The sequence below is a fragment of the Nocardiopsis suaedae genome (genome assembly GCF_027706745.1).
Taxonomy (GTDB): Bacteria; Actinomycetota; Actinomycetes; order Streptosporangiales; family Streptosporangiaceae; genus Nocardiopsis_A; species Nocardiopsis_A suaedae.
In genome coordinates, this window is record NZ_JAQFWP010000001.1 from 1 (window position 1) to 56,497 (window position 56,497).

Annotated in this window: 47 protein-coding genes (1 of these 47 cut by a window edge); 24 read left to right on the top strand and 23 right to left on the bottom strand. The window is 73.5% G+C overall.

Annotation, left to right across the window (positions count from 1 at the left end; genetic code table 11):
* The first annotated feature begins 319 nt into the window (after positions 1–319).
* The 4 genes from rimO (at position 320) to O4U47_RS00020 (ending at position 3,349) form a co-directional block, all read left to right on the top strand.
* Complete coding sequence (gene rimO / locus O4U47_RS00005; RefSeq protein WP_270674681.1) at positions 320–1,744, top strand: 30S ribosomal protein S12 methylthiotransferase RimO; 1,425 nt, start codon at positions 320–322, stop codon at positions 1,742–1,744.
* Entirely contained in the window at positions 1,741–2,328 is a 588-nt protein-coding gene (pgsA, locus tag O4U47_RS00010) for a CDP-diacylglycerol--glycerol-3-phosphate 3-phosphatidyltransferase (protein WP_270674687.1), read from the top strand. The genes rimO and pgsA overlap by 4 nt, the downstream gene beginning before the upstream one ends.
* Positions 2,325–2,831 (top strand): CinA family protein, encoded by a 507-nt coding sequence (locus O4U47_RS00015; RefSeq protein ID WP_408638907.1) that lies wholly within the window; start codon positions 2,325–2,327, stop codon positions 2,829–2,831. The genes pgsA and O4U47_RS00015 overlap by 4 nt, the downstream gene beginning before the upstream one ends.
* 158 nt (positions 2,832–2,989) lie before the next feature.
* Entirely contained in the window at positions 2,990–3,349 is a 360-nt protein-coding gene (locus O4U47_RS00020) for a helix-turn-helix domain-containing protein (RefSeq protein ID WP_270674690.1), read from the top strand.
* Between the two features lie 73 nt (positions 3,350–3,422).
* On the opposite strand, the gene O4U47_RS00025 is transcribed toward O4U47_RS00020, so the two are convergent.
* The 5 genes from O4U47_RS00025 to O4U47_RS00045 all read right to left on the bottom strand — a co-directional run bounded on the left by O4U47_RS00025 (position 3,423) and on the right by O4U47_RS00045 (position 9,125).
* A complete protein-coding gene (locus O4U47_RS00025; protein WP_270674693.1) occupies positions 3,423–3,875 on the bottom strand; it encodes an RrF2 family transcriptional regulator in 453 nt (150 codons plus the stop codon).
* Between the two features lie 299 nt (positions 3,876–4,174).
* Positions 4,175–5,644 carry a glycoside hydrolase family 3 protein gene (locus O4U47_RS00030; RefSeq protein WP_270674703.1) on the bottom strand — a complete coding sequence of 490 codons (1,470 nt, stop codon included), beginning with the start codon at positions 5,642–5,644 and terminating at the stop codon, positions 4,175–4,177.
* A 118-nt stretch (positions 5,645–5,762) separates the two neighbouring features.
* Positions 5,763–6,704, bottom strand: a complete 942-nt coding sequence (locus tag O4U47_RS00035; protein WP_270674704.1) for a carbohydrate ABC transporter permease — start codon at positions 6,702–6,704, stop codon at positions 5,763–5,765.
* Complete coding sequence (locus O4U47_RS00040; RefSeq protein WP_270674706.1) at positions 6,701–7,699, bottom strand: carbohydrate ABC transporter permease; 999 nt, start codon at positions 7,697–7,699, stop codon at positions 6,701–6,703. Before O4U47_RS00040 ends, O4U47_RS00035 begins: the two co-directional genes overlap by 4 nt.
* A gap of 136 nt (positions 7,700–7,835) precedes the next feature.
* Positions 7,836–9,125 (bottom strand): extracellular solute-binding protein, encoded by a 1,290-nt coding sequence (locus O4U47_RS00045; protein ID WP_270674708.1) that lies wholly within the window; start codon positions 9,123–9,125, stop codon positions 7,836–7,838.
* Positions 9,126–9,383: 258 nt separating this feature from the next.
* Here O4U47_RS00045 and O4U47_RS00050 point away from each other — a divergent pair, with 258 nt between their 5' ends.
* A complete protein-coding gene (locus tag O4U47_RS00050; protein WP_270674711.1) occupies positions 9,384–10,613 on the top strand; it encodes an ROK family transcriptional regulator in 1,230 nt (409 codons plus the stop codon).
* Positions 10,614–11,007: 394 nt separating this feature from the next.
* Here the strand turns inward: O4U47_RS00050 and O4U47_RS00055 are convergent, their stop codons facing one another.
* From O4U47_RS00055 to O4U47_RS00065, 3 genes are all read right to left on the bottom strand, one after another.
* On the bottom strand, positions 11,008–11,952 hold the full coding sequence (locus O4U47_RS00055; protein WP_270674714.1) for an oxidoreductase: 945 nt from the start codon (positions 11,950–11,952) through the stop codon (positions 11,008–11,010).
* Positions 11,953–12,104: 152 nt separating this feature from the next.
* Positions 12,105–12,659: a GNAT family N-acetyltransferase gene (locus tag O4U47_RS00060; RefSeq protein ID WP_270675277.1), complete on the bottom strand. Its 555-nt coding sequence runs from the start codon at positions 12,657–12,659 to the stop codon at positions 12,105–12,107.
* 337 nt (positions 12,660–12,996) lie between these two features.
* Positions 12,997–17,658 carry an ATP-dependent helicase gene (locus tag O4U47_RS00065; RefSeq protein WP_270674716.1) on the bottom strand — a complete coding sequence of 1,554 codons (4,662 nt, stop codon included), beginning with the start codon at positions 17,656–17,658 and terminating at the stop codon, positions 12,997–12,999.
* Positions 17,659–17,910: 252 nt separating this feature from the next.
* Between O4U47_RS00065 and O4U47_RS00070 the strand changes: the two genes are divergently transcribed.
* The 5 genes from O4U47_RS00070 to recX all read left to right on the top strand — a co-directional run bounded on the left by O4U47_RS00070 (position 17,911) and on the right by recX (position 21,806).
* Positions 17,911–18,138: a DUF5957 family protein gene (locus O4U47_RS00070; RefSeq protein ID WP_270674718.1), complete on the top strand. Its 228-nt coding sequence runs from the start codon at positions 17,911–17,913 to the stop codon at positions 18,136–18,138.
* A 179-nt stretch (positions 18,139–18,317) separates the two neighbouring features.
* Complete coding sequence (locus O4U47_RS00075) at positions 18,318–19,517, top strand: MFS transporter (protein WP_270674720.1); 1,200 nt, start codon at positions 18,318–18,320, stop codon at positions 19,515–19,517.
* 5 nt (positions 19,518–19,522) lie between these two features.
* Positions 19,523–19,717, top strand: a complete 195-nt coding sequence (locus O4U47_RS00080; protein WP_270674722.1) for a DUF3046 domain-containing protein — start codon at positions 19,523–19,525, stop codon at positions 19,715–19,717.
* A gap of 309 nt (positions 19,718–20,026) precedes the next feature.
* A complete protein-coding gene (recA, locus tag O4U47_RS00085) occupies positions 20,027–21,196 on the top strand; it encodes a recombinase RecA (RefSeq protein WP_270674724.1) in 1,170 nt (389 codons plus the stop codon).
* A complete protein-coding gene (gene recX / locus O4U47_RS00090; RefSeq protein ID WP_270674727.1) occupies positions 21,189–21,806 on the top strand; it encodes a recombination regulator RecX in 618 nt (205 codons plus the stop codon). The genes recA and recX overlap by 8 nt, the downstream gene beginning before the upstream one ends.
* Before the next feature lie 114 nt (positions 21,807–21,920).
* Here the strand turns inward: recX and O4U47_RS00095 are convergent, their stop codons facing one another.
* A complete protein-coding gene (locus O4U47_RS00095) occupies positions 21,921–24,149 on the bottom strand; it encodes a S9 family peptidase (protein ID WP_270674730.1) in 2,229 nt (742 codons plus the stop codon).
* Between the two features lie 469 nt (positions 24,150–24,618).
* Between O4U47_RS00095 and O4U47_RS00100 the strand changes: the two genes are divergently transcribed.
* The 4 genes from O4U47_RS00100 to miaB all read left to right on the top strand — a co-directional run bounded on the left by O4U47_RS00100 (position 24,619) and on the right by miaB (position 30,033).
* Complete coding sequence (locus O4U47_RS00100; RefSeq protein ID WP_270674732.1) at positions 24,619–25,635, top strand: TAXI family TRAP transporter solute-binding subunit; 1,017 nt, start codon at positions 24,619–24,621, stop codon at positions 25,633–25,635.
* A complete protein-coding gene (locus O4U47_RS00105) occupies positions 25,610–26,233 on the top strand; it encodes a DUF1850 domain-containing protein (protein WP_270674734.1) in 624 nt (207 codons plus the stop codon). The genes O4U47_RS00100 and O4U47_RS00105 overlap by 26 nt, the downstream gene beginning before the upstream one ends.
* Complete coding sequence (locus O4U47_RS00110) at positions 26,230–28,449, top strand: TRAP transporter permease (RefSeq protein ID WP_270674736.1); 2,220 nt, start codon at positions 26,230–26,232, stop codon at positions 28,447–28,449. The genes O4U47_RS00105 and O4U47_RS00110 overlap by 4 nt, the downstream gene beginning before the upstream one ends.
* A 105-nt stretch (positions 28,450–28,554) precedes the next feature.
* Entirely contained in the window at positions 28,555–30,033 is a 1,479-nt protein-coding gene (gene miaB, locus O4U47_RS00115) for a tRNA (N6-isopentenyl adenosine(37)-C2)-methylthiotransferase MiaB (RefSeq protein WP_270675279.1), read from the top strand.
* Positions 30,034–30,142: 109 nt separating this feature from the next.
* On the opposite strand, the gene O4U47_RS00120 is transcribed toward miaB, so the two are convergent.
* Positions 30,143–31,429 carry a cytochrome P450 family protein gene (locus O4U47_RS00120; protein WP_270674738.1) on the bottom strand — a complete coding sequence of 429 codons (1,287 nt, stop codon included), beginning with the start codon at positions 31,427–31,429 and terminating at the stop codon, positions 30,143–30,145.
* A gap of 64 nt (positions 31,430–31,493) precedes the next feature.
* Positions 31,494–32,228 carry a TetR/AcrR family transcriptional regulator gene (locus tag O4U47_RS00125; protein ID WP_270674740.1) on the bottom strand — a complete coding sequence of 245 codons (735 nt, stop codon included), beginning with the start codon at positions 32,226–32,228 and terminating at the stop codon, positions 31,494–31,496.
* A 232-nt stretch (positions 32,229–32,460) separates the two neighbouring features.
* Between O4U47_RS00125 and O4U47_RS00130 the strand changes: the two genes are divergently transcribed.
* Both O4U47_RS00130 and O4U47_RS00135 read left to right on the top strand, forming a co-directional pair.
* Positions 32,461–32,820, top strand: a complete 360-nt coding sequence (locus O4U47_RS00130; protein ID WP_270674742.1) for a hypothetical protein — start codon at positions 32,461–32,463, stop codon at positions 32,818–32,820.
* A 111-nt stretch (positions 32,821–32,931) separates the two neighbouring features.
* Positions 32,932–33,621: a class III extradiol dioxygenase subunit B-like domain-containing protein gene (locus O4U47_RS00135; RefSeq protein ID WP_270674745.1), complete on the top strand. Its 690-nt coding sequence runs from the start codon at positions 32,932–32,934 to the stop codon at positions 33,619–33,621.
* 529 nt (positions 33,622–34,150) lie between these two features.
* On the opposite strand, the gene miaA is transcribed toward O4U47_RS00135, so the two are convergent.
* On the bottom strand, positions 34,151–35,182 hold the full coding sequence (miaA, locus tag O4U47_RS00140) for a tRNA (adenosine(37)-N6)-dimethylallyltransferase MiaA (protein ID WP_270674748.1): 1,032 nt from the start codon (positions 35,180–35,182) through the stop codon (positions 34,151–34,153).
* 145 nt (positions 35,183–35,327) lie between these two features.
* Between miaA and dapF the strand changes: the two genes are divergently transcribed.
* From dapF to O4U47_RS00155, 3 genes are all read left to right on the top strand, one after another.
* Positions 35,328–36,170 carry a diaminopimelate epimerase gene (gene dapF / locus O4U47_RS00145; RefSeq protein WP_270674750.1) on the top strand — a complete coding sequence of 281 codons (843 nt, stop codon included), beginning with the start codon at positions 35,328–35,330 and terminating at the stop codon, positions 36,168–36,170.
* Positions 36,167–37,138 (top strand): ABC transporter permease, encoded by a 972-nt coding sequence (locus O4U47_RS00150; RefSeq protein ID WP_270674752.1) that lies wholly within the window; start codon positions 36,167–36,169, stop codon positions 37,136–37,138. The genes dapF and O4U47_RS00150 overlap by 4 nt, the downstream gene beginning before the upstream one ends.
* A gap of 114 nt (positions 37,139–37,252) precedes the next feature.
* Positions 37,253–38,956 (top strand): ABC transporter family substrate-binding protein, encoded by a 1,704-nt coding sequence (locus O4U47_RS00155; RefSeq protein WP_270674755.1) that lies wholly within the window; start codon positions 37,253–37,255, stop codon positions 38,954–38,956.
* 48 nt (positions 38,957–39,004) lie between these two features.
* Here O4U47_RS00155 and O4U47_RS00160 read toward each other — a convergent pair whose 3' ends face one another.
* The 4 genes from O4U47_RS00160 to O4U47_RS00175 form a co-directional block, all read right to left on the bottom strand.
* A complete protein-coding gene (locus O4U47_RS00160) occupies positions 39,005–39,454 on the bottom strand; it encodes an ATP-binding protein (RefSeq protein WP_270674759.1) in 450 nt (149 codons plus the stop codon).
* A 3-nt stretch (positions 39,455–39,457) separates the two neighbouring features.
* Positions 39,458–39,649 carry a hypothetical protein gene (locus tag O4U47_RS00165; protein ID WP_270674760.1) on the bottom strand — a complete coding sequence of 64 codons (192 nt, stop codon included), beginning with the start codon at positions 39,647–39,649 and terminating at the stop codon, positions 39,458–39,460.
* A gap of 387 nt (positions 39,650–40,036) precedes the next feature.
* Positions 40,037–43,180: a hypothetical protein gene (locus tag O4U47_RS00170; RefSeq protein ID WP_270674763.1), complete on the bottom strand. Its 3,144-nt coding sequence runs from the start codon at positions 43,178–43,180 to the stop codon at positions 40,037–40,039.
* A complete protein-coding gene (locus tag O4U47_RS00175) occupies positions 43,177–43,620 on the bottom strand; it encodes a hypothetical protein (protein ID WP_270674765.1) in 444 nt (147 codons plus the stop codon). The genes O4U47_RS00170 and O4U47_RS00175 overlap by 4 nt, the downstream gene beginning before the upstream one ends.
* A 425-nt stretch (positions 43,621–44,045) precedes the next feature.
* Between O4U47_RS00175 and O4U47_RS00180 the strand changes: the two genes are divergently transcribed.
* Together O4U47_RS00180 and O4U47_RS00185 are read left to right on the top strand one after the other, a co-directional pair.
* The gene (locus O4U47_RS00180) at positions 44,046–44,762 is read left to right on the top strand and encodes a DUF429 domain-containing protein (RefSeq protein WP_270674767.1); all 717 of its coding nucleotides are present in this window, start codon (positions 44,046–44,048) and stop codon (positions 44,760–44,762) included.
* 144 nt (positions 44,763–44,906) lie between these two features.
* Positions 44,907–45,290: a DUF1330 domain-containing protein gene (locus O4U47_RS00185; protein ID WP_270674770.1), complete on the top strand. Its 384-nt coding sequence runs from the start codon at positions 44,907–44,909 to the stop codon at positions 45,288–45,290.
* Positions 45,291–45,373: 83 nt separating this feature from the next.
* On the opposite strand, the gene O4U47_RS00190 is transcribed toward O4U47_RS00185, so the two are convergent.
* Both O4U47_RS00190 and O4U47_RS00195 read right to left on the bottom strand, forming a co-directional pair.
* Positions 45,374–45,943, bottom strand: a complete 570-nt coding sequence (locus O4U47_RS00190; RefSeq protein ID WP_270674772.1) for a YwqG family protein — start codon at positions 45,941–45,943, stop codon at positions 45,374–45,376.
* 195 nt (positions 45,944–46,138) lie between these two features.
* Entirely contained in the window at positions 46,139–46,567 is a 429-nt protein-coding gene (locus O4U47_RS00195) for a CBS domain-containing protein (RefSeq protein WP_270674775.1), read from the bottom strand.
* 249 nt (positions 46,568–46,816) lie between these two features.
* Here O4U47_RS00195 and O4U47_RS00200 point away from each other — a divergent pair, with 249 nt between their 5' ends.
* Positions 46,817–47,563 (top strand): DUF1963 domain-containing protein, encoded by a 747-nt coding sequence (locus O4U47_RS00200; RefSeq protein WP_270674778.1) that lies wholly within the window; start codon positions 46,817–46,819, stop codon positions 47,561–47,563.
* Between the two features lie 137 nt (positions 47,564–47,700).
* On the opposite strand, the gene O4U47_RS00205 is transcribed toward O4U47_RS00200, so the two are convergent.
* Positions 47,701–48,270, bottom strand: a complete 570-nt coding sequence (locus O4U47_RS00205) for a YwqG family protein (RefSeq protein ID WP_270674781.1) — start codon at positions 48,268–48,270, stop codon at positions 47,701–47,703.
* Positions 48,271–48,619: 349 nt separating this feature from the next.
* Between O4U47_RS00205 and O4U47_RS00210 the strand changes: the two genes are divergently transcribed.
* A complete protein-coding gene (locus O4U47_RS00210; RefSeq protein ID WP_270674784.1) occupies positions 48,620–49,306 on the top strand; it encodes a DUF1963 domain-containing protein in 687 nt (228 codons plus the stop codon).
* Between the two features lie 31 nt (positions 49,307–49,337).
* On the opposite strand, the gene O4U47_RS00215 is transcribed toward O4U47_RS00210, so the two are convergent.
* The 4 genes from O4U47_RS00215 to aceB form a co-directional block, all read right to left on the bottom strand.
* Positions 49,338–50,693 carry a (Fe-S)-binding protein gene (locus tag O4U47_RS00215; RefSeq protein ID WP_270674786.1) on the bottom strand — a complete coding sequence of 452 codons (1,356 nt, stop codon included), beginning with the start codon at positions 50,691–50,693 and terminating at the stop codon, positions 49,338–49,340.
* A gap of 53 nt (positions 50,694–50,746) precedes the next feature.
* Positions 50,747–52,024, bottom strand: a complete 1,278-nt coding sequence (locus O4U47_RS00220) for an FAD-binding oxidoreductase (protein WP_270674789.1) — start codon at positions 52,022–52,024, stop codon at positions 50,747–50,749.
* 81 nt (positions 52,025–52,105) lie between these two features.
* Positions 52,106–53,662, bottom strand: coding sequence for an FAD-linked oxidase C-terminal domain-containing protein (locus O4U47_RS00225; RefSeq protein WP_408638902.1), 1,557 nt, complete (start codon positions 53,660–53,662; stop codon positions 52,106–52,108).
* A gap of 103 nt (positions 53,663–53,765) precedes the next feature.
* Complete coding sequence (aceB, locus tag O4U47_RS00230; protein ID WP_270674792.1) at positions 53,766–55,370, bottom strand: malate synthase A; 1,605 nt, start codon at positions 55,368–55,370, stop codon at positions 53,766–53,768.
* Between the two features lie 379 nt (positions 55,371–55,749).
* On the opposite strand from aceB, the gene hflX reads away from it, so the two are divergent.
* On the top strand, positions 55,750–56,497 hold the 5' portion of the coding sequence (hflX, locus tag O4U47_RS00235; protein WP_408638908.1) for a GTPase HflX. Its footprint extends 716 nt past the window's final position; 748 of the gene's 1,464 nt are visible here — the first part of the coding sequence; it begins with the start codon at positions 55,750–55,752; its stop codon lies beyond the right edge, outside the window.

The window sequence follows — 56,497 nt, forward strand, 5'->3', positions numbered from 1 at the left end:
CATGTCTCTCATCCTTCCCAGGGGTGAGAGCCTCCATCACACCCGGAACGAAACAAACCACCCCGCTCTCGCCGTCGCCGCCCGTGACGGTGACCACGCACCCACCGTGCAGCCGACAGCACTACCGCAAGGGCCGCCCGCCTCGCCTCGTGGCCCCCGACTGCCCCGGGTGACGGCGGGTCTCGGGGACCGGCGGGTTTCAGGGACCGGTCAGGGTCTTATGCTGTATGTGACAGGAGTCAACCGACCCGCCCGTGTCGGTCACCTGTCGTGATCCCGCGACCCGGGGCTCTCCACAATCCCTCGAACCTTGGAAGCCATGTCATCCCGACGTACCGTCTCGCTCGTCACCCTCGGTTGTGCGCGCAACGAGGTCGACTCCGAAGAAATCGCCGGCCGCCTCGCCGACGGGGGCTGGGAGCTCGTCGACGGTGACGGGGCCGACGTCGTCGTGGTGAACACCTGCGGCTTCATCGAGGCCGCCAAGCAGGACTCCATCGACGCCCTCCTTGGCGCCGCCGAGGGCGGGGCCAAGGTGGTCGCCGCCGGCTGCATGGCCGAGCGCTACGGCAAGGACCTGGCCGAGGCCATGCCCGAGGCCCAGGTGCTGAGCTTCGACGACTACGGCGAGATCTCCGGCCGCCTGGACGACGTCCTGGAGGGCCGCGCGCTGGTCCCGCACGATCCGCGCGACCGGCGGACGCTGCTGCCCATCAGCCCGGCGGAGCGGCAGGACTCGGACGTGCAGGTGCCGGGGCACGGCGGGTTCGACCCGCTGCCGGAAGGGGTGGCCCCCGCGTCCGGCCCCCGGGTGCCGCGCAAGCGCCTGGCCGGAGGGCCCGTCGCGAACCTGAAGATCGCCTCCGGCTGCGACCGGCGCTGCACCTTCTGCGCCATCCCCGCCTTCCGCGGGGCCTACATCTCCCGGCGCCCCGACGACGTCGTGCGCGAGGCCGAATGGCTCGCCGGGCAGGGCGTCCGCGAGCTCTTCCTGGTCAGCGAGAACTCCACCTCCTACGGCAAGGACCTGGGGGACCTGCGGGCCCTGGAGTCGCTGCTGCCGCGCCTGGCCGGCGTCGAGGGCATCGAGCGGGTCCGGGCCAGCTACCTGCAGCCCGCCGAGGTCCGCCCCGGCCTGGTCGACGTGCTGGCCGGAACGCCCGGAGTGGCCCCCTACTTCGACCTGTCCTTCCAGCACGCGAGCGGTCCGCTGCTGCGGCGGATGCGCCGCTTCGGCGACCGGGAGCGGTTCCTGGAGCTGCTGGAGACCGTCCGCGCCAAGGCCCCCGGGGCCGGAGCCCGCTCCAACTTCATCGTCGGCTTCCCCGGCGAGACCGAGGAGGACTTCGCCGAGCTCACCGCCTTCCTGCAGGAGGCGCGGCTGGACGCGATCGGCGTCTTCGGCTACTCCGACGAGGACGGCACCGAGGCCGCCGACCTGGACGGCAAGGTGCCCGAGGAGGTCGTCGCCGAGCGCGTCGACCGCCTGAACCGGCTGGCCGAGGAGCTCATGGCGCAGCGCTCCGAGGAGCGCGTCGGCGCCCGCGTGGACGTCCTCGTCGAGACCGACCTGGGCGACGGCACCTATGAGGGCCGCTCCGCCCACCAGGCGCCCGAGGTGGACGGGAGCACCCTGGTGCGCGGCACCGGGCTCGCCCCGGGCGACATCGTGCCCGCCACCGTCGTCGAGGCCATGGGCGTGGACCTGGTCGCCGACGCCGCCGACCGTTCGGACGCCCGATGAACGCGCAGGAATCCGTGCCCGCCCCCGCACCGCCGGTCTGGAACATCGCCAACGTGCTCACCATGGTGCGGCTGGTGATGGTCCCGCTGTTCGTGGTGTTCATGTTCCTCCCGGAGACCGGGTGGCGCTACGCCGCGTTCGCGGTGTTCGTGGTGGCCGCCGTCACCGACCGCGTCGACGGCGAGCTGGCCCGGCGCCGCAACCTGGTCACCGACTTCGGCAAGATCGCCGACCCGATCGCCGACAAGGCCCTGACGGGCTCGGCCCTGGTGGTGCTGTCCCTGCTCGGCGACCTGTGGTGGTGGGTGACCATCGCCATCCTGGTGCGCGAGTTCGGCATCACCCTGCTGCGCTTCGCCGTCATCCGGTACGGGGTCATCCCCGCCAGCCGGGGCGGCAAGCTCAAGACGGTGCTCCAGGTCGTCGCCATCGCCGTCTACCTGTTCCCGCTGCCGGACCCGCTGCAGATCGTCGCGCACATCCTCATGGGCGCCGCCCTGGCGGTCACCCTGTGGACCGGCGGCGACTACGTCTTCCAGGCCTACCGGCTGCGCCGCAAGCCGCAGTCGGGGGAGCAGGGCTGACCCCGGGCGACGGGGAGCTGCGCGCGGCCGCCGAGGCCGCGCTCGCCGCCGTGGGCGCCGCCGGGGGGACGCTCGCCACCGCGGAGTCGCTGACGGGCGGCCTCATCGGCGCCTGCGTCACCGCGGTGCCCGGCGCCTCGGCCGTCTACCGGGGCGGGGTCGTCTCCTACGCCACCGGGGCCAAGTCCGGGCTCCTCGGCGTGCCCGCGGACCTGCTGGCGCGGGAGGGGGCCGTGCACCCCGACGTGGCGGCCGCGATGGCCGAGGGGGCGCGCTCCGCCCTGGCGGCCGGATTCGGCCTCGCCGTCACCGGGGTCGCCGGACCCGAGCCGCAGGACGGCAACCCGGTCGGCCGGGTGTACGCGGCGGTGGCCGTCCGCGGGGCCGCGACCAGGGTGGAGTGCTTCGATCTGGACGGCGGCCGGGACGCGGTCCGCAGGGCCACCGCGCTGCTGGCGCTGCGCGCCCTGACCAGGGCCGCCGCGCCGGATCGGCCACAATAGGCGGCCCGCGGCCGTTCAAGACGCTTCTGCCGGGGAACAAACCGACACCAAGATCGTGTTACCCCTCCAGCGAACAAGCTGGCCGCGAGGTGCGACGATCAGGCAGCGGACAGGTACGGTGTTTTCATGATGGTCGCTACCGCTGGGAGGGAGCGCGAATGATGGTCCTGCTTCGTCACCTGCTCGGTGACGTGCTACGGCGGCTTCGGCAGCGACAGGGCCGCACCCTCCGCGAGGTGTCGGCAGAGGCCCGGGTCTCCCTCGGCTATCTCTCCGAGGTCGAACGCGGGCAGAAGGAGGCCTCCTCGGAGCTGCTCTCCTCGATCTGCACGGCCCTCGGCGTCCCCCTGTCCCAAGTGCTGCGGGAGGTCGCCGACCAGCTCGCGCTCGCCGAACTGCAGGAGGCGGCGATGCTCGGCGGATCGGTCCCGGCCGAGCCCGTGCCCTCCGACGACCGCCTCGACATCGACCAGGTTCCCGACCGGGTCCCCGACGTGGTGGACATGGTCGGCGTCTGATCCCGCGCGTCCCCGACGCGACGACGGCGGCGCCCCCGACCCCTCGGGGGCGCCGCCGTCGTGCGCGCTCGGGTCAGCTCATCCAGGCGTCGGGGTCCTCGGCCAGGCGGCGGACGCCGTCGGGCAGCTTGCCGGTGGACAGGTGCTCCAGGTTCACGCTCTCCAGGATCGACCGCTCGCTGGCGCGCAGGGCGATCCACACCATCTGCAGGCTGCGGGCCGCGCCGTCGTAGTCGACGTCCTCAGGGCGCTCCCCGCGCACGTTGGCCAGAGGGCCGTCCACCGCGCGGATGATGTCGGCCAGGGAGATCTCGGCCGCCGGGCGGGCCAGCCAGTACCCGCCGACCGGGCCGCGCTGGCTGCGCACCAGGCCGGCGCGGCGCAACTGGGTGAGGATGTTCTCAAGGAATTTTCCGGGTATGGCCTGGGAACGCGCGAGCTGCTCGGCCGTCACCGGTCCGCCGCTGGCGGCGGAGAGTTCGGCTGCGGCGCGCAACGCGTAGTCGACCCGGGCAGAAAGGCGCATGCTGCGATTATGCCGTGAATCGAAGGGAGTCCGGTTCAAAGGGGCGGCGGTGTGGCGCCGCCGCGGGCGTGGTCGGGGCCATGGGGCGCCTCCAGGGGTCGTCGTCGGGACCGCGCCGACCACGGGCGCGGCAGGGCGCCGGGGCGCGGAGCGGGACGGCCGGACGGGCCTCGCGGGCCGTGCACCGGAACCGGTCCGCATTCCAGCCTAACCGAGCATCGGAGCCGGGGAGGGCCCTCGGCCTGGGCCCTCCCCGGCTCCGATGCTCCGCGGGCGGGCCAGGGGCTGGGGGAGAGGGCTCAGCGCACCGGGGCCGGGACCCCGCCCAGCAGCTCGGCCACGCTCTGGCCGTTGACCCGGGCGGCGCCGTGGCTGCGGACGTGGGTGCGGCACTCGGGGCGCCAGACCGGCAGCCCCATCTCCACGACCACCGCGTCCGGCCGCACACGGCACAGCGCCGACACGAACTCCCGGGTCGCCGGAAAGCGATGGGCGTCGCGCACCACGGCCACCAAGGGGCGCCCTGAGGCCCGGGCCAGCACCCGGGACGGGGCGTCCTCCTCGGCCGTGATCCGCTCGGTGTCCGGGAACCACGGCGCCAGGCCCCAGGGCACCTCGCCCACGGCGATGCCGGCCGGGGCGTCCAGCTCGACCACGACCGGGTCGGCCAGGTCCGCGGGGGAGAGCGGTTCCCCCACCACCTGCACGGCGCGCCGCGCCCCGTCCAGCCCAAGGTCGGAGGGGATCTGCGGGGGCGCCCCCTGCGCCGCGGTCCACCGGCGCACGGCCGCCGTCCGCTCGGCGGCCTCCTCCAGCCGCGCGGCCGGCATCCGCCCCGACCGCACCGCCTCGACGATGGCCGCGCGCACCGCCGCCACCTCGTCGGCGTAGCTGTACCGCCCCAGGCACAGCAGGTCGCACCCGGCCTCAAGGGCGCGCACCGAGGCCTCGGGCATGCCGATCGGCCGGCGCACCCCGTCCATGTCCAGGGCGTCGCTGATCACCATGCCGGTGAAGCCGAGCTCGCCGCGCAGCACCTCCACCAGGGCCCGGCGGCTGAGCGTGGCCGGGCCGTCCACCCCTAGGGCGGGCAGGGTGATGTGGGCGGTGAGCACCGCCAGCACGCCCGCCTCCACGGCCGCGCGGAACGGCCGCAGCTCCCGCTCGCGCAGCAGCTCGGCGGAGGCGTCCACGGACGGCAGGTCCAGGTGCGAGTCCAGCTCGGTGGCGCCGTGGCCGGGGAAGTGCTTGGCCGCGGCGGCCACCCCGGCCGCCTGCAGGCCCCGCACCGCCGCGGCGCCGTGCCGGGCCACCAGGGCGGCGTCGGAGCCGAACGAGCGGGTGCCGATCACCGGGTTGTCGGCGGCGGTGTTGACGTCCACCGAGGGCGCCAGGTCCACGGTCAGGCCCAGGCCGCGCAGCTCGGCGCCGAGGGCGGTGTGCACGTCCTCGGTCAGCGCGGTGTCGTCCACGGCGCCCAGGGCGGCGTTGCCCGGGTAGCCGCTCCCGGCCGCCTGCCCGATGCGGGTGACGTCGCCGCCCTCCTCGTCCAGGGAGATCAGTGGGTCCCCGCCCACATCGGCCAGGGCGCGGGTGAGCCCCTTCAGCGCCTCCGGCCCGTCCGACAGGTCGATGTTGTTGTGGAACAGGCACACCCCGGCGATCCCGTCGGCCAGGCCGTCGAGGAGCCAGCGGGGGGCGGCCGTCGACTCGAAGGGCACCAGCAGGGTGGCGTTGGCGAGGCGGTCCAGGGTCGGATCCGCAGGCATGAGGGCTCCGTTCGTTGCGGGTGCGCCGCACGCGGGCGCGCAGAGTGAGCGGGTGCGGACAGGGGAGGGCGCCCGCGCGGGAGGGGAGCCGCGCGGGCGCGGCCGGACGCGGCGGGGCTCAGCCCTTGACCGCGCCCATGGTCAGGCCGGAGACCATGCGCCGCTGCACGAAGAGGAAGAAGACCATCACCGGGATGGTCAGCAGTGTGGAGGCGGCCATGATGGCGCCCCACTCGGTCCCGGTCCGGCCGAAGTAGTAGGACAGGGTGAGCGGGAGCGTGTAGTAGTCGGTGCTGCGCCCCAGGAAGGTCAGCGCGACGATGAACTCGTTCCAGGCGGTGATGAAGGCGAAGATGCTGGCCGCCACCAGGCCCGGGGCCACCAGCGGCATCAGGATGCGCCAGAAGATCACCGCATTGGAGGCGCCGTCGATGGCGGCGGCCTCCTCCAGCTCCTTGGGGACGGCCGCGACGAACCCGCGCAGCATCATGATGGTGATCGGCAGGGCGACGGCGGTGTAGACGACGAGGATGCCGGTGAGGTTGCCGAGCATGGTGATCCCGGTGCCGTCCTGGATACGCCGGAAGTTGATGAAGATGGAGATGATCATCGCCTCCATCGGCACCATCTGGATCACCATCAGCAGGATGATGAAGGCGGTGCGCAGCCGGAAGCGGAAGCGCGCCACGGCCACCGCGGCCAGCAGCGACAGCAGCGCGGCCACGGCCACCGACCCCAGGGTGACGGTCAGGCTGTTGACCAGGAACTGCCAGAAGCTCACCCCGGGCAGCAGCTCGCCGTTGACCACCCGGTCGAAGTGCTCGGTGGTCAGGGTCCGGGGGAACACCGACTGGTCGCGGGAGAAGATCTCGCCCTGGGAGCGCACCGCGGTGGCGACCATCCAGTACACGGGGAAGACCGAGAAGAGCAGCACGGCCGTTCCGGCCAGGTACAGCCCGGCGCTGCGCAGCCGGGCGGCGGGCGAGCGCCGGCGGCGGGGCGCCCGGTCGGCGCTGCGGGCGCGGGTCGCCCGGTGGGCGCGGGTCGCGGTGGCGGTCATCGGGTCTCCCCCTGGCGGATCATGATGCGCAGGTAGTAGGCGGTGACGGCGAGGATCATCACGGTCATCACCACCGCGATGGCCGAGCCCATGCCGTAGTTCGGCGGGCTGGCGCTGAAGCCCTGCTGGTAGATGTAGTAGCTGAGCAGGTACACGGACTTGTTCTGGAAGCCGTTGGCGAGGATGTAGAGCTGGGTGAACACCCGCAGGTCCCAGATGATCTGCAGGACCATCAGCAGCGCGAACAGCGGCCGCAGCATCGGGAAGGTGACGCTCCAGAAGCTGCGCCAGGGCCCGGCGCCGTCCACCCGGGCGGCCTCGTACAGCTCCGAGGGGATGCTCTTCAGCCCGGCCAGCACCGAGACCGCGATGAACGGGAACGACTGCCAGACGATCACCAGGATCAGCACGCTGAACAGCGGAACCGGTTCGAGGAACCAGTTGTACTCCCGCCAGCCCGAGCCCACCAGCCAGTCGGGCAGCGCGTCCAGGGCGACGTTGACCAGGCCCCGGTCGGGCATGAACAGCCAGCGGAAGATCAGCGAGGCGCTGATGGCGGGGGTGGCCCAGGCGAGCATCATGCCGACCGCCACGACGGCGGAGAACCACTTGGGCAGCTTGTTCAGCAGGATGCCCACCAGGGTGCCCAGCCCCATGGTGACGCCGACCATCAGGACGGTCACCACCACGGTGTTGCGCAGGATGGTCCAGAACTCCGGGTCCGACAGCAGCCGCCCGTAGTACTCCAGCCCCTTGAACTCGGGGGCGGGCGCGTTCGGCAGCAGGTGGCGGGTGGTGAACCCGTGCACCGAGTACCAGACCATCTGCACGATCGGCCAGAGCAGCACGACGGCGAGGATGACCAGGGTCGGGGCGATGAGCAGGTAGGGCGCGCCGATCCTGAGGCGCGGGCCGCGGCGGGGCCCGGCCCCGGGGCGGGGCTCGGGCTCAGGCGCCCGGTCGTCGGGCGGCGCCGTTTTCACGGTCTGGGCCATGGCGGGACTTCTCGATTCGACGGTGGCGTGGGGGGCCGGTGCGGTGGGATCCGGGGCAGTGGGGCGCGGGGCGGCGGGGCGGCCGTGAGGGGCGGCGGCCGCCCCGCCTGTGGGTGGGCCCGTCGGGGCCGGGGTGCTACTCCACTTCCTCGTTGAGGGTCTCGGTCAGGTCCTTGTTGGCCTGTTCCATGACCTCGTCCACGTCGCCGCCCTGGACGATCTCCAGCACCGCCGAGGGCAGGATCGCCTGGTCCTGGTCGGCGGCGTTCCAGCGCGGGGTGGCCGGGAAGAACTCGGTGTGCTCCATCTGCTGGGCGCCCGCGGCCTTGACAGGGTCCTCCTGGTAGGCCGGGTCGTTCAGCAGCTCGGGGTAGGCCGGGAAGTAGCCGGCGGCGTCGGCGTAGCCCTTGCCGCCCTCCTTGTCGCCCATCACCTTGAGCAGCTCGGTGGCGTGCTCGGGGTACTCGGTGGTGGAGAAGACGGTCAGGGCCGAGCCGCCCGCGAAGGCCGGGGCGATGCCCTCGGCGCCGGGCATGGGGGCGGCGGAGATCTCCTCCAGCAGGGCCGGGTCCTCGGCCTGCTCCTCCATCTGGCCCATGGCCCAGCTGCCGTCGATGTACATGCCGAGCTCGCCGTTGGCCATGTCGGCCAGCGGGACCAGCTCGTTCTCACCGACGTAGGACTGCGGCGAGATCTCCTCCTCGGAGGTGAGCCCGGCGTAGAACTCGACGGCCTCCTTGGCCTCGGCGCTGGTGAGCTGCCCCTGCCACTCGCCGCCCTCCTGGGTGGCGATCTCTCCGCCGTTGCTCCAGATGAAGCTGGCGATGCCGTTGGTGAAGTCGGTGGGCGCGGCGAAGCCGGGAACGCCCTGCTCCTCCTCGATGGCGGTGGAGACCTCGACGAGCTCGTCCCAGGTCGCCGGGGGCTCCATGTCCATGTCGCTCAGCCAGTCCGAGCGGTAGTAGAGGGTGCGCACACCGGCGAACCACGGGATGCCGTACTGGGCGCCGTCGTACTGGCCGTACTCCAGGGCGCCCTGGTCCAGGTCGCCGGTGGCCCCCCAGTCGGCGATGTGCTCGTCCAGCGCGAGCAGCGCGCCCTGCTGGGCCCAGTTGGAGGTCTGGTCGTTGCCGACCTCCAGGACGTCCGGGGCGTCGCCTCCGGCCATCGCGTTGGTGATGGACTCCTGGGCGTCCTCCCAGGGGACGAACTCCACCTCGACGGTGGTGTCGGGGTAGGTCTCCTGGTAGCGCTTCTCGATGCCGTCGAAGTACTCGACGAGGGGGTCCTGGGCGGTGCCCATGACCCACACGGTCAGGCTGTCGGGCGCGCCGGCGGGGTCGGCGCCCCCGCCGCCGCCCCCTCCGCCGCAGGCGGCCGCGAGGAGAACAACCGCCGGAACGGCTGCGATCTTCGGGAATCTCACTCGTACTCTCCCTTCACGCGTCGCCACGCGCGCGACGTGCGTCGAAGAAGACGCCCCCGGTCATCTTTGGGTCGGCTACGAACGCTGTGCGGGCTTCGTCCTGAGTGCAAGCTGGTATAGCTCTGGTACGCCGTTCGGTCGCGCCCCGCTCCCGGCCCTCGGCGGTCCCGGGGACGGGGCGTGAACGAGACCTGGTTCACGTTGGCGATAAACTAACAGGAAACTTTCTTAACTAATAGGGATGGGGGTGTCACGGTTATGTCTCGACGCCCGGGGACCCCGCGGCTGCTGCGCCAGCTCAACGACCGTGCCGCGCTGGAGCTCCTCCTGACGTCGGGGCCGCTGACGCGCACCCAGCTCGGGCGGGAGACGGGGCTGTCCAAGGTGACCGCCTCGCAGCTGCTCTCCCGCCTGGAGGAGCGCGGCCTGGTGCGGGTCGCGGGGAGCAAGGCCGGCGGCCGCGGACCCAACGCCGCGCTGTACGAGGCGGTGCCCTCCGCCGCCTACGCGGTGGCGCTGGAGGTGGGGGCCGCCGAGGCCACCGCCGCCGTCGCCGACATCACCGGCACGGTGGTGGAACAGGGAAGCGTCGACCCCTCGACCGCCTCCGACCCCGTGGGGGCGGTGTGCGGCCTGGTGGCCAAGCTCGTGGAGAGCGCGGGCGTGCCGCCCGAGCGGCTCAACGCCTGCGTCATCGGCACCCCGGGCGTGGTCGACCCGCGCACCGGGGCCGTGCGCTTCTCCTTCGACCTGCACGCCTGGCTGGAAGGGGTGTTCGACGCGCTCGGCACCGAGCTGGGGCGGCCGGTGCTGATCGAGAACGACGTCAACCTGGCCGCGATGGCCGAGCACGCCGAGGGGGCGGCCCGCGACGAGCGGGACTTCGCGCTGATGTGGCTGTCCGGCGGCGTTGGCATGGCGATCATGCTGGACGGGCGGATCCGCAGCGGCCGCTCGGGCGGCGCGGGCGAGATCGGCTACCTCCCGGTGCCCGGCGCCCCGCTCCCGCGCGAGGTGGGGCGGCCCGGCGGGTTCGCGTCGCTGCGCCTGCAGGACGGCGGCATCGACCACGGGTTCCAGTCGCTGGTCGGCGGCCGCGAGATCGTGGCGCTGGCGGGTGAGCACGGCATCACCGGCGCGGACTCCGGTGCCGGCGCCGCCGAGGTGATAGCGGCGGCCCGCGCGTCGGCGGCCGAGGAGCCGGAGGGGACCGGCGCGGCCTTCCTGGACGAGCTGGCCGACCGCATCGCCCGGGGCGTGGCGTCGGTGTGCGTGGTGCTGGACCCGGGGCTGGTGGTCCTGGGCGGGGAGGTGGCCCGCGCGGGCGGCGAGGAGCTGGCCCGCCGCGTCGCCGAGTCGGTCCCCGCGATCGGCCCGAACGCGCCGGAGGTGGGCGTCGGCCGGGTGGAGGAGCCCGTGCTGCGCGGGGCGCTGCTGCTGGCCTTGGAGAACGCCCGAGAGGAGCTGTACGCCGCGGTCGCCGAATGAACCCCCGCCCGTCGGCCTCGGGCCGGGCCGATCGGGGGAGGGGGACCACGCGCCGGGGGCGGGGCGACCGGGCCGCCCGGGACGCGCCCTGGCCTCGCGTGTCCACCAGCACCCGGCGGCGCCCCGGTGTCACGGCCCCCGCAACACCATCACCGAGACGATGAAGGACTTCGGCCCACCAGCACCCGGCCGCGCCCCGGTGTCACGGCCCCTGCCCCGGCCGCACTCCCCCATCAGCGATCAGCACGCCGCCGCGGTAACAGCGCCGATCCCCGAGACCGCCACGGGACGCGCGGGCTCGTGCGTGTGATGCTGGTCCGGGCGGTTGCCTGAGCCGTGAACCCCGTGCACGCCATGGAGGCGGGAATCCCTCCGCCTTCCGGCAGGGGAGCCTTCAAACCCAGGTGTAGGAGACGCCGGTCAGCTTCTCCGACCGGGACCACAGGTCGGCGGCCGCCCCGCTGTCGCGGGCGGCGGTGCTCCGGCCGCAGAAGCGCGGGCCGCCGCGAAGGCCGAAGAAGCCCCTCGGCCCGACGTAGGCCCCGCCCCGCACCCCCGGGTCGACGGCCGCCCGCACGCTGGCCAGGGCGCCGCCGAGGTCCGAGTGGCCGATGGTGCCCGCGCCCCGCGCGAGCAGGGCCCCGAGACCGGCCCGTCCCTCCAGCGACGGGCCGACGGCGGCCAGGTCGGTCGCGGCCATGCCCGGGTGGGCCGCCGCCGACAGCAGCGGGGCGCCGGCGTGCTCGGCCCGCCGGTGCAGCTCGGCGCTGAACAGCAGGTTGGCCAGCTTGGAGCGGGCGTAGGCGGACCACCGGCCGTAACGGTCCGGTCCGTCGCCGTCCGGCCGGTGGGCGCCGCCGAAGCGGGGGCGGCCGACCCGGTGCAGCTCGCTGCTGACGGTCACCACGCGCGGTGCGCCGGAGGCGAGCAGGCGCGGCAGCAGCAGGCCGGTGAGGGCGAAGTGGCCCAGGTGGTTGGTGCCGAACTGCATCTCGAAGCCGTCGGCGGTGGTGCGGTAGGGCAGCGCCATCACCCCGGCGTTGTTCACCAGCAGGTCGATCCGGTCGGCGGGCGGCTTGTCGGCGAAGGCGCGCACCGACGCCAGGTCGGCCAGGTCGAGCGGGGCGAGTCCGGCGTCGGCGCCGGGCACCTCGGCCAGGAGGCGTTCGAGGGCGCGTCCGCCCCGCTCGGGGCTGCGGCAGGCCAGGACGGTGCGCGCGCCGAGGTGGGCGAGCAGCCGCGCGGTCTGGAAGCCGATCCCGCTATTGGCGCCGGTGACCACGGCCACCCGCCCGTCCAGCCGCGGCGCGTCCGTGGGGCGCCAGGGGGTGTCCCCCATCGGGTCCTCCGCTCGTCGGTGGGGCGTGTGCGACAGAACGCTACAAGCGGCATCGAGCCAATGGAAGATGTCACATTCGGTCGCGCCCTCGGCGTGCCCGCCGCGGTCGAGTCCCTGGGCCCTGGCGAAGACCCTGGGGCGCGGCGACGCGGCTAACGCCGGTCCAGGGGGCGCCGCATGGCGATGCGCGGGGCGACGAGGATCCCCGCCTCCTCCTCGGTCCGCCACTGGTCGGCCAGGGCGGGGCCCCACGCCTGGCGGGGCAGCTCGGAGAAGCCCCGGCGCGCGTACCAGGGGGCGTTCCACGCCAGGTCGCGGAACGTGGTCAGGGTAAGGGCGCCGAACCCTGCGTCCCGGGCGCGGGTGCAGGCGGCTTCCAAGAGGGCCCCGCCGATCCCGCGCCGCCCGAGGCCGGGGTGGACGGCGATCTGCTCCAGGTGGGCGGCCTCGTCCAGCTCGATCAGGGCGGCGAGCCCCGCGACCTCGCGTTCCCGTCCGTCCCGGCCCCCGGCGCCGGGGGTTTCGGCGACCAGTACCGCCCCGAACCGTTCGGCCGCCCGCCGAGTCCCGTCGGCCTGAAGCGGGCCCAGGACATGGTCGAGGAGTTCACGGGGGTCGTCCGGGGGCAGCACGATCCCGGCGTCGGCGAACATCCCGTCCGCCGCAAGGCTGACCTCGACGACCCGGGGGAGGTCGGTCTCACGCATATCGCGCACGACGGGGGAGGGCGGCGAGGGCGGGGTGGCCACGGTGGTCGGCTCCTTGCGCGGTGGGCTGTATCGGACCACGCCATGATCCCGGGCGGGGGCGACAGGGGCACGCGGTTCTCCTCGGTTCCGCTTTTCTCGGTTCCGCCGCCAGTTCCAACCCCATCGGAGCAGGTACCCCGCTCACGGCCCTACCCGTCCGACAGGCCGCCGGGGTGCAGGGCGGATGGCGGCGGCGAGGGAGGCGGGCGGCCCCTGCGGCGGCGCTGTCGGCCCTCGCCTGGCAGCGCTGCAGGTCAGGGTGTCACCCCTCTCCGGGAGGCCACGAGGCCGCCGTCTACCTCAGCCGCAGCCCTTTCGGGGTCGGGTGGAAACCCGCGTTCTTCAGGGCCGGTTCCAACGGCGTCCCGAACACCTCGCCTCCGTCCGCGCGTTCCACGGTCAGGGACGCCAGGCCGCCCTTGCGGACCGCCTCGGCCAGGGCCGACGCCGCTCTCTCCAGGGCCGCCTCCCCGGAACCGAAGGTCACCGCCGACTTCCCGCCGCGCTCCAGGTACAGCGTCGGCGCCCCGTCGTCCAGGACCACCATCGCCCCCGCCTTCCTCGACGGGCGGCCGCCCTCGCTGTCCGGCCACGCAAGCGCGGCGCCGTACGGATTCGCCGGGTCGGCCGCCGCCAGGACGCGTGGGGATCCGTCCCCGGGAGGCGAGGCGGAGGCCCCGCGCGGCGTCCCGGAGTCCCCGCTCGAAGCTCCGGAGCCCTCGGAGCCCCCTGCGTCCCCGGTGAACGAACGCAGCCGGTCCACCGCCCCGGGCGGGGCGAACTGGGCCGCGCCCAACCCCTCCACGAAGTACCCGCGCCGCGCCTTGCCCGCCTCCTCGATGCCCCGCAGCACCGGGTACACCGCGCTGAACCCGCCGCCCGACCGCTCCCCCGTGCGCCGCCGCACCTGCTCGGCCACCACCGGGCCGCGCGTCACCACCCCGTACCGGTCCAGCAGCGCCGTCGCCGCCGCCAGCCCCCGCCTGGTCGCGTCCGCCTCCCGCTCCGGCAGTCGCCACCAGCGTCCCGCCACCGTCGGCGGCCCCATCCGGCTGGGCATCACCGGCCGCCGCGACCGCCTCCGGTGCGCCGGCGAACCCCCGGAGCCTGTGCGGCCTGAGCCTCCCGCGCCCAGAAGCGCGCGCAACGGCCCCAGGGTGTCGTTGCCCAAGCGCCCCGCCCACACCAGGTCCCACACCGCCGCCACCAGCGCGGCGTCGGAGACCGCCGCGGTCCCCAGCGCGCGCTGGGCCCGGTCGGCGATGTCCCGGAAGAACAGCGCGCCGCCGCCGTCCAGCGCCTCCGCCACGGTGTCGTGCAGCGGCGACCCTTCCACGTCCGCCGGGTCGGGCAGCAGATCCGGCGCGTCCTCGGCCGGGACCAGGCACACCCACCCGTCCTTGCCGCCGATCGGGCCCACGCCCGCCCACACCACCTCGCCCGCAAGGGTCAGCTCGTCCAGCATCGACGGCGTGTACCCGTGTACGCGCGCCGGGAGCACCAGGGTCTCCAGCGCGGACGCCGGAACCGGGCACCCGCGCAGCGACTCCACCGCCTCGAACACCGCGTCCGGTCCCCTCAGCGGCGACGACACGTGCTGCCACGCCGGGAGGAACCGCCCCAGCGCGCGCTGCGGCACCGGCTCGGCCTCCTTGCGGAGCCGCAGCACCGACCCCTTGCGCAGGCGGCGCAGCACACCCGTGTCGCACCATTCGCTCCCGCCGCCGCCCGGCCGGAAGCCGCCCTCGACCACTCGGCCCTCGCCCGCCAGCCGCCGCAGCACCTCGCGCACCGCCGCCGGCCCCAGGCCGAAGCGGTGCGCCGCGTCCTCGGCGGTGAACGGCCCGTGCGTCCGCGCGAACCGGGACAGCAGATCGCCGAGCGGGTCCTCGACCGGCCGGGTGAACGCGGCGGCGGTGTCGGGGAAGGGAGAGTCGGCCCCCAGCTCCAACCAGTCGGGCAGCGCCGTTCCCAGGCCGTCGCGCAGGCGCGCCGCGTCCTCCACGGCCGCCCACCGCTCCTGACCGGCCACCCGGACCCGGATCGCCCTCCGCGCCTCCTCCAACCCCTCCAGCCACGTGGCCCGCGCCCCGCGCTCGGCCGCCTCCGCCCCGGTGAGCGGCCCCAGCTCGCGAAGCAGGTCGGCGGCGCCCTCGGGCCCGCGCCCGTCCACCCGCCGCTCGGGGGTGAGCCGCTGCAGCGCCGCCTCCACGTCGGAGATCACCCCGGCGTCCAGCAGCTCCCGCAGGTCGGCCCGGCCCAGCAGTTCGGCCAGCAGCGCCGAGTCCAGGGTGAGCGCCTGCGCGCGCAGCTCCGCCAGCGGCGCGTCGCCCTCGTACAGGAACGCCGCCGTGTACCCGATCAGCAGCGACTGCGCGAAGGGGGAGGCGCGCGGCGTCTCCACCTCCACCACGCGCACCCGCCGCTCCCGCATGTCGCCCATCAGCGCGGCCAGCCCCGGCACGTCGAACACGTCCCGCAGGCACTCGCGCACCGCCTCCAGCACGATGGGGAACGACCCGTACCGCCCGGCCACCGACAACAGCTGCGCCGAGCGCTGCCGCTGCTGCCACAGCGGCATCCGGTGCCCCGGCCTGCGGCGCGGCAGCAGCAGGGACCGCGCCGCGCACTCCCGGAACCGGGCCGCGAACAGCGCCGAGCCGCCCAGCTCGGCCGCCACCGCGTCCTCGGCCTCCTCCGGCGGCAGGTACAGCAGGTCGGCGATGCGCAGCCGCTCGGCGTCGTCCACGTCCGGCAGCCGCAGCACGATCCCGTCGTCGCCGTGCACCACCTGGGCGTCCAGCCCGTAGCGCTCGCGGATCCGGGCGCCCAGCGCCAGCGCCCACGCCCCGTGCACCCGGGCCCCCAGCGGCGAGTGCACCACCACCCGCCAGTCGCCCAGCTCGTCCCGGAAACGCTCGACCACCACCGTGCGGTCGTCGGGCACCGCCCCGGTCGCCTCCCGCTGCTCCTCCAGGTACGCGGCGAGGTTGTCGGCCGCCCACGCGTCGAGCCCCAGCCCGCGGGCGCGCTCGCGGGACCCCTCCGGCCCGGCCTCACCGAGCTCCCGGGCGAGCGCGCCGATGGCCCGCCCCAGCTCCGGCGGGCGCCCCGCCGCGTCGGCCTTCCAGAACGGCAGCCGGCCCGGGCGGCCCGGGGCGGGCGCCACCAGCACCCGGTCGGCGTCGATCGACTCGATCCGCCAGGCCGTGGCGCCCAGCACGAACACGTCGCCGACCCGCGACTCGTACACCATCTCCTCGTCCAGCTCGCCCACCCGGGTGGGCCCCGACCCGGCCGCCCCCGCCAGGTGCACCGCGTAGGTGCCCCGGTCGGGGATGGTGCCGCCGCTGGTGACCGCCAGCCGTTGGGCCCCCGGCCGCCCGGACACCGTGCCCTCCTCCCGGTCCCACACCAGGCGCGGGCGCAGGTCGGCGAACTCGTCGGAGGGGTAGCGCCCGGAGAGCATGTCCAGCACGCCGGTGAGGGCCGAGTCGGGCAGCGCGGCGAACGGGGCGGCCCGCCGCACCACGGAGGCCAGGTCCTCCACCCGCCACGCGTCCATCGACGCCATCGCCACGATCTGCTGGGCGAGCACGTCCAGCGGGTTGGCGGGCACCGCCAGCTCCTCGATGGCCCCGGCGCGCATCCGCTCGGCCACCACCGCCGACGCCAGCAGGTCGCCCCGGTACTTCGGGAACACCACCCCGCGCGACACCTCGCCGACGCGGTGCCCCGCGCGTCCGACCCGCTGCAGCCCCCCGGCCACCGACGGCGGCGACTCCACTTGCACCACCAGGTCCACCGCGCCCATGTCGATGCCCAGCTCCAGGCTGGAGGTGGCCACCACGCACGGCAGCCGCCCCTCCTTCAGGTCGGCCTCGATGGCGGCGCGCTCCTCCTTGGAGACCGACCCGTGGTGGGCGCGCGCCACGACCCGCTCCGCGCCCCGGCTCGGCCCGGACGGCCCCAGCACCTCGGAGGGGACCGCCTCCGGCGGCAGCTCCCCGTGGGCCCGCTCGGTCGCCAGCTCGTTCAGCCGGGCGCACAGCCGCTCGGCGACGCGGCGCGAGTTGGTGAAGACGATGGACGAGCGGTGCCCCTCCACCAGGTCGAGCACCCGCTCCTCGACGTGCGGCCAGAGGGAGGTGCGGGCCTTGGCGTCGGCCTCGGCGGTGCCTCCCGTGCGCCCCGGCGCCCCCGAGGCGGCCAGGTCGGCCATGTCCTCCACCGGAACGGTGATGCTCAGGTCCAGCCGGGGCGCCGACGGCGGCGCGACCACGGCGGCCGGACGCGCGCCGCCCAGGAAGGCGGCCACGGTCTCGTGCGGGCGCACGGTCGCCGACAGCCCGATGCGCTGTGCCCGCCGTCCCAGCAGCGCGTCCAGCCGCTCCAGGGTCAGGGCCAGGTGCGCGCCGCGCTTGGTCCCGGCCACGGCGTGCACCTCGTCCACGATGACCGTCTCCACGCCGGCCAGCCCCGCGCGCGCCTGCGAGGTCAGCACCAGGAACAGTGACTCGGGCGTGGTGATGAGGATGTCCGGGGGAGCGGCGGCCAGGCCGCGCCGCTCGCTCTGCGGGGTGTCCCCGGTGCGCATGCCGACCCGGATGTCCGGCACCTCGGCGCCGGACCGCTCGGCCTCGCGCCGGATGCCCGACAAGGGGGCGCGCAGGTTGCGCTCGATGTCGGCCGCGAGCGCCTTGAGCGGCGACACGTACAGCACCCGGCAGCGTCCGGCGGGCTCCTCGGGCGGGGGAGCGGTGGTGAGCCGGTCCAGCGACCAGAGGAACGCCGCGAGCGTCTTGCCCGACCCGGTCGGGGCGACCAGCAGGGTGTCGCCGCCCTTCTCGATCTGGGCCCAGGCGCCCTCCTGGGCCGGGGTCGCCCCGTCGGGGAAGGCGGACCGGAACCAGGCGCGGGTCGCGGGCGAGAACCTTTCGACCGGGTCGTATGCCATGCCCCAAGTGTGCAACGCGGCCACGACGGTTCTCCGGAGGCGGGCGGAAGCCCGCGACGATCTCGACGGAAGTGCTGTCAAAATCGCCGGTCGGGCAGCACTTCCGTCGAGATCGTCGCCGAGGTGTGCATCCGGGGATGTACACGGGTTCGGTCCCGTAGGCCGACGCGTCGCCCGACGCCTGGTCCGTACGGTCATCCGCGAGACCGACACCGGAAGCGCGGATCGCGCGGAACAGAACGGACGATGAGGATGAGAATCGTTGGGGCCGCACTGCTCGGCCTGTTCGGTGGATGGGTCGTCGGCTTCGCCGTGTCGGCGCTGGTGCACATCCCGATGGGGCTGCTCGGGGTGTCCGACGCGACGCCGTGGGTGGTCGCCGTGGGGCTTCTGCCCTACCTCTTGGCGGTGGTCGGCCTGGTGGCCGTCCCGATCATCGTGGTGCGCAGGGGGCGCGAGGACCCGGAAGGAGAGGGGTGAGACGGGCGGCGCGGCGCACGTCCGGGACACGGCCCGCGTCGCACGGCCCGAGGAACCGAAGGCGGCCGATGAACCGAAGCGGTCCGATGAGGCGACCGGATAACGCCTTGTCCGGCGCGGGGCCCCCGGCATAGGCTGCATCCATGACCTGGCGATGTTGACCTTCACCCGTGGCCCGGATGGCGCGCAGCCTCTACCCGCACGCCTTCCTGGTCGACCTCATCCCCCTCTACCCGCTGTACGCGCTTCTCTTCGCCGACAGCGGCCTCTCCGCCACGCAGATCTCCAGCCTGCTGATCCTCTGGTCGTTCACGGCCTTCGTCCTGGAGATCCCCTCCGGCGTGCTCGCCGACCTCGTTCCGCGGCGGTTCCTGCTCACGGCGGCCCCGCTGCTCTCGGCCGCCGGTTTCGCGCTGTGGACGTTCTTCCCCGTCTACCCCGCCTTCGCCGCGGGGTTCATGCTCTGGGGAACCGGGGAGGCGATCACCTCGGGCACCCGTCAAGCGCTCGTCTACGACGAGCTCGACCGGGCCGGGGCCGCCTCCGCCTATGCCCGCCTCATCGGACGCTCCCGCGCGCTGGGAACGATCGCCGTGGTCACGGCCACCGCCGCCGCGGCACCCCTGCTGGCGCACGGCGGATACACGGCCGTGGGGACGGTGAGCATCGCGGCCGCGCTCGCGGCGGCGCCCATCGGGTACTCGTTCCCCGAAGGACCCCGTCCCCGTAAGGGCGGCACGGGCACCGGTCGGCAGGTGAAGACCGCCGGGGAGCGGAAGGGTGCGTTCCAGTGGCTCGGCCCCCACCTCCACGTGATGCGCACCGCCCTGTCCGAGGTCCGCCACGCCCCCGGAGCGCGCCCGGCGCTGTTCGCCGTCGCGATGCTCATGGGCCTGTACGCCCTTGAGGAGTACCTGCCGTTCCTGGTGCTCTCGTTCGCCGGTGACGCCGCACTCGTCCCGCTCCTCCTCGTCCCCTCGGCCGTCGCCGCCGCTGCGGGCGAAGGCCTGGCCGGGCGCGGCGGCCGCCGCGCCGCTCCTCTGGCGGCCGCCGGAGCCCTGCTGTTGGCCGTCGGCGCGCTCGTCGGCCACATGCCGGGGATTCTCCTGGTGTCGGCCGCCTTCGGCGTGTTCGCGTGGGCCTCGGTCATCGCGGAGACGCGCCTGCAGGACGCCGTGTCCGGTGATGCGCGGGCCACGGTGGTGTCGATGTCGGGCTTCGGAGCCGAGGGCGTCGCGATCGCGACCTTCGCGGCCTACGGCCTCGGTTCGGGGTTCGCCGGACCCGGGGCGCTGTTCGCCGCCGCGTCCCTCGGGTTCCTTGCCGTGGTCCCGGCTCTGCGCCGACGCGCGCGCGGTCCCCGTTCAGAGCGATACTGATGGGGATGAGACTGACGCTTTTCTGGGACCGCATGCACGAGCAGTTCGGCGAGGCGTATGCGGCGAGCCTCGCCAAGGACTACGTGATCGAAGGGCTGGGATCGCGGACCGTGAACCAGGCCCTCGCCGAGGGCGCTCCGGCCAAGGAGGTGTGGCGGCGCGTCTGTGATGCCTTCGACCTGCCCGAATCCGTGCGCTGACCCCGCCGCTGACCCTGTACTCCGCACCGGCGGCCGGACCCGCCCCGCGACACGCGTTCGGGGCGGCGGACCCCCGCTCGAACAGAAGTTCGGGTAAGGTGGTCGGTGAGTCCGGGGTGCGCGGATGTGGCGCGCGATACCCCGAGGGCCGGGAAGGCCCACCGGGACGCGGGAGCCGCTGGGCCCCGCGGTCAGGGGGACGGTGCGAGCCGTCCACAGTGCGGCGGGCGCCGTCGCGGAATGTCGCGGCGAGCGCATAGCGTCGCCTTCGAGATGAAGAAGAAGACACCGACCCAACAGGGGTTCCCCGTGGCAGCAGCAGACCGAGACAAGGCTCTGGAGACCGCGCTCGCGCAGATCGAGCGCCAGTTCGGCAAGGGCTCCGTGATGCGCCTGGGCGACGACGACCGCCCGCCGATCCAGTCCATCCCGACCGGCTCCATCTCGCTCGATGTGGCCCTGGGGATCGGAGGCATCCCGCGCGGCCGCATCGTCGAGGTCTACGGCCCCGAGAGCAGCGGTAAGACCACGGTCGCCCTGCACGCGGTGGCCAACGCCCAGCGCGAGGGCGGCATCGCCGCCTTCATCGACGCCGAGCACGCGCTGGACCCCGAGTACGCCAAGAAGATCGGCGTCAACACCGACGACCTGCTGCTGTCCCAGCCCGACACCGGTGAGCAGGCCCTCGAGATCGCCGACATGCTGATCCGCTCCGGCGCGGTGTCCATCCTGGTGGTGGACTCGGTGGCGGCGCTGGTGCCGCGCGCCGAGATCGAGGGCGAGATGGGCGACAGCCACGTCGGCCTGCAGGCGCGCCTGATGTCGCAGGCCCTGCGCAAGATCGCCGGCGCCCTGCACCAGACCGGCACCACCGCGATCTTCATCAACCAGCTCCGCGAGAAGGTCGGCGTGATGTTCGGCTCGCCCGAGACCACCACCGGCGGCCGGGCCCTGAAGTTCTACTCCTCGGTGCGCATGGACGTGCGCCGGATCGAGACGCTCAAGGACGGCACGGACGCGGTCGGCAACCGCACCCGGGTCAAGGTGGTCAAGAACAAGACCGCCCCGCCCTTCAAGCAGGCCGAGTTCGACATCCTCTACGGCGTGGGCATCTCCCGCGAGGGCAGCCTGGTCGACCTGGGCGTGGAGAACGGCATCGTCCGCAAGTCCGGCGCCTGGTACACCTACGAGGGCACCCAGCTCGGCCAGGGCAAGGAGAACGCCCGCAACTTCCTGCGGGAGAACGCCGACATGGCCCTGGAGATCGAGAAGAAGATCAAGGAGAAGCTGGGCGTGCCCATGAAGGGCGACGATGCCGCCGGGGCGGGCGCCGCTCCCGACGCGGCCGACCCGGCCAAGGACGCCTCCGCCAAGGACGCGGCCAAGGACGCCGCCGGTGCGTCCGCGGGCGCGGCCAAGGAGCCCGCGGCCAAGCGCACCGCGAAGGCCAAGAGCACCGCCGCCGCCACCGATGCGTGATCCTGGGGACCCTGGCACCGTCCAGGGTCCACCGGATCCGGGTCCGGACGCCGCCGCGGCGCCCGACCCCCGCTCCCCGGACCAGGAGGCCCACGGGGAGCACGCCGCCGACGAGGACCCCGAGTCCTACGCCCGCACCGTCTGCCTGCGCCTGCTCACCGTCGCCCCGCGCACCCGCGCCCAGCTCGCCGAGGCGCTGCGCACGCGCGGCGTGGAGGAGCCGGTCGCCGAGACGGTGCTGGAGCGCTTCGGCGAGGTGGGCCTCATCGACGACGCCGCGTTCTCCGCCGCGTGGGTGGAGTCCCGGCACACCGGGCGCGGTCTGGGCCGCCGCGCCCTGGCGGGGGAGCTGCGGCGGCGCGGCGTGGACGAGGAGACCGTGCGCGACGCGGTCGACGACATCAGCGCCGACCAGGAGGAGGCCACCGCCCGCGACCTGGTCCGGCGCAAGCTCGCGGGCACCCGGGGCCGTGACGACGCGGTCCGCGTCCGCCGGGCCATGGGTATGCTCGCCCGCAAGGGCTACCCCGCCGGCCTCGCCTACCGCGTCATCCGCGAAGAGCTCGAGGCCGAGGGCTCCGACCTGGAGCTGCCCGACCCCGATCTGTGACCCCGTGCGTCACGGCGGCCCGGTACCGGCCCACCCCGTGTCGATCTCGGGAAAAACGACGCTACCGGCGCGGTTTTAGGGTCCCTTCTCCCGGGTTCAACGAGGAGGGGGCGCTCAGGGGTGCGGGCGGGACCGGTCCGCGTCCCCGGGGTCGTCGGCCGGCTCCGACCAGGGGATCAGGTCCGGTTCGGCGTCCTGCGGGGCGTCTGGGCCCTCCGAGGCGGCCGGCGGCTCGAACCGCGGTCCCGGCCCAGCCGGTGCGCTCTGCGCGGTGTCCCCGCCGGGGGTCTCACCGTCCGGGGCGTGCGCGGGCCGGGGGCCGGTGTCCTCCAGCTCCGGAAGCGGCTCGGCCTCCAGCTCCGGGTCGGGGTACTCCGTGACCAGCTCGATCCCGGGCACCCCGGGCGGGGTGAAGCCGAACACCTCCCCGTAGAAGGCCAGCTCCGCCTCCAGGCCCCGCTCGATGGTGTCGGCCGAGGTGAAACCGTGCCCCTCGCCCTCGAACTCCAGCATCGCGTGGCGCACCCCGTTGTCCGCCAGCGCCCTGGCGAACTCCCGCGCCTGCTCCTTGGGGACCACGCGGTCCTCGGTGCCCTGCAACAGCAGCACCGGCACCCGCACCCGGTCCGCCTTGCCCATCGGGGAGCGCTCGCGGTAGGTCGCCTTGTAGCCGGGCAGCGGCCCCACCAGGGTGTCCAGGTAGTGCGACTCGTAGTCGTGCGTGGTCGCGGCCATCTGCAGCAGGTCCGCCACCCCGAACAGCGAGACGGCGCAGGCGAAGGTGTCCCCGGCGGCCGCGAGCAGCGCGGTGTACCCGCCCGCGCTCGGGCCGCGCACCGCCAGCCGCTCGGGGTCGGCCTCGCCCGACTCCACCAGCGCGCGCGCCACGGCCTCGACGTCCTCCACGTCGACCACGCCCCACATGCCCGCGATCCGCTCGCGGTAGGTGCGGCCGAAGCCCAGCGACCCGCTGTAGTTGACGTCCACGATGCCGATACCGCGGCTGGTGAAGTAGGCCTTCAGCAGGTCCAGCCCGCTGGTGGCCCGCCCCACTGGGCCCCCGTGCACCCACACCGCATAAGGGGCCGGACCCTCCGGCGCCCCCTGCGGGCCGGTCGGCGGGTACACGTTGGCGTGGACGGCGGCACCGTACTTGCCCGAGAACTCCACCTGCCGGGGCACCGGGAGCAGCGCGGCGTCGGGGACCTCCACCCGGCTGGAGCGGACCGCCTGCGTCCTGCCGGTGGCCGGGTCCAGCCGCACCAGGCTCTGCGGGGCCTTCGGCCCCGACGCGATCCCCACCACCTGGTCGCCGTCGCCGCCGAGCGTCTCCCAGGTGGTGAACGCACCGGTGTCCAGGGGGGCGAGCTCCAGGGTCTCCGGGTCGTACACGGCGGGCGCCAGGTCGGCGCCGCCCTGGAGTACCACCAGGCGCCCGTCGGCCAGCGGCACGCAGGAGCACACGCCCAGCCGCGAGGGGCCCGGGGTGAACTCGCGCTCGTCGGGGTAGAGCGCGACCGCCTGCCCCGTCAGGCCGATCTCGTACAGGTTCCACCAGCCCGACCAGTCCGACACGAAGCGCAGCCGCGAGGGGCCGCTCCACACCGGCTGCAGCACCGACTCGTCGACCCCGCCCTTGAGGGTGTAGGGGCGCTCCACGCCGCGGGCGTCCAGCGCGCCCACGCGCAGCTCGGTGCCGTCCCAGGGCATGCGCGGGTGGCTCCACGACACCCAGGCCAGGTGCTCCCCGTCGGGGGAGGGCGTGGGGGAGGCGAAGAAGTCGGCCCCGGTGACCAGTTCCGTCACGGCCGACGGGTCCTCGGCGGCCCGTCCGGAAAGCGGGACCGACACGATCGCCCGGTCCACCGCGCCGTCGTCGGCGTGGCGCTCGCGCACGCACACCACCCGGCGGCCGTCGGGGGACAGCGCCGGGTCGGCGTAGCGCAGCGCTCCGGGGAACGGCGGGGCGGGGGTGAGCGGCCGGGGCTCGTGCGACCCGCGTTCGAGCAGGTAGAGCCGCTGGTCACTGGCTTCGGCGAAGACGATGCCGTAGCGGGTGAGCGCCTTGTCGTCGCGCCGGGGCACCGGCAGGAAGGAGCGGCCGCCGTACTCGTGCACCCGGGTGCCGGCGCTCCACGGGGCCTCCAGCAGCTCGGTGGGGGCGCCGTCCGGGCCGCACCGCATCACCGTGGTGCGCCCGCCCTCCTCGGGGCGCGCCTCCTCCCACCAGACCTCGCCGTCGGCGGTCGCGGGGAACCCCAGGCGGCGGGTGCCTCGGGCGACGTCGCTCGCTGAGATCGGCGATGGCCAGGCGCCGTGGGGGGCCGTCACGCGGTCGGTCATAAGAGGATCTCTGCGTTCGCGGGGATTTTGTGTGGCATGTCGACCTTAGTCCCCCGGAGGCGCGCCGGACGAGCCGACCGGGCGATCCCCTGCGGTTTCGGCCTTCCGGTGATCTGCCGACGGCCCGGCCCCCGGGTTCCGGAGGGGGCGGAGGCGGCCCGGGACCGCGCCTCCGGTGCCCGCCCCGGCGGGCGCCCCGGGTGACGGGGCGGTTCCTCCGTGTGCGCCCGCGTGCCCGCCCGCCTGCGCGCACGCGCGCGACGACCGGATGCGGCGCCCCCGGACCGGGTTGTCCGGGGTCCACAGGGGGAATGCCGTCGGCCAGACGGGGCGGGAGGGGGCATTTGTTCCCCACTTGTGACCGCGCAGGAGCGGCGGTGTATTCGCCCGCGTGTCTATAGTCCCTGTCCACGCTCAGTGAGGCACTCAGTGAGCAAGCGACTTTCATCGCGCGAGGAGGACGCTCGGAATGACGACGAGATTCACGGCCAGGCGCTTCGCAGCCGTTACCGCTGTGGCGGCTGCGGGCGTGATAGCGGCCGCGGGGTGCGGCGGCGGGAGCGTCCCCGGCGCGGGCGGCGGTGACGAGGAGGTCACCGGCGGCGACCTGACCCTGGGAACCGGCAGCACCGGCGGCACCTACTACCCGCTCGGCGGCGAGATCGCGCAGATCTGGTCGGACAACATCGACGACGTGAACGTCTCCACCCAGTCCACCGGGGCCTCGGTGGAGAACATGCGCCTGCTCGACCAGGGCGAGATCGACATCGGCATGGCGATCAACGGCGTCGCCGCCGACGCGGTCAACACCGAGGGCGACTTCGCCGACGACCCGATCGAGAACGCCGACGACGTGTTCATGCTGGGCAACGTCTACCCGGAGGTCCTGCAGATCGTCGCCACCGAGGACTCGGGCATCGAGACGGTGGAGGACCTGGAGGGCAAGCGCGTGGACGTGGGGCCGCCCGGCAGCGGCACCGCGCTGGCCGCCGAGGCGGTGCTCGCCGCCTACGGCATCAGCATGGACGACATCGAGCCCTTCAACAGCACCTTCGAGGAGGCGGCCACCAAGCTGGGCGACGGCCAGACCGACGCGGCCTTCGCGGTCCTGGCGGTCCCCGCCGGCAGCATCGAGCAGGTGGCCACCACCAGCGACGTGCGGCTCGTGCAGTTCGGCGGCGACGGCCTGGAGAAGCTCCAGGAGGACAACCCGTCCTACAGCACCCTGGACATCCCGGCCGACACGTACAACGGCCAGGACGAGGACGTCACCACGGTGACCAACTGGGCGACCATGTACGTGCGCGGCAGCATGAGCGAGGACCTCGCCTACAACCTCACCAAGGAGATGTACGAGCGTGCCGGCGAGATCGGCCACGACGTCGGCGAGCAGGTCCAGCTCGACACCGCCGTCGAAGGCCAGGGCGCGGTGGACCTGCACCCCGGCGCCGAGCGCTTCTATGAGGAGGAAGGCGCCCTGGGCTGACGCCCCGGGCGTCGCGGAGGCACCGGCGGCGCACCGGGGCGGTCCCGGGCGCCGCCGCTTCCTGCGGGACGGAGCGACGGTCGCCGCCGGGGCGCTCCTGGCCATGGCCACGTACGGCGGCGCGGAGGCGGCCGGGGCGCGCTTCGAGGTGGCCGACCTGTCGGCCGGGCGGCTGCTGCTGTCCCGGCCGGTCGGCGAAGGCGACCGGATCCTGATGGTGCACGTCCACTCCATCGCCAAGCGCCCGGTGGAGGAGGAGTTCTCCGTACGGAACGGGGTGCTGTCCATGGAGGAGATGCGCTTCGACACCTTCGGGGCCAACCTGCCGGCGGGCCCCGAGCACTTCGGCGGGACCACCACCGGGTTCCTGCGCGAGGAGGACGGCTACCGGGTGCTGCACCACGGGCGCCCGCTGGGCGCGGTCCAGGTGATGGTGGGCGGCCCCGAAGTGGACCATACCCTCACCCTTCCGGGGGGAGGGCGCGTGCGCCTGCTCGACCTGACGCGGCGGGGGGCACGCGTGGAGTTGCGCGTCCGAGGCGGGGGGCGACCCCACCCCGCCGGGACGCCTGAGACGAGGATGGGGATGGGGCGATGACGAGCGACCCGAAGCCCGCCTCTCCGGCGGCCGAGGACCCCGAGGTCCTGCGGGAGCTGGAGAAGGACGTCGCCGAGCTGGAGCAGCACGACGCGGCGGAGGAGACCGCGGGCACGCGGAAGGACATGCGGGGCCTGTGGCGGGGCGCGGTCTTCGCGGTCGGCCTCGCGCTGAGCCTCTTCCACCTCTACACCGGGTACTTCGGCACCCTGCCGGGGCTCCAGCAGCGCGGCGTGCACCTGGCCCTGGGCCTGGGCCTGGTGTTCCTGCTGTACCCGGCCAAGGAGCAGGACACCCGCAACCAGCGGATCTACGGCTGGGCGCTGACCGCGGCGGGCGTGGGCATCCTCGCCTACCTGGCGGCCTTCCAGATCGCCGACGCCTATGTGCTGGGCCCGGCGGTGGGGGTGCTGCTGCTCGTGCAGGCGGCCCGCTACGCGCCCTGGCGCCCGCTGGGGATGCCCGCGGCCGACGTGGTGCTCGCCCTGCTGGGCATCGGGTCGGGGATGTTCCTGGTCGTCAACTACAACGACATCATCCTCTCGGCCGGGCGGATCACCCCCGAGTACGTGGCCGTGGGCACGGTGGGCATCCTGCTGGTGCTGGTGGCCGCCCAGCGCACGCTGGGCACCGCGCTGGTGCTGCTCGGCTCGCTGATGCTGGCCTACGCGCTGTTCGGGCCGCTCATGCCCGGGTTCCTGCACCACGGCGGCTACACGGTCGACCGCATCGTCTCCTCGATGTTCCTGGGCACCGAGGGCGTGTTCGGCACGCCGCTGGCGATCTCCTCCACCTTCATCTTCCTGTTCCTGGTCTTCGCCTCCATGCTCACCCGGACCGGGATGGAGCGCTTCTTCACCGACCTGGCCCTGGGCAGCACCGGGTGGGCGACCGGCGGCACCGCCAAGGTCGGCATCGTCACCAGCGCCTTCTCCGGCACCATCACCGGCAGCTCGGTGGCCAACACGGTCTCCAACGGCGCCTTCACCATCCCGATGATGAAGAAGTCGGGCTACAAGCCCGAGTACGCCGGAGCGGTGGAGGCGGCCTCCTCCACGGGCGGGCAGATCGCCCCGCCGATCATGGGCGCCGCGGCGTTCATCATGATCGAGTTCACCGGCGTGCCCTACCTGGAGATCATCAAGGCGGCGATCGTCCCGGCGATCCTGTTCTTCGTCGCCCAGTTCGTCGTCGTCCACTACGACGCCAAGAAGCTGGGCATCCGCGGCATCCCCAAGCGGCTGCTGCCGAGCGTCCGCCGCCTGATGGTCACCCGCGGCTACATGCTCATCCCGATCGTCGGGCTGTTCGCGCTGCTGTCCATGGGGTACTCGCCGATCTTCTCGGCGATGGGCGCCATCGGCATCACCATCGGCATGAACATCGTGGTGCAGATCGTCTTCTTCCTCCTGGGCCGCTGGTCGGAGATGCCCGACCGGCTCGGCCCGTGGGGGCTGCTGGACGGCCTGGTGAACGCGGCCCGCGTCGCGGTGCCGATCATCATCGCCTGCGCCACCGCCGGCATCATCGCCGGTGTGATCACCCTGACCGGCCTGGGCCTCAAGCTCAGCGACGGGCTGCTCGCCCTGGCCGGCGGCCAGCTCCTGCCGACCATGGTGCTGTCCATGCTCGCCTGCCTGATCCTGGGCATCGGCGTGCCGACCACGGCCAACTACGTCATCACCGCCACCCTGGCGGCCCCGGCGATCATCACCATCCTCCAGGGCGGCCTGGAGGCGCCCACGGTGGCGATGCTGCTGACCGCGCACATGTTCGTCTACTACTTCGGCGTGATGGCCGACATCACCCCGCCGGTCTGCCTGGCGGCCTACGCCGCCTCGGGCATCTCCGGCGGCAACCCGATCATGACGGGCGTGCAGTCGGTGCGCATCGCGGTGTCGGGCTTCGTGGTGCCGTTCATGTTCGTGCTCTCGCCCGAGCTGCTGCTGCAGGAGACCACGCTGGCGACCGGGCTCTTGGCGGCGGTCACCGGGATCCTGGGCGCGTCCGTGGTGGGCGTCGCGGTGGTCGGGTTCATCAACGCCCGCATCGGGTGGTACCTGCGCCTGCCGATGGCGGCGGCCGGGATCGCGCTGCTGCACTACGGCTGGGAGACCGACCTGGCCGGGCTGGTGGTCGCCGGGGCGGTCTTCGGCTACCAGTGGTTCCGGCACCGCCCCGCGGCCGCCCCGGCGCAGGCCGCGGCGACCGCCTGACCCCCCCGAGCCCCCGGCGCGGGGCCGGCCGCCTCCGATCGGCGGTCGGCCCCGCCCCGTATGGCCACTAGCCTGGGACATGTGAGCCAGAGTCGTACTTACCAGGTGCGGACCTACGGCTGCCAGATGAACGTGCACGACTCCGAGCGCCTGTCCGGCCTGCTGGAGGACGCGGGGTACGAGCGCGCAGCCGAAGGCAGCACCGCAGACATCATCGTTTTCAACACGTGCGCGGTCCGGGAGAACGCCGACAACCGCCTCTACGGCAACCTCGGGCACCTGCGCCCGGTCAAGGACGCCCACCCGGGGATGCAGATCGCCGTGGGCGGGTGCCTGGCGCAGAAGGACCGCGGGGAGATCGTGCGCCGGGCCCCGTGGGTCGACGTGGTGTTCGGGACCCACAACATCGGATCGCTTCCGGTCCTGCTGGAGCGCGCGCGGGTGCAGCGCGAGGCCCAGGTGGAGATCGAGGAGTCGCTGCAGACCTTCCCCTCCACCCTGCCCACGCGCCGCGAGTCGCCCTATGCCGCCTGGGTCTCGGTCTCGGTCGGCTGCAACAACACCTGCACCTTCTGCATCGTGCCGCAGCTGCGCGGCAAGGAGAAGGACCGCCGCCCGGGCGACGTCCTGTCCGAGGTGCGCGCCCTGGTCGACCAGGGCGTGGTCGAGGTGACCCTGCTGGGGCAGAACGTCAACGCCTATGGGGCGGAGTTCGGCGACCGCCAGGCCTTCTCCAAGCTGCTGCGCGCCTGCGGCGACATCGAGGGCCTGGAGCGCGTGCGCTTCACCTCGCCGCACCCGCGCGACTTCACCGACGACGTGATCGAGGCGATGGCCGAGACGCCCAACGTCATGCCGCAGCTCCACATGCCGCTGCAGTCGGGCTCCAGCCGGGTCCTCAAGGCGATGCGCCGCTCCTACCGCCAGGAGCGCTTCCTGGGCATCGTGGAGAAGGTGCGCGCCGCCATGCCCGAGGCCGCCATCACCACCGACATCATCGTGGGCTTCCCGGGCGAGACCGAGGAGGACTTCGAGGAGACGCTGCACGTGGTGCGCGAGTCCCGGTTCTCGTCGGCGTTCACCTTCCAGTACTCCAAGCGCCCCGGCACGCCCGCCGCCGAGATGGAGGGGCAGCTCCCCAAGGAGGTCGTCCAGGAGCGCTACGAGCGCCTCGTGGCCCTGCAGGAGAGCATCTCCGAGGAGGAGAACGCCAAGCTCGTCGGGCGCGAGGTGGAGCTGCTGGTCGCCGAGGGGGAGGGCCGCAAGGACGGCGAGCGGCGCCGCCTGTCGGGCCGGGCGCCCGACAACCGCCTCGTCCACTTCGCCGTGGAGGAGGGCGCCGAGGAGCCCCGGCCCGGCGACATGGTCACCGTCGGGATCACCTACGCCGCCCCGCACCACCTGGTGGCCGACTCGGGCGTGCGCGCGCTGCGCCGCACCCGCGCGGGCGACGCCTGGGCGGCGCGCAACGGCAAGGCCGACGAGGGCGCCGACGGCGGGCAGGCGGGCGTCATGCTCGGCATGCCGTCGGTCGGGGCGCCCACCCCGCAGCCCGCGGCCACCGGAGGGTGCTGCGACGCCTGACCCCCGGCCCCGCGCGCGCTGAACGTGAACGCGGCCCCGGCCCCGTCGAGACGGGGCCGGGGCCGCGCGTGCGTCCCGGGCCTGCGGGCGCGTGCGCCCGCGCGCGGAATCAGCCCAGGCGCACCGGGAGCGCCTTGAGGCGCCAGAACAGGGGGAGGGCTTCGCGCTCCAGCTCCTCGTGGCCGACCGCCAGGGACAGGTCCGGGTAGCGCTCGAAGAGCCGGGTGAACGCGATCTCGCCCTCCTGGCGTGCCAGCGCCGCCCCGAGGCAGTAGTGGATGCCGTGTCCGAAGCCCACGTGCGACTCACGGCGCCCGGCGGGCTCGCGGGTCAGGTCCAGGCGGTCGGGCTCGGAGAAGACGTCCGGGTCGGTGTTGGCGCCGCCGAGCACGGCGAAGACCACGTCGCCGCGCTCGAAGCGCATTCCGTCGGCCTCCATGTCCTCGGAGGCGTACCGCATCCTGGTCCCCTGGATGGGGCCGTGGCGGCGCATCAGCTCGTGCGTCGCGCGCGGGCCCAGCTTCGGGTCCTCCTTGAGCAGCCGCAGCTGGTCGGGGTGGTCGAGCAGGGCGAGCGTGCCGTTGGTGATCAGGTGCGCGGTGGTCTCGTGCCCGGCCAGGATCAGGGTGAGCACGATCGACACCAGCTCGATGTCGGAGAGCCGGTCCCCGTCCTCGTCGTGGGTGCGGATCAGCGCGGTGATCAGGTCCTCGGCGGGGGTCGCGCGCCGCTCGGCGATCAGCGCGCGGGTCTGCTCGACGAGCCCTTCGAGGGCGTCCATCTGCTGCCCGGTGACCGCCGCCTCGATCAGCCGGCGGCCCCAGACCCCCCACTGCATCCGCTGCTCCTCGGGCACCCCCACCAGCTCGCAGATCACGATGATCGGAAGCGGGTAGGCGAAGTGCGCGGTCAGGTCCACCACGCCGTCCTCGGCGTGCCCGGGCAGCTCGTCCAGCAGCCGGTCGGTGATCTCCTCCACCCGCGGGCGCAGCGCGTTGACCCGCTTGACCGTGAAGGCGCGGGAGACGTGCTTGCGCATGCGCGTGTGGTCGTCGCCGTCCATGTCCAGGATGCTGGCGTCCACCAGGTAGCGCGCCTGCTCCCGGGTCAGGCCCAGGCCCATCAGCCGCTGGACGCGCACGTTCTGCACGTCGCCCCCGGCGATGGAGTCCGAGTTGTTGACGAACCGCCGGTCCGAGAGCACGGTGCGCACGTCCTCGTACCGGTGGACCAGCTTCACCGGCGCCTCCACGCCGGGGAAGCGGGCCGGCACGACCCGGCCGTGCCGGTGCAGGTCGGCGAAGAAGCCGTGCGGGTCGGACTGCAGGCGCGGGTCGGTCAGGTCGACTTCGGCAGCGGCGGCGCCGCCGGCGCCGGTGTCGGCGGTGGCTGTCATGTCGCGTCCTCTCATGTCGGGCCCGGCGGCTCGCCACCGCTGCCGGGCCCGGCCCCGCAGGGGGTCAGGTGAGCTTGAGCCGTGCGATCTCCTCCCGCATCCGCCCCAGCACGCCGGTGAAGGCCTCGGCGACGTGCGGCGCGACGGCGCGGACCGCCGCGGGGTCGGGGTCGGGCGCGGGCTCGAAGGCGTTGCGCACGGTGGTGGCGAGCATCCCGGCCAGCGTCTCCGCGTCGGAGCCCTCAGCGCTCAGCAGCGGCCCGGAGGTCAGGAAGCCGGTCACCACGATGGCGTAGGAGCGGCGCTGTTCATCGAGCGGGCTGTCGGTGCGCAGCAGCCCGTTGTCGCGCAGCAGGGCGAAGTGGCCGCGCTGCGCCTCGCGGCGGCGTTCGATGAGGTCGCCGAGGACGCGCCGGGCCTCGCGGGTGAGGATGCCGAGCGTCTCGCTGTTGCCGATCAGGACCGCGTGCAGGACCGGGTCGGCGTCGGCGCCGAGGTAGGTGGAGCGTGCGGAGCGGTGGGGCAGGACCGCCGTGGGGTCGTCGTGGATCTCCGTGATCAGCCGTTCGGCCAGGGCCGCCTGCGCCCGCAGCATCACGGTCAGGAACAGCGCCTCCTTGGTGGGGAAGTGCAGGTAGACCGTGCCCTTGCCGACGTGGGCGCGGTGCGCCACCTCGCTGATGGACACGCGGCGGTAGCCCTGCGCCGCCAGGAGGTCCGCAGCGGCGTCGAGGATGCGCTCGGCGCGCAGGTCCTTCTCGGCGTCGCTGGTGTCGGCCTCGCGTGTGCGCCCTGCCATCCCCGACCGTTCCTTCCCCGCCCGGCCGCCGCTGCGGCGCCCGGAAGCCCGTCCCTGCCGTGTTTTGACCAGATATTCGAATCTGGTCATCTGGTCACACCGTCACCGTAGCCCGCCCGGGGGCCGGAGGCAATGGACCGCGGGTGTCCGGCCCCGGCCGACGGGGCGCGCGGGTCGCCGGCGCGCCGGTAGTGTCGGCCGGGGTTTCCGGGCGACGGGGAGTTCATGTGCGATGACGGGAAGATTCGATCAACGGGCAGAGGTGTCGTTCGGGAAAGGCGCCGATGCGGACATCGGCCGGTTGGCGTCGCGGCTCAGGAGCGAGGGCTGGCGGGTCGTCCAGAGGGGCGATGAGCGCATCGACGCGGTCTGCGGTTCCCGCTTCATGCTCCGCATGTTCGGCTGTTACATGCGGATCGGCCGGCGCAATCTCCCTTCGCATCTGGAGATCAGGAAGGACGGGGCCGCGCCCGCGGTACTCGACGTCCGCCTGTACAGCGACGAAGGGTGGTACCTCCTTTACGTCCCGGAGTTCGCGAGGGCGTACGCAGGACTCTTTCGCAGAACGATCGAGACCATCCGCACCCCCTGACCATCCGGCCTCCGGCCCCTCCGGCGCCGACTCCGCGATCCGCTCGGCCGAGAGTCGTCGACGGCGGAGGTTCCTCAGGAGGGCCGGAGGAACGGTCTAGGCTGGGGAGCCATGCTGACCGCCGCCGCCGTGTGCCCGTTTCCGCCCCTGCTCGTCCCCGAGGTGGCCGCCGGCGCCGCGGCCGAGCTCGACGACCTCAGGCGCGAATGCGACGCCGTGGTGGGGGCACTGAAGGCGAGCGGCGCGGACCGCCTCGTCGTCGTCGGGCCAGGAGAGCGGACGCGACGCCATGGGGCCGACAGCGGGGGAGACCTGGCACCCTACGGCGTGCCCTTCCCCATCGGCCCACAGCCGCCGGTGCTGCCGCTGTCACTGGCCATCGGCCGCTGGCTGGCCGAGCGCGAAGGGACGGTGCCGGATGCCTACGTCGAGGTCGCTTCCGACGCCGAGCCAGGGGAATGCCTCGCGCTCGGGGCGGAGCTGGCGGGCGAGGCATCGGCCGTGGCGCTGCTGGTGATGGGCGACGGCAGCGCGCGCCGCCCGCCGTCCTCGCCCGGCAGGCCGGACGACCGGGCGCCCGCCTTCGACGAGGAGGCGGCGTCGGCGCTGGCGCGGGCCGACACCGACGCGCTCGCCCGGATCGATCCGGCGCTGGCCCGGGAGCTGATGGCGGCCGGGCGTCCGGCCTGGCAGGTCCTCGCCGGGGCGGCGGGCGGGGACACGGTGAAGGGCGAGCTCCTGTCCCACCAAGCGCCGTACGGCGTCGGCTACTTCGTGGCCCGCTGGACGCCCGACCGTTGATCTCGGGAAAAGCGCCCCTATGAAGGCGGCCGGGTCACGTGGTGGGTGCAACCACGCGCCGGGCGTCGGGGCCGGGGACCACCGTTTGCGCAGCCCGTTGAGCACGATGGTGCGCAGCAGGCCCGGCCTGGCCAGCCACGGCTGCTTCGGTCGGCGCCTGCGGCTATCGGCCCGTGCCTGGGCCCAGGCCGCGTTGTAACCCACCCGGTAGCCCTTGCGCAGCCGGTACCCGGGCGGGTGGTCGTGCATGCGGGGGTTGCGCACCCCGCGGTGGTGGGCGCCGTTGAGGTCCAGCTCCCGGCCCACGGTAGCCGGGGACACCCTCATGGCCCCGGCGTTGGCGGCCAGAGACGCGCCCTGGGCCCACATGTCCTCCAGCACCTGGCCGTGCCCCGGTGTGAGAACCCCTGGTCGGGCCACGGCGTGCTCCTGGTGGTCAGCGCACCGGCAAAAGTTGCACTGAACGGGAGATACCTCCGGCGATTGCACCGTCGTTCCTTCCGAGACCAGTGACAAGCAGCGTGGGCCGTCAGCGGTTCTGCGCAGGGTCGGCGGTGACGCCTTCCGTGATGCCCTCCTCGACCAGTGCCAGCGCGCGCTCGGTCAGGTCGGGGGCGTCGTAGGGGAGCCACCGTACGCGCGGATCGCGGCGGAACCACGACTCCTGGCGGCGGGCGAAGCGGCGGGTTGCGCGCACGGTCTCCTCGCGGGCCTCCTCCTCGGTGCACTCCCCGCGCAGGAAGCGCAGCACCTGGGCGTAGCCCAGCGCGCGCGGAGCCGTCCGCCCCTCGGACAGCCCGTGCTCCTCCAGCGCGCGGACCTCCTCCACCAGCCCCGCCTGCCACATCCGGTCCACACGCACCCCGATGCGCTCGTCCAGCTCGGGGCGCGGCACTTCGAGGCCCACCTGGACCGAAGGGTAGGGCGAGACGTGGTCGGGCAGGGTGGCCGTGAACGGGCGGCCGGTCAGCTCGATGACCTCCAGCGCGCGCACGATGCGGCGCCCGTTGCTGGGCAGGATCGCCTTGGCGGCGGCCGGGTCGCGCTCGGCCAGGCGGGCGTGCAGTGGGCCCGGCCCGGACTCGGCCAGCTCGGCCTCCAGGCGCGTGCGCACCTGCGGGTCGGTTCCGGGGAACTCCAGTTTGTCCAGCACGGCGCGCACGTACAGGCCCGAGCCCCCGACGAGGATCGGCACGGCCCCCTGAGAGCGCAGGCGGTCGACGATCCCGCGCGCGAGGTGCTGGAAGCGGGCGACGTCCGCGGGTTCGGTCACGTCCCAGATGTCGAGCAGGTGGTGCTCGACCCCGCGCCGCTCCTCCTCGGCCATCTTGGCCGTACCGATGTCCATGCCGCGGTAGAGCTGCATGGAGTCGGCGTTGATGACCTCCGCATGGCGGCCTGAAGCGCGCAGGCGCAGCGCGACGCCGACGGCGAGGTCGGACTTCCCTGCGGCGGTGGGGCCGACGACGGATACCACCGGTACCCCGGTCCGCCCCTCCGGAGTGCCCTCACCCGCAGCGCCGTCGAACCTGGTCCCGCCGTTGTCCGTGCTCGTGCCCATTCCTCCAGTCTGGCAGCGGGCGGCGACCCGATCGGACGTCCCCACCTCCTCGAACTCGGGGAAGGCGGCCCCAGGAGCGCGCGCTCGGGGCCCAGTTCCCCGAGATCGACGGCGACGGCTTCGAGGCCGTTCCTCGAGTCATAAGATGATCTCCATGCGTTTCGCCAAAGGCCACGGCACCGAGAACGACTTCGTCATCCTCCCGGACCCGGAGGGTGCCCTGGACCTCGGCGCCGACCTCGTGGCGCGGCTGTGCGACCGCCGCGCCGGAATCGGCGGGGACGGCGTCCTGCGGGTCGTCCGCACGCGCGCGCTCGGCGAACCGCTCACCGGCGCCGCCGCCTCCTCCGAGGCCGCCGAGTGGTTCATGGACTACCGCAACGCCGACGGCAGCATCGCCGAGATGTGCGGCAACGGCGTGCGGGTCTTCGCCCGCTACCTCCTGCACGCGGGCCTGGCCGAGGGCCGGAGCATCGACGTCGGCACGCGCGCGGGCCTGCGCAGCGTCACGATCGAGGACAACGGCGACATCACCATAGACATGGGCCGCCCGGAGGTCTTCGGCGACGGCGGCGCACGGCTGGCCGACGGCAGTGAGGTGCGCGGGTTGCGCGTCTCCGTCGGCAACCCCCACCTGGCCTGCATGGTCGACGGCCCGGTCGGCGGCCTCGACCTGACCTCCGCCCCGGCGCTCGACCCGGCGGCCTTCCCCGAGGGCGGCAACGTCGAGGTCGTCGCGCCCCTCGGCGACGGCGTGCTGGACATGCGCGTGTACGAGCGCGGGTCGGGCGAGACGCGCTCCTGCGGCACCGGCATCGTCGCGGCCGCCGTCGCGGCCACCCGCGCCGCGGGGGGCGCCCCCGACCAGGGAGCCACCTGGCGGGTCCGGGTCCCCGGCGGCGAGTGCATCGTCCTGCTCGACGCCCGGGGCGCGCGGCTGCGCGGCCCCGCCGTCATCGTCGCGGAAGGCCAGGTCCGTCTGGGGTGAGCCGGGCGGCGCTGTTCCTGCTGCGCCGGCTGGCAGGGTACGCCCTCCTGCTGGCGGCGGCCTCCAGCTGTGCCTACCTGCTCAGCGCCGCGGTGCTCGACCCGACCGGCAACTACGCGGCACAGCAGCCGCCCCCGTCCCCGCAGACGGTGGAGCGCCAGCTCGCCGAGCGCAACCTCGACCCGGACGTGCCGCTGGGCCGGCGCTACCTGGTGTGGGCCTCCGGCGCCGTGACGGGCGACCTCGGGCAGACCTGGGACGGCCGCCCCGTCAGCGCCGAACTGGCCGACCGCGCGGCGGCCAGCACCCGCCTGCTCGTCCTCGGCGCCGCCGTGGGAGCGGTCGCCGGGGTGGCCTGGGGGGCCTGGGCGGGGGCCCGCAAGGACGGCGCCGGGGACACGGCGGCCACCCTCGGCGCCGTGCTGCTGATCTCGGTGCCGCCGCTGGTGGTGGCGGTCGTCCTGCAGACCCTGGCGATCGGGCTCAACACGGCCTCGGGGGAGGCGCTGCTGCGCACCGCGGGGGAGGCGCCGCCCGGGTCCGGCCTGGCCGACCAGGTCCGCTACATGGTGCTGCCGACGGTGGCGCTGGCCCTGCCGCTGGCCGCGGTGGTCAGCCGGTACCAGCGGGGCCTGATGGCCGACGAGGCCGGGGCCGACTACGTGCGCACCGCCCGCGCCAAGGGGCTCACCCGGGGGCGCGCGCTGCGCGGGCACGCCCTGCGCACCAGCCTCGTCCCGGCCTCCACCTACGTGGCCTACACGGCCGCGGCCATGTTCACCGGCGCCGTCTTCGTCGAGCGGGTGTTCGGTCGGCACGGCGTGGGCGGGATGCTGGTCGAGGCGGTGGAGGCCGGGGACGTGAACGCGGCGGCCGCGGCGTGCGCCTTCGGAGCGGTGTGCGTGGTGGCCGCGGGTGCCGTGGCCGACACGCTGCGCGTCGCGCTCGATCCGCGGGTCCGAAGCTGAGGCGCTCAAGGCGGAATCGCAGTAGTATTTCCGGATTGTTCCAATCGTGGCTTTCGTCCGCGACGGGGCCCCGGCCGCCCCTCGGCCGACGGGGACCGTCCGAAAGGGGTGCACGTGGGAGAGGGACGTGCCCGGCGCGGCGCCGCGCTGCTGTGCGCGGTCGCCGTCGGCGCGGCGGCCTGCTCGCCCGCGGAGGAGGGGGCCGGTCCCCGGCCCGCCGCCGCGGGGGGCGTGGACGTGGGCGCCGCCGACCGCGCCGACCTCGAACCCGGCGGCACCCTCGACTGGGGCATCAACGAGTTCCCCGCCCAGTGGAACCCCCACCACGCCGACGGGAACCTGGCCACGGTGCGCACCGTCACCGACGCCGTGCTGCCCACCCCCTTCGAGGTGGACCCGGAGGAGGGGCCCCGGCCCGACCCCGACTACCTGCTCGGCGCCGAGGTGCGCGAGGCGGGGCCGGACCGCCCGCAGACGGTGACCCTGCGCCTCAACCCGGAGGCGCACTGGTCCGACGGCACCCCCATCACCTGGCGGGACTACCGGGCCACGGCCGACGCGCTGGACGGGCAGGGCGACGGCTACCGGGTGCGCGGCGAGGTCGGCTACGACCGCATCGCCCGCGTGCGGCAGGGCGCCGACGAGTACGAGGCGGTCGTGGAGTTCTCCGAGCCGTTCTCGGAGTACCCGTCGCTGTTCGCCCCGCTGCTGCCCGAGTCGGTGGCCGGCGACCCCGAGGCGTTCAACGGGGACTACAAGGGGGACATCCCGCTGACCGCCGGGCCGTTCGAGGTGGCCGGGGTCGACGACGGGGCCCGCCGCGTGGAGCTGCGGCGCTCGGAGGACTGGTGGGGCGACCCCGCGGTGCTCGACGGCATCGTGTTCACCGCCATGGACCAGGAGGGGCTGGACAGCGCGTTCCTGGACGGGGGCATCGACGCCTACGCGCTCCCCGTGGACGCCGGGTCGTTCTCGCGGGCGAACTCCGCCGGGGACGGGGAGGTGCGCGTCGCGCTCGGGCCGGACTACCGGCACATCACCCTGAACGGCGAGAGCCCGCTGCTGCGGGACCGCAAGGTGCGGCACGCGGTGTTCCTCGGGGTGAACCGGCAGGCCCTGACGGACGCGGCGCTGAGCGGCCTGGGGATGGAGGCCGAGCCGCTGGGCAACCACTTCCTGCTGGAGGGGCAGCCCGGTTTCACCGACAACAGCGGGCAGTGGGGGCGGCACGACCCGGAGCGCGCGGGCGAACTCCTCGACGAGGCGGGCTGGAAGCCGGGCGAGGACGGGATCCGCCAGAAGGACGGCGAGCGGCTCGAACTGCGCTTCCTCGTCCCCCGAGGCTTCCGTCCGGCCCAGGACGAGGCGGAGATGGTGCAGGCCATGCTCAGTGAGGCGGGCATCGGCGTCACCATCGAGCCGGTTGGCGGGGACGAGCTGTTCTCCCGCTACGTGCTGCCGGGCGACTACGACATGGTGGCGTTCGTGAACACCGGCGGGCGGTTCCCGATCTCCAATTCGCTCCCGCAGTGGGCGTCCCCGGTGGAGGGGCCCGACGGCGAGGAGTGGCGCTCCAACGTCGGCCGCATCGGGTCCAAGGAGATCGACGCGGCGATGGACGAGGCCTTGGAGAGCCTCGACGAGGAGGCGTCCCTGCGAGCGGTGAACCGCGCGGACGAGCTGCTGTGGCAGGAGGGCCACACGCTGCCGCTGTACCAGCGCCCCCAACTGATGGGCGTCCGCTCCGACCTCGCCAACATAGGCGCCCCGGGCTTCGGCACCCACCAATACGAGGACATCGGCTACCTGAAGGAGTGAGGTGGGACGCGGTGCCCGCCCCGCGCCACTCCCGTGGGGCCGCCCTCCTCACATGCTCAGAGGAAGGGGAGTCCGGTCCGGAGCGAGCAGAGTGAGGGAGAGGCATCCGCAGTCGGCCTTCTCGGTGTGGAGCCAGTGGGCGGTGAGAGAGTCGATGAGGAACATCCCCCTTCCGGTCTCGGCGTCGAGGTCTGCACCCGCGGTCCCTGATCGCACGCGGGGCCGGTCAGCGGGGTTCAGCGCCGGCGTCGGTGATGTCGATGTAGAGCGGTCCTCCGGCTGTGGCGTAGAGGGCCGGATGGAAGGTTCCCCGTCGAGCCCGCTGCGAGTGGGGCACCAGGCATTGCAGAAGGCTTCATCGACGCACAGCTCGGCGTCGTCGACAAGGGAGTCGGCCCAGAGAGGGCGCAGGTGCACGCGGGTGAGCGCGCGGGCGATGCGGAGGCCGTCATGGTCACAGGGGAGTTCTTCCCGCACGTTGAGGATGAGGCGGCTCATGGTTCATGCCACCGCCTTCATGCGCGAACGGCGCCGGAGGACATCGCGGAGGGCCGGAGGCGGCGGCTCCCTGAGCAGGAGCTCCGCTGCAGCGGCCGGGTCCGTGGCGTTGCACTCCAGCCCGGGGCCGACGAAGCGCCACCCGTCGACGGTCTCCGCGACGACCACGCAGTCGGTTCCCCTGCGGAGGGTCACGTACAGGCCGTGTGCTCCCTCCAGCGGGAGCGTGCTCAGGCAGCGAACACCCCGACTGGCGAGCTCTTCGGAGAGGGCTCGGAGGTGGCATCGCTTGGCTCCGTGCCTCTCCTCTGACGAGGAAGTCGAGCGTTGGTGCATCTTCTGGCTAGCATCAGACATGTCTTCGCCTCTTGGGCAGGTGGGGACCGTGCCCCGGGGCCGTGCCAGCGGTCGCCGGGATTTCTGCATTTCAGCCCGTCCGAAAGTTCTCGCTGACGTGGTCGTGTGTCCGCGATGGCGGCAGAACTTGCAGGTGAGGCCTGGTCGCCTTCAAAGCAAAAAAGTGGCCGTGGAGGCTCGGCCTCCGGTGGACCGCGGAAGGAGGGACAGGGCCGTGCGGCCGGGTCACCCGGCGGGGAAGACCACGTCGGCGTTCTCCTCCATGGCCTCCTCTCCGTTGTTGAGGAACACGATGCGGCCGTCTCCGTAGCGGGCGGTCCAGCCTTCGCCGAGGTCGAATTCGCGGAGTCCACCGCCGTCCACGGGGGACCAGCCCTCGGCTCCGGGAGCCATGGTGTAGCCGTTCGGTTCGGCGGAGGAGTCGTAGACGCAGTTCCCGTCGAATTCCGCTTCGGAGGCGTAGTCCGAGTCGGGCCCATAGGGCATGAGGACGGCTCGGGCGGCGCCCTCGTCATCGAACCAGGCGGCGCTCAGGCTTCTCCCGTTCTCCGGCAGGAGCACGGCCTGCGCCGATCCGTCGGCGAGGTCCACCACGTGGGCCTCGGACACGGGGGCGCACGGTGAGGTGGACACGCCATAGGTGTGCGTGACGGCGACACCGAGGGTCTGGTCCGGGCTCACCGCGATGACCGTCTCCTCGCTGTACTGGACGCTTCCGGTGTCCACGACGTGCCGGGCCTCCTCGGGGGAGAGGATCTCGTACAAGGCGGTCGTGAAGAAGTCGTTCGGATCATCCCTGACGTGGGCGTAGGTGCGCAGCTCGCCGCCGGTCCACATCGGTGTGAGCTCGATGTTGGGCGCGATGTCCCCGGCCGGTCCCTCCGGGATCTCCGGGATGTCGTGCCCGGAGGGCTCACCACCGTCGTCGGGGTAGGTGAGCAGGTCGGCCTCGAAGCCCGTGGAGACGAGCGTGTCACCGAGGAAGCCGATCGTGCAGGCGTCGCAGGTCCACGTGTGCTCCTGGTCGGCGGCCAGGTCGCGCAGGTGGATCGTCCACTCCTCGGTGGCGTCCGAGCCCGCCTCCTCCAGTTCCGACCACGCGACCTTGGTCCCGTCGGCCGACCAGGCCACCGACCCGGGGACCACGTCCTCTTCGAGGACTTCCACCTCCCCGCCGGGCTCGGTCACCCCCTTGAGCTCCCCTCCGCTGTTCCAGGCAACCGGGCGGAAGGCCGCCGCCGTCCCCGTCGCCTCGGCGCAGGCGCGGCGGTTGGCCGCGTCCTCAGGGGCGGTGGTGCTGATGCAGACGGTCAGGGCCGCGTCGGCCTGGACCGTGCAGGACTCGGCCCCTGGGCCCTCCTCGCACCCCCAGTACAGGAACGCGACGCCCTCCGGCAGAGGCGCGTCGGGGTCGACCTCGATGGGGCCGGTCTCGCCCTTCGCCGAGTCGACCACGGTGGTGCAGTCGGTTGTGCCGCCGCCGATGGCGCAGTCCTCGCCCGGCTCGCCCGGCATGGCGACCTCGGCCGCCGCCGTCGCCACCATGACGCTGACCGGAACGGTGTCGGACGTGAGCACCTGCTGCCCGAGCACCACCCCGCCGGCGGTGACCGCGGCCAGCCCTCCGCCGACCGCGAGCTTGGCGGTGAGCCCGGCACCGGCCTTGCCCGCGGTCGCGGTCGTCGAGGTGACCGTGGAGGAGACCGCGCCTCCCGGGTCGGCCGCCGCCGCGACCTCGGTCGCCAGGCCGCCGGACTGGTGGGCGGCCTCGGTGGCGACCTCGCCTCCCGGGGGCGGGGAACCGCCGGACAGGGCGTCGGCGGCCGACGACGCCTCATCCGTCCCGGACACCCCCGGGTCGGCGCCCACGTCGGAACCGCCTGTGTCGGCACCGGACGCGTCGGAACCGGTCTGGGCGTGTTCCGGCCCGCACAGCTCGGCCCCCTCCTCGGCGCCGCGTGCGGCGGCCTCGTCGCCCATCTCCCGCCACAGGGCGGCGGCAGCGGCGAACCCGGCGGCTGCGGCGGCGCGCCGACCGGTGACCAGGCTCCGTACCCCCTCCTCGTGCAGGAAGTAGGCCAGAGCGCCCTTGTCGCGGGCGCGTTCGGCCGCCGCCCGCCCGCGCTCCACCAGCCGCCCCCAGGCGCCGGTCTTCAGCGAACAGGCGAGCGTCGGGGCGGCGGCGCGCGCCAGGCGGACGGCGGTCTCGGCGGCACCGGCGCGGTCCAGGGCGTCGACGGTGCGCGAGACCAGGCTTTCGGCGCCCGCCGCGTCGGAGGCGGAGCGGCCGGGGGCCGTCACCCAGTGGACGAGGCGGTCGGCGATGGCGGACAGTTCCGCGCCGCCCGAAGGCGTAACGGTCTCGGCCGCGCCGCCGTCGAGGCCGGGCGCCAGGCGGTGGCCCCGCTCGGTGGGGACCGCGATCCCCAGGCGTTCCAGGCGTTCACCGGCCGAGGCGGTGTCGGTGCCCGGTGCGGTCGCCGCTGCGAGCAGTCCGGTGTCGGCACCGCCGGGCCCGGCGAGCGCGAGTACGGACAGCACGGCGCGCTCGCCGGGTCCCAGTGTCCCCAAGAGACGCGGGAGCAGGTCGGGAAGCTCGGCAGGCCGCGCCAGCCTCCCCTGGGCTGAGGCGAGCAGGAGCCGGTGGGGGTTGCCCGAGGTGGCCAGGACCAGCTCGTCGGCCAGCGCCTGCTCGGACTCGTCCAGCGGGTGCCCCAGCGCGCGGGAGAGCAGGGCGAGTGCGTCCGCGTGCCCGAGGCCCTCCAGCGCCATCGCGTCCCCGTTCCCCCACAGGGTGCGGCGGGTCGAGGAGACCAGCACGGCCGCATCGGGGAGCGTGTCCAGCAGAGATTCGAGGTCCTGCCGGGGGCATTCCAGGTCGTCCAGGATGAGCGCGGCCCCGACACCGGTCATCAGGCGGCGCAGCTCCGCACCGGTCGGGCGGTAGCCGGGGGCGTCGAAGCAGGCGGTGAACACGTCCTGCAGGACGTCGCCGCGGTCCTGGCCCGCCGCGTCCACGAAGGCGACCCCGCCCGGGTCGGCCCGGGCTTCGTGGGCGCACATCCGCAGCAGGGTGCTCTTTCCGGTGCCGGAGGGGCCATAGACCTGCACGGCGCCGCTTTCGGCGAGGGCGCGGGTGACGGCGTCCAGCTCCCGCCCGCGCCCCAGGGGGGCGTGTACGCGGCGCGGAAGCAGGCGGACGTCCTCCCGGGGCCGGACCTCGGGCCGCCGCCCCTGCTGGACGACGGTGACGTGGGAGCGCTCGGCGGTGACCACGACATTGTGGTCGCCGACGACCATGGTCCCGGTGACGTCTCCGGCCACCTCGACCCAGTTGTCGGCTCCGCTTCCGCCGTCGGGCGGCGTCACTCCCCGTCCCCGCCTTCGCCGCCGAAGTGGCGGGAGAACTCGGCGGCCACGGCGTCGCCCGCGTGCTCGACGAGCCGCCCGACGAAGGGGTGCACGATGAGCGCGGTGACGGCTCCGGCGAGCGCGGGCAGGCGCTTGGCGAACCAGTCGCGCACGTAGACCATGGTCGAGACCTCGGGTTCCTCGGCGGTGACCGCCTCTTCGAGTTCGTCGATCCGCTCGCGGGCGGAGTCCGCCCCCTTCCCGGCCTCCCGGTCGATCCGCTCGCGCAACGCGGCGAAGCCGGAGCGCAGCGACTCCAGGTCGGCGCCTTCGGCCACAGGGACGTCCTGGGGCCCTCCATGGATCGCGACGACGTTGTTGTCCTCGCCCACGACCACCTGTCCGGAGACGTCGCCCGTCTCCACCCGGTACCGCTTGCCCGTCCCGCCCTCACCCATGGCCACCCCTTTTGTCGGAATCCAGCCCGCCGGTTCTGGGATGATAACGAGGCGCCGCGCGAGGGCGACGCCCTTTTTCGATAAAGGAATGAGTACGTTTATCCGTTCCTGTGGCCGATATTTCCCCACCGGCCCCAGGAGGTGCGATGCGCACCACGGCGCTCATGGTGCATTCGGTCCCGCCATCCCATGAGAGGAGATGCAGGGCTTCGTCTTCGCCGGTGTGCGCGGGGGGTCGCTCCAGTGGGGTTCGTCCCCGCCGTCCTTTGGTGGCGGAGAATCGGCATTTTCTGGCCTGTGCTGCTTTTTTGTCCCGAGTGCTGCGAGAAGCGAGCGGAATCGGTGGTGGTCGGATCCGTATGACCGCTGCGGAGGAATCGGGGCCGATCGGGTGGGGCAAGCCTCTGCTGGGGAAAGAGGAGCGTATGGCGGACTCGCGTGGCGCCCGGCCTGAACGCGTCCCCGACGTCCACGTCGTCGGTGTCGACGGGTGCGCGGGCGGCTGGGTCGCCGTGCACCTCCGTGAAGGGGTGTTCAGCGGGGCGCGTTTCCACGCCCGGCTGTGCGCGTTGGTCGACGGGGCGGAAGGCGGCGTGATCGCGATCGACGTCCCGCTGGGGCTTCCCCCGGACGGGCGGCTCTGGCGCGAGTGCGACCTCCGGGCCCGCTCGGCCCTGGGTCCCCGCAGGGGAAGCGTGTTCCCGGTGCCCTCCCGCCGGGTCCTGGAGTGTACGAGCCGGGAGCAGGCGGACCGGGTCCAGCGGGAGCTCGCGGGAAAGGGGGTCGCCGCCCAGGCCTTCGCGCTGTTCCCGAAGATCCGTGAGGCCGAGGAGCAGCGCCGCAGGGGCGTCCGGCTGCACGGGGTCCACCCGGAGGTCTCCTTCGCCGCGATGGCCGGCGGCCCGCTCGCCTGGAGCAAGCGGACATGGAACGGGCAGGCGCAGCGGCTCCGGCTCCTCGGTGCCCAGGGCATCTCCCTTCCCGACGACCTGGGGCAGGCGGGTCCGGTTCCTGTGGACGACGTTCTCGACGCCGCGGCCGCGGCATGGTCCGCGAAGCGGATCGCCGACGGGGTGGCGGGCAGTCTGCCCGACCCCGCCGACCGCGACGAGGGCGGTGGGCCGGTCGCCATCCGGTTCTGATGTGCCGGACGGGCCGGGCTCCGGGCCACCCCGCCTCGATACCGACCATGCGGTATGTCACGATGGGGGTGCGCCGCTCCGGCCGCCGTTGAGCACCGGGCGGTCCCTGTCCGCGGCGTGTTCCTTCGTGATGAGGAGGCCACGATGGCGGTCGACCCCTCCGGGCAGGACCTCGCACGGCTGGTGGAGAAGGACCCCGGCGGTCCCGTGGTGATGCTCAACCTGCTGCGCTTCGCCCCCGACGGGCGGCCCTCCTATGAGGAGTACTCGCGGCGGGCAGGGCGTTTCCTGGCCCGGTACGGGGCAGAGCTCCTCTACGCCGGCGACGGCGAGGCGCCCCTCGTGGCCGAGGAGGGCCAGGACTGGGACGCGGTGCTCCTGGTGCGCTATCCCAGCCGCGAGGCCTTCAGCCGGATGGTCGCCGACCCCGAGTACCAGGAGATCACCGGCCTGCGCTCCGGTGCTCTGACCGAGGCCGTGCTCCAGCCGACCACTCCCTGGTTCACGCGCGGCGACGGGGACGGCTGAACGGCCGCGCATCCGCCCCCTGCACGTTCGAGCGGCCCGCGCGCCGGTCCCGGTCGATCAGCGCGCGGGGCTGCCTCCGCGGGTCAGGCGCACTGCCAGAGGAACCGGCCCTCGCCCGTCTCACTGTTCAGGAACGCGTAGCCGATTCCCGCGTCGCCGAAATTCACGTCGAACGGCGCTTTGCAGCTGTCCAGTTGGAGCACGTGCTCCCACGTTCCCGGGGCCTTCGGTTCCTCGTTGCGCTGGAGCCAGGCGGGGGCGCCTCCCAGGAAGGTGAAGGACTCGTCGTCCGTGTCGGGGGCGGAGGTCACCGCGACGTGGTCCGGGCCGTGCGTTGGGCCCGTCTCCAATGGAGCGACCTCATAGAAGCTCGCGGGGCGTCCCGGCTGGGCGAAGAACGCGTTCTCCCCGCCGTCGGGCTCCCACGTGCCTTCGACGAACTCCCCGTCCTCCTCCTCGGTCATGAAGAGGTAGCCGAGGCGCACCCCGGCGCCGGGCAGGCGGACCTGCCCGATGAACCGCATGGGGTTGCCGGTCTCCGCCGACAGCGGCCACGCGGGCTCTTCCAGCCAGACCGGCTGTCCGCCGAACTTGGTGACCGGTTCCCGGACCGGGACGTCGGACTTCTCGAATTGCAGGACCTGCTTGTCCAAGGGGGGTTCCTGTCTGTCTGTGGGGTGGTGCAGGGCCCAGATCCCCGCCGTGTCGGTGGTACCGACGGATGGGGCGGAGGAGCGGTTCCTCTGGAGACGGGCGGGGCGCTGAACGGCGCCAGGACCGTTCCGGCGCACAACGGGACCGAGGGGCGCCTCACGGCGGCCCCTCGGTCGGAATCCGGTCGGGGAGCGTCAGGAGGAGTACACGCGCTCCACGAAATGCGCCAACTGGTCGTCGGACAGGAACTGGGCCAGGTCGGCTTCGCTGATCATGCCGACGAACCTGCGGTTCTCGTCGATGACCGGCAGGCGGCGGATCTGGTTGCCCTCCATCTCCCGCAGGACGTCCTGTACGCTCGCGCGGCTCGCGATCCAGTGGGGCGTGCCCCGGCACAGTTCCCCGGCGGTGACGTGGGACGGCTCGTGGCCCGAGGCCACGCACATCACCACGATGTCGCGGTCGGTGATGAGCCCGACCATGCGCTCGTCGGGATCCATCGGGTCGCTCACCGGTAGGGCGCCCACCCCGTGCTCCCGCATGAGCTGCGCCGCACGGTCCAGGGTCTCGTCGGCGGGGATCCAATGGGCTCCAGGGTGCATGATGTCGGCGGCGGTGGTCATGTCCCGGCCTCCTCGGCTCGGATTCCTGATGGACGGGGCCGTCCACAGGCCTCTCCCGGTCAACGCTAGGAGCGTCCCGGCAAAAGGCACGACACATGGCGGGTCCGGACTCGCCAAAGGCCGCAGGGGCGGGTGGCGGACGGCGCCGGAGAACGCGGTGCGTTTCGGGGAACCGGATCGCTCCCGGACCCGTCTTGTCCGTTGCCGGGGGGCGCACAGGGCGCCGCCGGATCGGGACGAGGAGATCGCATGACCGTTGAGGACCTGCGGACCCTGCAGATCGGCAGGCTGGTGCCCCTGGCCGAGGGGGAGTCCGTGCGGGCGGACGACGGCGGACCGGCGACCAGGCTCGGCGGCCAGCCGGACTGGCTCTCCGAGCCGGAGTGGCCCCTGGCGTCCGGGAAGGCCCAGCGCTTCATCGCGCAGGTGCGGCTCCCCGGCTCCGAGCCGAGGATGGCCTACATCTTCATGGAGGACGACGGGTTCGGCGACCAGGACCCGGACTTGGGCGACCTCAGTGAGTACGACTGGAACACCGACGTCCCGTCCACCTACCGCGTGACCGACTCCCACGCCCCCAACACCGTCATCGTCCAACCAAACGGCACACCCCGCGTCCCCACCGCGCCGGTCGCGGAGGGCCCGACCCTGCACAACATCGTCCCTGGCCAGGCCATGCCCGTGGCGTACCGGGTGGAGCTCGCGCCGTACGTCCCGGAGACGGTGGAGGCGGAGGTCGAGGGGGAGGAGGACGTCCCGGTCGCCTGGTGGTCGGGTGACGCGAAGTTCGACGAGGAGGAGGACCGCCCCGACGTCCAGGTCGGAGGGAAGGCCTTCTGGCTCCAGATGCAAGAGGTGCCTGACGACTGGCACCACGTGGCCACCATCGACTCGGCCACCGACAAGTACTCCATCAACTGCGGCGACAGCGGCCTCGCCTACGCCTTCCTGAACCCCGAGCAGACCAACGGCGTCCTGATCACCCAGTCCTGCTGAATGCTCGGGACCCGCAGGCCGAAGGTGCGGCGCTGCACCAGCGCCGACCGGGGCGGCTGAAGCCTGCACATCCGGACGGTTCGCCCGCGGATCGGCGCCGGTCCCGGTCGACCGGCGGGCGAGCCGTCCGCCACAGGTCAGCAGCAGTGCCAGAAGAAGCGGCCCTCGCCGGTCTCCGTGTCCAGGAAGGCGTAGCCGGTGCCCGTGTCGCCGAAGTTGACGTAGAACGGCACGTCAATGCTGTCCAGCTGGAGTATGTGCTCCCACGTTCCGGGGGCATCAAGAAGCACATCGGGGGCGCCTCCCAGGAAGGTGATGCCGCCTCCGACGAACGGGATGGAGTCGGGGTCGTACGTCACCGCGACGTGGTCGGGGCCGTGCGTCGGGCCGGTCTCCAGCGGGGCGGCCTCGTAGAAGGAGGCGGGGCGTCCCGGCTGGGCGAAGAAGGCGTTCTCCCCGGCCTCGGGATCCATGGTCTCGTAGCCGTGCCCGTCCTCCTCCTCGGTCATGAAGAGGTAGCCGAGGCGCACCCCGGCGCCGGGCAGGCGGACCTGCCCGATGAACCGCATGGGGTTGCCGGTCTCGGCTGACAGCGGCCATTCCGGCTCCTCCAGCCAGACCGGCTGCCCGCCGAGCTTGGTGACCGGCTCCCGGACCGGTTCGTCGCACTTCTCGAATCGCAGGAATCGCGGGGTCTGCTCGTCCACAGGGGGCCTCCTGGCCGTGTGCCGAATGTGGCAGGGGACCGGAGTCCCTACCGTGTCGGGGAATCGACGGGCGCGACGGGGGGCCGGTTCCGACGCCGTCCACCAGGGGGCTTCCCGACCCACGTTAGGAACGGCCGGGCAGAGCGCACGCCACCTCCGGTGTTCTCGGACTCACCAGAGTCCTACGCGGACAGGCGCGGCGTGCGGAGCGGGAGCAGTCGGGAAGGGACGGGGAGCGTCGCGGCGGGAGAGATGATGGGTGCTCTCCGGGAACCGGGGTCCCCCGGCCCCCGTCTTGTTCGTTGGCCGGCGGATGCGCAGGCCACCGCCGACGGGGAGGGGGAGGGCCATGAGCGTTGACGACCTGCGGACCATGCACTTCGGCAGGCTGGTGTCCGCAGAGGACGGGGAGGCCGGAGCGGCGGCCGACGGCGGGCCGGTGACCAGGTTCGGTGGCCGGCCGGACTGGCTCTCCGAGCCGGAGTGGCCCCTTCCGGGCGGGAGGCCCCTGAGATTCGTCGCGCAGGTGCGGCTCCCCGGTGCCGAGCCGAGGATGGCCTACATCTTCATGGACGACGGGTACGAGAGGGACTTCAGCGAGTACGGCTGGAACACCGACGCTCCGCAGGCCTACCGAGTGAACGACCCCTACATCCCCAACACGGTGATCGTGCAGCCGGGAGGCACGCCCTATGTGCGCACCGCGCCGGCCGCCGAGGGGCCGACGCTGTACTACAGCGCCACTGGCTCCGACCGCACGCCCGTGGAGTACCGCGTAGAGCTCACCCCCTACGAAGGGGACCCCGGCGAGGACGCGGAACCCGAGGACGTGGTCCCGTGGTGGTCCGACGTCCAGGTCGGCGGAAAGGTCTTCTGGCTCCAGGGCGACGAGTCCCCCGGCGACGAATGGCACCACCTGGCCACCATCGACTCCGACGACGGCAAGTACTCCATCAACTGCGGCGACGCCGGGACCGCCTACGCCTTCCTGAACCCGGAGCAGACCGGCGGCATCCTCATCGTCCAGTCCTGCTGAACCCCGGCGCCCGCGGTGTGCTGGAGCCGCGTCACACCAGCGCCGACGGCGGCAGCCCCCGGATCGAGGCGTCGAGCACCTGGGCCGTGTGGGCGACGGCGATCTCCTCGCCGCGCTCGCGCATGGTCGCGGCGATCTGCAGGGAGCACCCGGGGTTCCCCGCGACCAGCAGGGACGCCTTCGTGGAGGCGACGTCGTCGGCCTTGCGGGTCCCCAGCTCGGCCGCGGGTTCGGGGTTGAGCAGGTTGTACACCCCCGCCGACCCGCAGCAGATCTCCGGGTTGGGCAGGTCGGCCACCTCCAGGTCCGGGATCGAGCGCAGAAGGTCCCGGGGCTCGGCGGTCACCCCCTGGCCGTGGGAGAGGTGGCAGGCGTCGTGGTAGGCCGCCTTCACCGGCAGCGGGTGGCGCTCGGCGCGCGGGCCGAGCTCCGCCAGGTACTCGGAGAAGTCCACGACCTTGGCGGACAGTGCCTCGGCGCGGCGGACCAGGTCGTCAGGGCGGCCCGCCTCGCGCAGCACCCGGCCGTAGTGCTTCATCGTGCCGCCGCATCCCGCGGAGTTCACGACGACGGACTCGACCCCTGCCTTCTCGAACGTGCGGACGGTCTCCTCGGCGAAGCGCGCGGCCTCCTCGGCGCGGCCCGAGTGCGAAGAGAGCGCGCCGCAGCACCCCTGGCCCTTCGGGATGACGACCTCGCAGCCCTCACTGGCCAGCACCCGTGCCGTCGCCGTGTTCACCTGGGGGAAGAACGCCCCCTGCACGCACCCGGTGAGCATGCCGACGACGGCCCGCCGCCGACCGGCGGCCGGGACGCGCTCAGGAAGCGCGGGCACCTTCCCCTTGATGGGCGGCGCCATGCGCTCCATCGCCGCCACGGACGGGGACACGCGTTCGAGTACTCCGGACGAGCGCAAGGGCTTCGCCAGGCCGCTGGCCTGGTAGGCGCGCAGGGGGCCGCGCATCAGCCCGAGGCGGCGCCGGTAGGGGAAGAGGGAGAAGATCGCCGAGCGGATGAGGCGCTCCGCCCGGGGGCGCTCGTGCTCCTCCTCCACGCGCGCGCGGGTGGTCTCGATCAGCGCGTCATAGGCGACGCCGGACGGGCACGCCGTCACGCATGCGAGGCACCCGAGGCAGTTGTCGAAGTGCCCGACGGAGGCGTCCGTGAACACCCCCTCGTCCTCCGCCTGCCCCATGAGGTGGATGCGCCCCCTGGGGGAGTCCATCTCCTCGCCCCACAGGACGTAGGTGGGGCAGGTCGGCAGGCAGAAGCCGCAGTGCACGCAGTCGGACAGCAGGTCGGGGAACGGCCGCTCGGCCGTCCCGGCGCCGTTCTCCGCGCCTTCGGCGCCTTCGGTGCCGTCTGCGCTCTTCGCGCTCTCGGTCATCGGGTGTCCTCCCTGCGGGTCGGGGCGCGGAATGCGAGGGAAGGGGGCGGGCGTCAGATGCCTCCGGCGAACCGGCCGGGGGACAGGACACCGTCCGGGTCCAGGTTCTTCTTGATCGACCGCATGAGCGGCAGCCCGGGCACCGTCCCCCACGGGTCGAGGCCCGCATCGTGCACGGGGCGCGGCGCGTCCAGGACGGTCAGGGAGCCGTGGCCCCCGGTCGCCTCCTCCACGCGGGCGCGCAGGGACGCGACGGCCCGGACGGCGTTCACCGGGTCGGTCGCCGACGGCAGCGCGCTGAACAGCACGCCGGACCCTGCCGAACCTCGGACCGGCAGGGGCCCCGCGTCGGGGGCGGCCTCGGCCAGGGCGTCCAGAACGGCGGGCAGCCGGGCCGGAGGGGAGGTCAGCTTGAGGAGCGTGTCCCCGGGGCCGCCCGGGAGCTCTCCCCAGCCCTCGGGCAGGTCCTCCGACACGGAGGAGCCGGGCAGCAGCGAGGAGACCTCGTCAGCGCGCGCTCTGATGCCGTCCTTAGGCCCTTCGAGCAGCACATGGACCGTGACCGCCCCTGCGGCCGGACGGTCGACCTCGATCGCGGTCGGGGCGGTGTGCGACCGTTGCACCGACGCCACCAGCTCCCGAGCGCGCGCGGGGTCGTCGGCCCGGGCGGACACGGTGTGCGCCGCCGGGGGGACCGGGCGCAGCCGGAATGTCACCGACGTGATGATCCCGAGCGTCCCCAGCGCCCCGGCGTGCAGCTTGCCCAGGTCGTATCCGGCGACGTTCTTGACGACCCGCCCGCCCGAGCTCGCTGCGACCCCGTCGGCGCGCACCACGGTCATGCCCAGGATCAGGTCGCGCACCGGGCCGTAGAGCATCCGCCCCGGGCCGGACAGCCCGGTGGCCACCACACCGCCGACGGTCGACCCCGGCACCACCGGGTCGACCGGGAGCCGCTGGCCGGACGCGCCCAGCACGTCGGCCAGGTCCTCCACCGGCGTTCCGGCGCCGGCTTCGACCACCAGGTCCCCGGCGGCGTGGTCGACCCGGTTCAGCGCCGACACGTCGAGGACGACGTCGCACCGGCGTAGGGGAGCGCCCCAACCGATCTTGGTGCCCGCCCCGCGCGGCACGAGGGCCAGTCCGTCGCGGGCCGCGGCGGCCGCCACCGCCGCGCATCCGTCGGCGTCGGCGGGCTCGGCGACCCACCGGGGGACGACGCCCCCCACCGCGTCCCGGTCGGCCCCGGGGCGGACGGGGACGCCGGACGCCGCCAGGGCGCCCACCGCACCGTCCGCTTCGACCCGCGCCTGCTGGTCTTCGCCGCTCATCGCCCGCCCTTCCCGAACGGTTCCTGGACGCCTCGTTCCCCCGCCTCCCCGTTGATATCGGGGAGATCAACGGGGAGGGGGCTAGAACTGCTCCGCCCGCCCCTCGGCCACCAGCGGGTGCACGTCCTTGCGCACCCCCGGCACCTCCCCGCACAGCCGGGGCGTGGGCAGAAGCTTCTCCGGATTGGCCACCCCGGCCGGGTCGAACGCCCGCCGGAAGAGGTCCATCGTCTCCAAGTCCTGCGGGGTGAACATGCGCGGCATCGAGCAGGCCTTGTCCACCCCCACGCCGTGCTCGCCGGTGATCGACCCGCCGTGCCGGATGCACAGGTCCAGGATGGCGCCGGAGACCTCGGCGGCGCGCTCGCCCGCGCCCGGCTCGGCGTCGTCGAACAGCACCAGCGGGTGCAGATTGCCGTCCCCGGCGTGGAACACGTTGGCCACCCGGATGCCGCTCTCGGCCGACAGCCGGGCGATGTCGCCGAGCACCTCGCCCAGCGCGGTGCGCGGCACCACCCCGTCCTGGACGATGTAGGCGGGGCTGATCCGCCCCACCGCGGCGAACGCCGACTTGCGCCCCTTCCAGATGCGCGCCCGCTCGGCGGCGCCGCTGGCCTCCCGGATCTCGAAGGCGCCCGCGCGCTCGCACAGCCGCCGCACCATGGCGGCGTCGGCGTCCACGTCGGCGGCGGGCCCGTCCAGTTCGACGATGAGCACCGCGCCCGCGCCCTCGGGGTAGTCGCAGGCCACCGCGGCCTCGGCGGCCTCGATGGACAGCGCGTCCATCATCTCTACGGCGGCGGGCAGCACCCCTTCGGCGACGACCGAGGAGACCGCCTCCCCGCCGGCGTCCATCCCGGTGAAGGCGGCGAGCAGGGTGGTGACCTTCTGCGGGGTGCGCACCAGGCGCACGGTGGCCTCGGTGGCGATGCCCAGGGTGCCCTCGGAGCCGATGAACGCGCCGATCAGGTCGTAGCCGGGGGCCTCGGGCGCCTTGCCGCCCAGCCGCACCAGCCCGCCCTGGGGCGTGGCGATCTGCAGGCCCAGCACGTGGTTGACGGTGAAACCGTACTTCAGGCAGTGGGCGCCGCCGGAGTTCTCGGCGATGTTCCCGCCGACCGAGCAGACCTGCTGGCTGGAGGGGTCGGGGGCGTAGTAGTAGCCGTAGGGGGCGGCGGCGCGGGTGATGTCGAGGTTGGCCACGCCGGGCTGGACGACGGCGCACTCGTTGTCGGGGTCGACCTCGATGACGCGGCGCATGCGCGAGGTGGTGACCAGCACCCCGTCGGTGCGGGGGAGCGCTCCCGCCGACAGGCCGGTCCCGGCGCCGCGCGGCACGAAGGGCACGCCCTCGGCGGCGCACAGCCCGAGGACCTCGGCGACCTGTTCGGCGGTGGTCGGCAGGACCACCACCCCGGGCACCTCGGCGTGGTAGGTGAGCCCGTCGCTCTCGTAGGTGCGGCGGCGGGAGGCGTCGGTGATGACGCCGTCGCCGCCGCAGATGCGCTTGAGGCGGGGGACGAGGGCGCTCAGCCGGTCGGCGCGGTCCGCGCGGCCGTGAGCCGCGCCCGCCGGGTCCGTGGTCGACCGGTCATGGGGTGACTCGTCCGACCGATCCCGAATGGCCCGCTCCCGCATGGCACTCGCCCTTCCGCCCGTCGTCGGCGACAGCCGCGCGGAGCGCGCGGGAGCGGGCCCCTGGCGGGACGTCCCGCGCGCTCCGTGATCTCGGCCTCAGACGTTACGGCATCCGCTCGTAGGCGGGAAGGGTGAGGAAGTCGGCGTAGTCGTCGGCCAGGGACACCTCGCGGAACAGCTCGACCGCGCGGTCGAACAGCTCGGCGTCATAGGCGTCGCCGTGCTCGGCCTTGATGGCCTCCAGCTCCTCGGTGATGATGCGGTCGACCAGCTCGGCGGTGACCCTGGGGCCGTCGTCGAGGGTGACGTCGTTGTGCAGCCACTGCCAGATCTGCGAGCGCGAGATCTCGGCGGTCGCGGCGTCCTCCATGAGGTTGTGGATGGCCACCGCCCCGTTGCCGCCGATCCAGGCGGCCAGGTACTGCAGGGCGACGTTGACGTTGGAGCGCAGGCCCGCCTCGGTGACGCCGCCCTCGGTGGCGTCGACGGCGAGCAGGTCCCCGGCCTTGACCGCGACGTCCGGGCGCTGCTTGTCGAGCTGGTTCGGCCGGTCGCCCAGGACGCCGTCGAAGATCTCCATGGCGACCGGGACCAGGTCCGGGTGGGCGACCCAGGAGCCGTCGAAGCCGTCGCCGGACTCGCGGGTCTTGTCGTCGCGCACCTTGGCCAGGGCGCGCTCGTTGACCTCGGCGTCGCGGCGGCTGGGGATGAACGCGGCCATCCCGCCGATGGCGAAGGCGCCGCGGCGGTGGCAGGTCGCCACCAGCAGCTCGGTGTAGGCGCGCATGAAGGGGGCGGTCATGGTGACCGCGTTGCGCTCGGGCAGCAGGAAGCTGCGGCCCCGGGTGCGGTGCGTCTTGATGACGCTGAACAGGTAGTCCCAGCGGCCCGCGTTCAGCCCGGCGGAGTGCTCGCGCAGCTCGTAGAGGATCTCCTCCATCTCGAACGCGGCCGGGATGGTCTCGATGAGCACGGTGGCGCGGATGGTGCCGCGCGGGATGCCCAGGCGCTCCTGGGCGGCCAGGAAGATGTCGTTCCAGAGGCGGGCCTCCAGGTGGCTCTCCATCTTCGGCAGGTAGAAGTAGGGGCCCTTGCCCTTGTCGAGCTGGCGCTGGGCGCAGTGGAAGAAGTAGAGGGCGAAGTCGACGATGCCGCCGGAGGTGCGCTCGCCGTCGACCAGGACGTGCTTCTCGTCCAGGTGCCAGCCGCGCGGGCGGACCACGATGGTGGCCAGCTCCGAGTCCTCCTTCAGGGCGTAGGTCTTGCCCTGCGGGGAGGTGAAGTCGATGGCGCGGTCCAGCGCGTCGCGCAGGTTGAGCTGGCCGCCGACCATGTTCTCCCACAGCGGGGTGTTGGCGTCCTCGAAATCGGCGAGCCAGACCTTCGCCCCGGAGTTGAGGGCGTTGATCGTCATCTTGCGGTCGGTGGGGCCGGTGATCTCCACCCGGCGGTCGGTGATGCCGGGGGCGGGCGGGGCGACCTTCCAGGTCGTGTCCTCGCGGACGGCCCGGGTCTCGGGGAGGAAGTCCAGGTCCTCGCCGGCGGCGATGCGGGCCTGGCGCTCCTTGCGCGCGGCGAGCAGCTCCCGGCGGCGCGGCTCGAAGCGGCGGTGCAGGTCGGCGACGAGCGCGAGAGCGTCATCGGTGAGGATCTCGTCGTACCGGTCGTGGAGGGGGCCGGTGATCTCGACCCCGTTCGTGGCGCCCATGCGATACCTTCCACAAAGTGAAACTTGGTTCTGGGATGTGGAATATGACGCTACTCTCCGGTCGGACCGCTGGTCAACGTTGTGAGCCTCTCACACGCCCGGAAACCTTGCTCTCAGCGTAAACTTCGCGAAGTTTTCCTGTGAAGGGTCCCCATGTATTCGGATACCGGCAGAAAAGGTGTGTTCTGCCTGGCGTCGGCGCGCACCTCCGGGCGCGCCCGGGAGCGCGCCCACGGGCCGATCGGCGTGAAAATCCCGTGCCAACGCCCCGGTGCCGTGCGACCATCCAGGGAACAACCGGCGCCACCGGGACGTTGCCCCTGCTGGAGGGATATTGAGTACTGCTGACGAACACGGCACCGACACCGCGGCCGAGGGCATGGGCCGCGCTCCGTCGGACGGCCGTGCAAGCGGCGCCGCGGACCCCTACGGCGCCGAGGACCCGCTCACGGCGGGGGGCGGCCCCCAGGGGTCCGACCCCGAGCCCGGCCAGCTCGACCTGGAGGAGCGCAACGCGCTGCGCCGCGTCGCCGGGCTGTCCACCGAACTCGAGGACGTCACCGAGGTCGAGTACCGGTCGCTGCGCCTGGAGCGCGTCGTCCTCATCGGCGTGTGGACCGGGGGCACCCAGGCCGACGCCGACAACTCGCTGATCGAGCTCAAGCAGCTCGCCGAGACCGCCGGCGCCCGCGTCCTGGAGGGCCTCACCCAGCGCCGCTCCCGGCCCGACCCGGCCACCTACATCGGCCGCGGCAAGGCCGAGGAGCTCGCCGGGGTGGTGGCCGCCACCGGCGCCGACACCGTCATCTGCGACGGGGAGCTCGCCCCCGGCCAGCTCCGCCAGCTCGAAGAGGCGGTCCGGGTCAAGGTCATCGACCGCACCGCGCTGATCCTGGACATCTTCGCCCAGCACGCCCGCAGCAGCGAGGGCAAGGCCCAGGTGGAGCTGGCCCAGCTCAACTACCTGCTGCCGCGGCTGCGCGGCTGGGGCCACTCGCTGTCCCGGCAGGCGGGCGGCAGCTCCGGCGGCGTGGGCCTGCGCGGCCCCGGTGAGACCAAGATCGAGACCGACCGGCGGCGGATCAACACCAAGATGGCCAAGCTGCGCCGCAAGCTGGCGCAGATGT

Excerpts from the sequence above, each read along its gene's own strand:
- rimO (WP_270674681.1), top strand. The coding sequence starts at position 320 with ATGTCATCCCGACGTACCGTCTCGCTCGTCACCCTCGGTTGTGCGCGC.
- pgsA (WP_270674687.1), top strand. The coding sequence starts at position 1,741 with ATGAACGCGCAGGAATCCGTGCCCGCCCCCGCACCGCCGGTCTGGAAC.
- O4U47_RS00020 (WP_270674690.1), top strand. The coding sequence starts at position 2,990 with ATGATGGTCCTGCTTCGTCACCTGCTCGGTGACGTGCTACGGCGGCTT.
- O4U47_RS00025 (WP_270674693.1), bottom strand. The coding sequence starts at position 3,875 with ATGCGCCTTTCTGCCCGGGTCGACTACGCGTTGCGCGCCGCAGCCGAA.
- O4U47_RS00030 (WP_270674703.1), bottom strand. The coding sequence starts at position 5,644 with ATGCCTGCGGATCCGACCCTGGACCGCCTCGCCAACGCCACCCTGCTG.
- O4U47_RS00035 (WP_270674704.1), bottom strand. The coding sequence starts at position 6,704 with ATGACCGCCACCGCGACCCGCGCCCACCGGGCGACCCGCGCCCGCAGC.
- O4U47_RS00040 (WP_270674706.1), bottom strand. The coding sequence starts at position 7,699 with ATGGCCCAGACCGTGAAAACGGCGCCGCCCGACGACCGGGCGCCTGAG.
- O4U47_RS00050 (WP_270674711.1), top strand. The coding sequence starts at position 9,384 with ATGTCTCGACGCCCGGGGACCCCGCGGCTGCTGCGCCAGCTCAACGAC.
- O4U47_RS00055 (WP_270674714.1), bottom strand. The coding sequence starts at position 11,952 with ATGGGGGACACCCCCTGGCGCCCCACGGACGCGCCGCGGCTGGACGGG.
- O4U47_RS00060 (WP_270675277.1), bottom strand. The coding sequence starts at position 12,659 with ATGCGTGAGACCGACCTCCCCCGGGTCGTCGAGGTCAGCCTTGCGGCG.
- O4U47_RS00065 (WP_270674716.1), bottom strand. The coding sequence starts at position 17,658 with ATGGCATACGACCCGGTCGAAAGGTTCTCGCCCGCGACCCGCGCCTGG.
- O4U47_RS00070 (WP_270674718.1), top strand. The coding sequence starts at position 17,911 with ATGAGAATCGTTGGGGCCGCACTGCTCGGCCTGTTCGGTGGATGGGTC.
- O4U47_RS00075 (WP_270674720.1), top strand. The coding sequence starts at position 18,318 with ATGGCGCGCAGCCTCTACCCGCACGCCTTCCTGGTCGACCTCATCCCC.
- O4U47_RS00080 (WP_270674722.1), top strand. The coding sequence starts at position 19,523 with ATGAGACTGACGCTTTTCTGGGACCGCATGCACGAGCAGTTCGGCGAG.
- recX (WP_270674727.1), top strand. The coding sequence starts at position 21,189 with ATGCGTGATCCTGGGGACCCTGGCACCGTCCAGGGTCCACCGGATCCG.
- O4U47_RS00095 (WP_270674730.1), bottom strand. The coding sequence starts at position 24,149 with ATGACCGACCGCGTGACGGCCCCCCACGGCGCCTGGCCATCGCCGATC.
- O4U47_RS00100 (WP_270674732.1), top strand. The coding sequence starts at position 24,619 with ATGACGACGAGATTCACGGCCAGGCGCTTCGCAGCCGTTACCGCTGTG.
- O4U47_RS00105 (WP_270674734.1), top strand. The coding sequence starts at position 25,610 with ATGAGGAGGAAGGCGCCCTGGGCTGACGCCCCGGGCGTCGCGGAGGCA.
- O4U47_RS00110 (WP_270674736.1), top strand. The coding sequence starts at position 26,230 with ATGACGAGCGACCCGAAGCCCGCCTCTCCGGCGGCCGAGGACCCCGAG.
- O4U47_RS00120 (WP_270674738.1), bottom strand. The coding sequence starts at position 31,429 with ATGACAGCCACCGCCGACACCGGCGCCGGCGGCGCCGCCGCTGCCGAA.
- O4U47_RS00125 (WP_270674740.1), bottom strand. The coding sequence starts at position 32,228 with ATGGCAGGGCGCACACGCGAGGCCGACACCAGCGACGCCGAGAAGGAC.
- O4U47_RS00130 (WP_270674742.1), top strand. The coding sequence starts at position 32,461 with ATGACGGGAAGATTCGATCAACGGGCAGAGGTGTCGTTCGGGAAAGGC.
- O4U47_RS00135 (WP_270674745.1), top strand. The coding sequence starts at position 32,932 with ATGCTGACCGCCGCCGCCGTGTGCCCGTTTCCGCCCCTGCTCGTCCCC.
- miaA (WP_270674748.1), bottom strand. The coding sequence starts at position 35,182 with ATGGGCACGAGCACGGACAACGGCGGGACCAGGTTCGACGGCGCTGCG.
- dapF (WP_270674750.1), top strand. The coding sequence starts at position 35,328 with ATGATCTCCATGCGTTTCGCCAAAGGCCACGGCACCGAGAACGACTTC.
- O4U47_RS00160 (WP_270674759.1), bottom strand. The coding sequence starts at position 39,454 with ATGAGCCGCCTCATCCTCAACGTGCGGGAAGAACTCCCCTGTGACCAT.
- O4U47_RS00175 (WP_270674765.1), bottom strand. The coding sequence starts at position 43,620 with ATGGGTGAGGGCGGGACGGGCAAGCGGTACCGGGTGGAGACGGGCGAC.
- O4U47_RS00180 (WP_270674767.1), top strand. The coding sequence starts at position 44,046 with ATGGCGGACTCGCGTGGCGCCCGGCCTGAACGCGTCCCCGACGTCCAC.
- O4U47_RS00185 (WP_270674770.1), top strand. The coding sequence starts at position 44,907 with ATGGCGGTCGACCCCTCCGGGCAGGACCTCGCACGGCTGGTGGAGAAG.
- O4U47_RS00195 (WP_270674775.1), bottom strand. The coding sequence starts at position 46,567 with ATGACCACCGCCGCCGACATCATGCACCCTGGAGCCCATTGGATCCCC.
- O4U47_RS00200 (WP_270674778.1), top strand. The coding sequence starts at position 46,817 with ATGACCGTTGAGGACCTGCGGACCCTGCAGATCGGCAGGCTGGTGCCC.
- O4U47_RS00210 (WP_270674784.1), top strand. The coding sequence starts at position 48,620 with ATGAGCGTTGACGACCTGCGGACCATGCACTTCGGCAGGCTGGTGTCC.
- O4U47_RS00215 (WP_270674786.1), bottom strand. The coding sequence starts at position 50,693 with ATGACCGAGAGCGCGAAGAGCGCAGACGGCACCGAAGGCGCCGAAGGC.
- O4U47_RS00220 (WP_270674789.1), bottom strand. The coding sequence starts at position 52,024 with ATGAGCGGCGAAGACCAGCAGGCGCGGGTCGAAGCGGACGGTGCGGTG.
- O4U47_RS00225 (WP_408638902.1), bottom strand. The coding sequence starts at position 53,662 with ATGCGGGAGCGGGCCATTCGGGATCGGTCGGACGAGTCACCCCATGAC.
- aceB (WP_270674792.1), bottom strand. The coding sequence starts at position 55,370 with ATGGGCGCCACGAACGGGGTCGAGATCACCGGCCCCCTCCACGACCGG.